The 57,671-nt window shown below is 68.1% G+C and carries 49 protein-coding genes and 1 tRNA gene (2 of these 50 cut by a window edge); 21 read left to right on the top strand and 29 right to left on the bottom strand.

The annotated features are described in order from the left end of the window. From AB3M34_RS03510 to AB3M34_RS03500, 3 genes are all read left to right on the top strand, one after another. Positions 1–422 carry the 3' end of a lipid-transfer protein gene (locus tag AB3M34_RS03510; protein WP_370617696.1) on the top strand. Its footprint begins 766 nt before the window's first position, so the window shows 422 of its 1,188 coding nt (coding positions 767–1,188); the start codon falls outside the window, past its left edge; its stop codon occupies positions 420–422. A gap of 120 nt (positions 423–542) precedes the next feature. Continuing rightward, positions 543–1,514, top strand: coding sequence for an esterase/lipase family protein (locus AB3M34_RS03505; RefSeq protein WP_370617695.1), 972 nt, complete (start codon positions 543–545; stop codon positions 1,512–1,514). 97 nt (positions 1,515–1,611) lie between these two features. Then, positions 1,612–2,736 (top strand): TetR/AcrR family transcriptional regulator, encoded by a 1,125-nt coding sequence (locus tag AB3M34_RS03500; RefSeq protein WP_370617694.1) that lies wholly within the window; start codon positions 1,612–1,614, stop codon positions 2,734–2,736. Here the strand turns inward: AB3M34_RS03500 and AB3M34_RS03495 are convergent. Then, positions 2,726–4,627 carry an alkyl/aryl-sulfatase gene (locus AB3M34_RS03495; RefSeq protein ID WP_370617693.1) on the bottom strand — a complete coding sequence of 634 codons (1,902 nt, stop codon included), beginning with the start codon at positions 4,625–4,627 and terminating at the stop codon, positions 2,726–2,728. The two genes, AB3M34_RS03500 and AB3M34_RS03495, sit on opposite strands and share 11 nt — an antisense overlap. Before the next feature lie 575 nt (positions 4,628–5,202). On the opposite strand from AB3M34_RS03495, the gene AB3M34_RS03490 reads away from it, so the two are divergent. Beyond that, on the top strand, positions 5,203–6,465 hold the full coding sequence (locus tag AB3M34_RS03490; RefSeq protein WP_370617692.1) for an IS110 family transposase: 1,263 nt from the start codon (positions 5,203–5,205) through the stop codon (positions 6,463–6,465). A 510-nt stretch (positions 6,466–6,975) separates the two neighbouring features. Here the strand turns inward: AB3M34_RS03490 and AB3M34_RS03485 are convergent. The 16 genes from AB3M34_RS03485 to AB3M34_RS03410 form a co-directional block, all read right to left on the bottom strand. Continuing rightward, positions 6,976–7,917, bottom strand: coding sequence for a hypothetical protein (locus AB3M34_RS03485; RefSeq protein WP_370617691.1), 942 nt, complete (start codon positions 7,915–7,917; stop codon positions 6,976–6,978). Then, complete coding sequence (locus tag AB3M34_RS03480) at positions 7,914–8,141, bottom strand: hypothetical protein (protein WP_370617690.1); 228 nt, start codon at positions 8,139–8,141, stop codon at positions 7,914–7,916. Before AB3M34_RS03480 ends, AB3M34_RS03485 begins: the two co-directional genes overlap by 4 nt. A gap of 796 nt (positions 8,142–8,937) precedes the next feature. Further along, the gene (locus tag AB3M34_RS03475) at positions 8,938–10,281 is read right to left on the bottom strand and encodes a hypothetical protein (RefSeq protein ID WP_370617689.1); all 1,344 of its coding nucleotides are present in this window, start codon (positions 10,279–10,281) and stop codon (positions 8,938–8,940) included. After that, on the bottom strand, positions 10,278–10,634 hold the full coding sequence (locus AB3M34_RS03470) for a hypothetical protein (RefSeq protein WP_370617688.1): 357 nt from the start codon (positions 10,632–10,634) through the stop codon (positions 10,278–10,280). Before AB3M34_RS03470 ends, AB3M34_RS03475 begins: the two co-directional genes overlap by 4 nt. Before the next feature lie 12 nt (positions 10,635–10,646). Then, positions 10,647–11,657, bottom strand: coding sequence for a DnaB-like helicase N-terminal domain-containing protein (locus AB3M34_RS03465; RefSeq protein WP_370617687.1), 1,011 nt, complete (start codon positions 11,655–11,657; stop codon positions 10,647–10,649). Beyond that, the gene (locus tag AB3M34_RS03460) at positions 11,654–12,472 is read right to left on the bottom strand and encodes a DUF4913 domain-containing protein (protein WP_370617686.1); all 819 of its coding nucleotides are present in this window, start codon (positions 12,470–12,472) and stop codon (positions 11,654–11,656) included. Before AB3M34_RS03460 ends, AB3M34_RS03465 begins: the two co-directional genes overlap by 4 nt. Then, positions 12,469–14,193, bottom strand: a complete 1,725-nt coding sequence (locus tag AB3M34_RS03455) for a type IV secretory system conjugative DNA transfer family protein (RefSeq protein WP_370617685.1) — start codon at positions 14,191–14,193, stop codon at positions 12,469–12,471. Before AB3M34_RS03455 ends, AB3M34_RS03460 begins: the two co-directional genes overlap by 4 nt. Then, positions 14,190–15,536 carry an ATP-binding protein gene (locus AB3M34_RS03450; RefSeq protein WP_370617684.1) on the bottom strand — a complete coding sequence of 449 codons (1,347 nt, stop codon included), beginning with the start codon at positions 15,534–15,536 and terminating at the stop codon, positions 14,190–14,192. Before AB3M34_RS03450 ends, AB3M34_RS03455 begins: the two co-directional genes overlap by 4 nt. 149 nt (positions 15,537–15,685) lie before the next feature. Continuing rightward, positions 15,686–17,161, bottom strand: a complete 1,476-nt coding sequence (locus tag AB3M34_RS03445; RefSeq protein WP_370617683.1) for an SCO6880 family protein — start codon at positions 17,159–17,161, stop codon at positions 15,686–15,688. Between the two features lie 2 nt (positions 17,162–17,163). Then, positions 17,164–18,522: a type IV secretion system protein gene (locus tag AB3M34_RS03440; RefSeq protein ID WP_370617682.1), complete on the bottom strand. Its 1,359-nt coding sequence runs from the start codon at positions 18,520–18,522 to the stop codon at positions 17,164–17,166. 4 nt (positions 18,523–18,526) lie between these two features. Further along, a complete protein-coding gene (locus AB3M34_RS03435; protein WP_370617681.1) occupies positions 18,527–18,817 on the bottom strand; it encodes a DUF6112 family protein in 291 nt (96 codons plus the stop codon). Positions 18,818–18,826: 9 nt separating this feature from the next. Continuing rightward, positions 18,827–19,804, bottom strand: a complete 978-nt coding sequence (locus tag AB3M34_RS03430; RefSeq protein WP_370617680.1) for a hypothetical protein — start codon at positions 19,802–19,804, stop codon at positions 18,827–18,829. Positions 19,805–19,939: 135 nt separating this feature from the next. Continuing rightward, entirely contained in the window at positions 19,940–20,242 is a 303-nt protein-coding gene (locus AB3M34_RS03425; protein WP_370617679.1) for a hypothetical protein, read from the bottom strand. 68 nt (positions 20,243–20,310) lie between these two features. Continuing rightward, complete coding sequence (locus tag AB3M34_RS03420) at positions 20,311–21,417, bottom strand: helix-turn-helix domain-containing protein (protein ID WP_370617678.1); 1,107 nt, start codon at positions 21,415–21,417, stop codon at positions 20,311–20,313. A gap of 268 nt (positions 21,418–21,685) precedes the next feature. Beyond that, positions 21,686–23,974: a hypothetical protein gene (locus AB3M34_RS03415; protein ID WP_370617677.1), complete on the bottom strand. Its 2,289-nt coding sequence runs from the start codon at positions 23,972–23,974 to the stop codon at positions 21,686–21,688. Beyond that, on the bottom strand, positions 23,961–24,203 hold the full coding sequence (locus AB3M34_RS03410) for a hypothetical protein (RefSeq protein WP_370617676.1): 243 nt from the start codon (positions 24,201–24,203) through the stop codon (positions 23,961–23,963). The genes AB3M34_RS03415 and AB3M34_RS03410 overlap by 14 nt, the downstream gene beginning before the upstream one ends. 853 nt (positions 24,204–25,056) lie before the next feature. Between AB3M34_RS03410 and AB3M34_RS03405 the strand changes: the two genes are divergently transcribed. Next, positions 25,057–26,532 (top strand): DUF4041 domain-containing protein, encoded by a 1,476-nt coding sequence (locus AB3M34_RS03405; protein WP_370617675.1) that lies wholly within the window; start codon positions 25,057–25,059, stop codon positions 26,530–26,532. A gap of 60 nt (positions 26,533–26,592) precedes the next feature. On the opposite strand, the gene AB3M34_RS03400 is transcribed toward AB3M34_RS03405, so the two are convergent. Further along, positions 26,593–26,967, bottom strand: coding sequence for a hypothetical protein (locus AB3M34_RS03400; protein WP_370617674.1), 375 nt, complete (start codon positions 26,965–26,967; stop codon positions 26,593–26,595). A 211-nt stretch (positions 26,968–27,178) separates the two neighbouring features. Here AB3M34_RS03400 and AB3M34_RS03395 point away from each other — a divergent pair, with 211 nt between their 5' ends. Together AB3M34_RS03395 and AB3M34_RS03390 are read left to right on the top strand one after the other, a co-directional pair. Continuing rightward, positions 27,179–27,394, top strand: a complete 216-nt coding sequence (locus AB3M34_RS03395; protein ID WP_370617673.1) for a helix-turn-helix domain-containing protein — start codon at positions 27,179–27,181, stop codon at positions 27,392–27,394. Between the two features lie 362 nt (positions 27,395–27,756). Beyond that, the gene (locus tag AB3M34_RS03390) at positions 27,757–28,749 is read left to right on the top strand and encodes a tyrosine-type recombinase/integrase (protein WP_370617672.1); all 993 of its coding nucleotides are present in this window, start codon (positions 27,757–27,759) and stop codon (positions 28,747–28,749) included. 98 nt (positions 28,750–28,847) lie between these two features. On the opposite strand, the gene AB3M34_RS03385 is transcribed toward AB3M34_RS03390, so the two are convergent. Together AB3M34_RS03385 and AB3M34_RS03380 are read right to left on the bottom strand one after the other, a co-directional pair. Next, positions 28,848–28,923: transfer RNA gene (locus AB3M34_RS03385), tRNA-Thr, on the bottom strand. Between the two features lie 32 nt (positions 28,924–28,955). Next, positions 28,956–29,585: a DUF4203 domain-containing protein gene (locus AB3M34_RS03380; protein ID WP_370617671.1), complete on the bottom strand. Its 630-nt coding sequence runs from the start codon at positions 29,583–29,585 to the stop codon at positions 28,956–28,958. 79 nt (positions 29,586–29,664) lie between these two features. Between AB3M34_RS03380 and AB3M34_RS03375 the strand changes: the two genes are divergently transcribed. The 7 genes from AB3M34_RS03375 (at position 29,665) to AB3M34_RS03345 (ending at position 34,675) form a co-directional block, all read left to right on the top strand. Next, positions 29,665–30,090 carry a phage holin family protein gene (locus tag AB3M34_RS03375; RefSeq protein WP_370617670.1) on the top strand — a complete coding sequence of 142 codons (426 nt, stop codon included), beginning with the start codon at positions 29,665–29,667 and terminating at the stop codon, positions 30,088–30,090. After that, complete coding sequence (locus AB3M34_RS03370) at positions 30,080–30,340, top strand: DUF3618 domain-containing protein (protein WP_370617669.1); 261 nt, start codon at positions 30,080–30,082, stop codon at positions 30,338–30,340. The genes AB3M34_RS03375 and AB3M34_RS03370 overlap by 11 nt, the downstream gene beginning before the upstream one ends. Before the next feature lie 56 nt (positions 30,341–30,396). Beyond that, positions 30,397–31,593 carry an alanine racemase gene (locus AB3M34_RS03365; protein ID WP_370617668.1) on the top strand — a complete coding sequence of 399 codons (1,197 nt, stop codon included), beginning with the start codon at positions 30,397–30,399 and terminating at the stop codon, positions 31,591–31,593. Continuing rightward, positions 31,590–32,912, top strand: a complete 1,323-nt coding sequence (locus AB3M34_RS03360; RefSeq protein WP_370617667.1) for a D-arabinono-1,4-lactone oxidase — start codon at positions 31,590–31,592, stop codon at positions 32,910–32,912. Before AB3M34_RS03365 ends, AB3M34_RS03360 begins: the two co-directional genes overlap by 4 nt. Positions 32,913–32,953: 41 nt before the next feature. Further along, entirely contained in the window at positions 32,954–34,177 is a 1,224-nt protein-coding gene (locus AB3M34_RS03355; RefSeq protein WP_370617666.1) for a DUF4032 domain-containing protein, read from the top strand. A gap of 82 nt (positions 34,178–34,259) precedes the next feature. Continuing rightward, positions 34,260–34,391 (top strand): hypothetical protein, encoded by a 132-nt coding sequence (locus AB3M34_RS03350; RefSeq protein ID WP_370617665.1) that lies wholly within the window; start codon positions 34,260–34,262, stop codon positions 34,389–34,391. Beyond that, complete coding sequence (locus AB3M34_RS03345) at positions 34,388–34,675, top strand: hypothetical protein (RefSeq protein WP_370617664.1); 288 nt, start codon at positions 34,388–34,390, stop codon at positions 34,673–34,675. Before AB3M34_RS03350 ends, AB3M34_RS03345 begins: the two co-directional genes overlap by 4 nt. Here the strand turns inward: AB3M34_RS03345 and AB3M34_RS03340 are convergent. After that, positions 34,660–36,312, bottom strand: a complete 1,653-nt coding sequence (locus AB3M34_RS03340; RefSeq protein ID WP_370617663.1) for an FAD-binding dehydrogenase — start codon at positions 36,310–36,312, stop codon at positions 34,660–34,662. The two genes, AB3M34_RS03345 and AB3M34_RS03340, sit on opposite strands and share 16 nt — an antisense overlap. An 88-nt stretch (positions 36,313–36,400) precedes the next feature. Between AB3M34_RS03340 and AB3M34_RS03335 the strand changes: the two genes are divergently transcribed. Then, on the top strand, positions 36,401–37,528 hold the full coding sequence (locus tag AB3M34_RS03335; protein ID WP_370617662.1) for a PucR family transcriptional regulator: 1,128 nt from the start codon (positions 36,401–36,403) through the stop codon (positions 37,526–37,528). Here the strand turns inward: AB3M34_RS03335 and AB3M34_RS03330 are convergent. Both AB3M34_RS03330 and AB3M34_RS03325 read right to left on the bottom strand, forming a co-directional pair. Then, positions 37,525–39,573, bottom strand: coding sequence for a YhgE/Pip family protein (locus AB3M34_RS03330; RefSeq protein WP_370617661.1), 2,049 nt, complete (start codon positions 39,571–39,573; stop codon positions 37,525–37,527). The genes AB3M34_RS03335 and AB3M34_RS03330 overlap by 4 nt on opposite strands. Continuing rightward, on the bottom strand, positions 39,566–42,319 hold the full coding sequence (locus AB3M34_RS03325; RefSeq protein WP_370617660.1) for an MMPL family transporter: 2,754 nt from the start codon (positions 42,317–42,319) through the stop codon (positions 39,566–39,568). The genes AB3M34_RS03330 and AB3M34_RS03325 overlap by 8 nt, the downstream gene beginning before the upstream one ends. 113 nt (positions 42,320–42,432) lie before the next feature. Here AB3M34_RS03325 and AB3M34_RS03320 point away from each other — a divergent pair, with 113 nt between their 5' ends. The 3 genes from AB3M34_RS03320 to AB3M34_RS03310 all read left to right on the top strand — a co-directional run bounded on the left by AB3M34_RS03320 (position 42,433) and on the right by AB3M34_RS03310 (position 48,455). Further along, entirely contained in the window at positions 42,433–43,446 is a 1,014-nt protein-coding gene (locus tag AB3M34_RS03320; RefSeq protein ID WP_370617659.1) for a 2-dehydropantoate 2-reductase, read from the top strand. A gap of 140 nt (positions 43,447–43,586) precedes the next feature. Further along, the gene (locus tag AB3M34_RS03315) at positions 43,587–45,734 is read left to right on the top strand and encodes an alpha/beta hydrolase family esterase (protein WP_370617658.1); all 2,148 of its coding nucleotides are present in this window, start codon (positions 43,587–43,589) and stop codon (positions 45,732–45,734) included. Positions 45,735–45,746: 12 nt separating this feature from the next. After that, the gene (locus tag AB3M34_RS03310) at positions 45,747–48,455 is read left to right on the top strand and encodes a TIM barrel protein (RefSeq protein WP_370617657.1); all 2,709 of its coding nucleotides are present in this window, start codon (positions 45,747–45,749) and stop codon (positions 48,453–48,455) included. A gap of 62 nt (positions 48,456–48,517) precedes the next feature. Here the strand turns inward: AB3M34_RS03310 and AB3M34_RS03305 are convergent, their stop codons facing one another. The 3 genes from AB3M34_RS03305 to AB3M34_RS03295 form a co-directional block, all read right to left on the bottom strand. After that, complete coding sequence (locus AB3M34_RS03305) at positions 48,518–48,934, bottom strand: tetratricopeptide repeat protein (RefSeq protein WP_370617656.1); 417 nt, start codon at positions 48,932–48,934, stop codon at positions 48,518–48,520. Between the two features lie 105 nt (positions 48,935–49,039). Further along, positions 49,040–49,840 carry an ABC transporter permease gene (locus AB3M34_RS03300; protein WP_370617655.1) on the bottom strand — a complete coding sequence of 267 codons (801 nt, stop codon included), beginning with the start codon at positions 49,838–49,840 and terminating at the stop codon, positions 49,040–49,042. Continuing rightward, positions 49,837–50,760: an ABC transporter ATP-binding protein gene (locus AB3M34_RS03295; protein WP_370617654.1), complete on the bottom strand. Its 924-nt coding sequence runs from the start codon at positions 50,758–50,760 to the stop codon at positions 49,837–49,839. Before AB3M34_RS03295 ends, AB3M34_RS03300 begins: the two co-directional genes overlap by 4 nt. A 68-nt stretch (positions 50,761–50,828) precedes the next feature. On the opposite strand from AB3M34_RS03295, the gene AB3M34_RS03290 reads away from it, so the two are divergent. Together AB3M34_RS03290 and AB3M34_RS03285 are read left to right on the top strand one after the other, a co-directional pair. Then, entirely contained in the window at positions 50,829–51,431 is a 603-nt protein-coding gene (locus AB3M34_RS03290; RefSeq protein WP_370617653.1) for a hypothetical protein, read from the top strand. 10 nt (positions 51,432–51,441) lie between these two features. After that, a complete protein-coding gene (locus tag AB3M34_RS03285) occupies positions 51,442–51,837 on the top strand; it encodes a hypothetical protein (protein ID WP_370617652.1) in 396 nt (131 codons plus the stop codon). On the opposite strand, the gene AB3M34_RS03280 is transcribed toward AB3M34_RS03285, so the two are convergent. From AB3M34_RS03280 to cysS, 3 genes are all read right to left on the bottom strand, one after another. Then, complete coding sequence (locus AB3M34_RS03280; RefSeq protein WP_370617651.1) at positions 51,827–54,355, bottom strand: glutamate--cysteine ligase; 2,529 nt, start codon at positions 54,353–54,355, stop codon at positions 51,827–51,829. The genes AB3M34_RS03285 and AB3M34_RS03280 overlap by 11 nt on opposite strands. A gap of 65 nt (positions 54,356–54,420) precedes the next feature. Continuing rightward, positions 54,421–55,362, bottom strand: coding sequence for a 23S rRNA (guanosine(2251)-2'-O)-methyltransferase RlmB (rlmB, locus tag AB3M34_RS03275; RefSeq protein ID WP_370617650.1), 942 nt, complete (start codon positions 55,360–55,362; stop codon positions 54,421–54,423). Beyond that, positions 55,362–56,819, bottom strand: a complete 1,458-nt coding sequence (gene cysS / locus AB3M34_RS03270) for a cysteine--tRNA ligase (protein ID WP_370617649.1) — start codon at positions 56,817–56,819, stop codon at positions 55,362–55,364. The genes rlmB and cysS overlap by 1 nt, the downstream gene beginning before the upstream one ends. A 46-nt stretch (positions 56,820–56,865) precedes the next feature. Between cysS and AB3M34_RS03265 the strand changes: the two genes are divergently transcribed. Continuing rightward, positions 56,866–57,671, top strand: partial view of a peptidase C39 family protein gene (locus tag AB3M34_RS03265; RefSeq protein ID WP_370617648.1) — the 5' portion only. 436 nt of this gene lie beyond the right edge of the window; the window shows 806 of its 1,242 coding nt (coding positions 1–806); its start codon is at positions 56,866–56,868; its stop codon lies beyond the right edge, outside the window.

The raw sequence follows: 57,671 nt of genomic DNA, 5'->3' as shown, positions 1-57,671 counted from the left end.
ACGAGGGCAGCATGATGAAGATCGTCGGCACCGAGGTGACGAGCGTGGCCGCACGTCTGGTGTACGACGAGGCCGGCGTCGATCCGTACGACGTCGACGTCGTCGAGCTCCACGACTGCTTCACCGTCAACGAGGTGCTGTCGTACGAGGCGCTCGGACTTGTCGGCGAGGGTGGCGCGGAACGGCTGATCGTCGACGGCGACAACACGTACGGCGGGAGGGTCGTCGTGAACCCGAGCGGCGGACTGCTCTCGAAGGGTCACCCGCTCGGCGCGACCGGTCTGGCCCAGTGCGCAGAGCTGGTGTGGCAGCTGCGCGGCGAGGCTGGCGCCCGCCAGGTGGCGGGGGCGCGGCTCGCGCTGCAACACAACCTCGGCCTCGGCACTGCCGGAGTCGTCACGCTCTACGAGCGGCGCTCGTGATCGCTGATCCCGTTAAGTAAATGGTGATTAGTTATTCGGCTACGCCATTAGGCCTTGTAATTAGGGTGTTCCTAGTGGGAATGTGATCTTTGTCTCACCCACTAAACGACGGAGATGACCATGACCTGGAGACGATCTCTCGCCCGGCTGACCAGCCTGGTGGCAACCACCCTCGCGATCCTCGCGCTGGCCGGCCAGGGCCTGTCGGCCAGTGCTGCGCCGGAGCCGGCCCTCGAGACTCCGACATCGACCCTCGCCTCGGCGCTGACATGCCCGACGACCTTCACCCACCCCGACCGCGAGCCCGTCCTGCTGGTGCACGGCACCGTGTCGAACGCTGCCGAGAGCTGGGGGTGGGGAGTCGCCCCCGCTCTGCGCGACCAGGGATTCGACGTCTGCACCGTCGACCTGCCCGACTACTCGCGCCCCGACATCCAGGTCTCGGCCGAGTACGTCGTCCACGCGATCGACGCCATCTACCAGTCCACCGGTCGCAAGGTCGACGTGGTCGGACACAGCCAGGGCAACCTCCAGCTCCGATGGGCAGTGAAGTGGTGGCCGCACCTGCAGGCGCGGGTCGACGACATGGTGAACCTCGCCAACCCGGCCAACGGCATCGTCGGCGGCAGCGCCTTCTGCATCGTGCCGTGCATCCCGGCGGCGACCCAGTTCAGCCTGGGCTCGAGGTTCTTGGATGCGCTCAACGCAGGAGACCCGACGCCGGGACCGATCTCGTACACGTCGATCTACAGCCTGACGGACGAGGCGATCCTGCCGTTCACGACCGCTATCGTCGACGGCGCGAAGAACATCTCGGTCCAGTCGGTCTGCCCGGGCCGCATCGTGACGCACGTCGGCTTCCTGTACGACTCCGTGGCGTTCCGACTGACCGTCGACGCGTTGTCGCACAGCGGGTCGGCCTCGCCCGGGAGGATGCCGTTCGGGAAGTGCCTCGACGTGAACCTTCCGGGCGTCACGGTGGCCGAGGCGACGGCAGCGACCGCCGTGGTCGTCGCCGCAGCGGGCGTCCGCCTCGTCGGAGGCGCCACCGCGTGGGTGGAACCACCGCTCAAGGCGTACGCCGCCGGGTAGCGTAGGGCCAGGCATCTGGCGGACGACGACGGGCGGCAGCGTGAGCGCGACGGACACCCCTCCCCGCCGACGCCCGCGCGACCGACGAGTGACGATCGTGGAGACGGCGATCGTCCGGTTCCACCGCGATGGCTACCACCACGTCTCGATGGACGACATCGCGTCCGACGTCGGCATCAGCGCAGGTGCCCTCTACCGGCACTTCCGCAGCAAGCAGGATCTGCTGTTCGCTGCACTGTCCACGCTGCTCGACGAGTACGAGGAACTCGGGGTGGGGATCAACGATCCCCACCCCGAGACTCTCCTCGCGGCGCTCGCCCGCCACACCGTCCGATCACGGGAACGCGGTCTCGTCTGGCAGCGCTACGCCCGAGACCTCGCGCCGGACCAGCACGAGATCGCCCGCGCGCGACTCCGTGGTTTGGCTGGACGGGTCGCGGCGGCGGTGCAGACGCGGCGTCCCGAGCTCGACCCGAGCAATGCGGACATGGTCGCCTGGGCCGTCCTCGCTGTGCTCGCCAGCCCGTTCGAGCACCGCGTCACACTTTCCGCCGCGCGGTTCGAATCACTCCTGACCGGCTCAGCCGTCGCCCTATGCGACACCCCAGCCGTCCCGGCACGCGACGTAGCGACGGCTGAGACCGTCGCCGTCGGCCCGTACGCCAACGCATTCGCGGCCTCGACCCACGAGCGCATCGTCGCGGCGGCGGGCCAGCTGATCAGGGAGCAGGGGTTCGACGCGGTCTCCATGGAGAGCATCGGTGCCGCGGTCGGCATCACGGCCGCGAGCGTCTACAACCACTTCCCCAGCAAGAGCGACGTTCTCCTCGCCGTGTACGCGCGTGCCAGCGAGGGGCTGCGTCTCGGGCTCAGCCAGGCCCTGTCACGCGCGCAGGACACTGACAACGCGCTCGAGCTCGTCGTACGGTCGTACGTCTCGCCTGCGTTGCGCCCAGACGGCCTGTCGGGGCTGCTCTTCCGAGAGACGGCCCGACTGCCCGAGTCGCGACAGCAGTCGGCGCGACGCGTACAACGCGAGTACGTCGACCGGTGGGCGCGCCTTGTCGAGTTGCCGCTGAACGAGGCGCGGATCATCGTCCACGCCGCTATCGCGCTCGTGAACAGCCTCGTTACTATCCCCCATCTGCGTGCGCGGGCGGGGTTCGAGGAGGAGGTCGTCGGCCTCGCGCTGGACGTGTTGCGAGGACGGCCTAGGGTGTGACGAGGTTGAAGTGAGGGTCGAAGTCTTCGAGGACCGACCCGTACGACGCCAGCACCGACTCGTCGCCGTCGATCGTCAGGACACCGGAGGAGACAAGGTCGCCCGCCCGTGACGGATCGAGCAGAACGGCGACCACTGCCTGTTTCGGTCCGGTGATCGTCGCCTGAACGTTCTGGCTTTCCTGCGGGCGCGCGTTCATGACGCCGTCTCGGACCCACGCAGTCCATCTCTCATCGGTGTCGTTGACCACGATTCCGATCCGCAGGTCGACGTCGGCCGCACGCTCACCGACCACATGGATCGCCGCGAAGTCGAACAGCTGGTCCATCGGCATGGCCAGGATGGTCTCCGAGCTTGCTGTGTTGAGTCCGCCCTCCGTCGCGGCTCCTTCACGTAGCTCCTGCGCTGCGGTGAGAAAGATGCCGCGCCACTGAGGGGCTTCCTGCTGATACCCGAGCTGCTCGTACGCGTCGGCCTGCAGTTCCTTCGCCTGCGCGTCAGCGGGGTCGGCGAACACCAGGTGGTGCAGGATCTGAACAGCCCATCGGTAGTCTCCCTCGCTGATCGCTCGCGTTCCCTCCGCGAGGATCGCGTCGCGGCCCAGGAGGGACACGTACCGCCGCGCGTTCTCAGCAGGGGGCAGGGGCCAGATCGACGCGGGGTCACCATCCCACGTGCCAAGCTCCTTGGCGAAGACCGCTCGGACGTTGTGGTGCAGCGACCCGTGGTAATAGCGGTTGAACCACTTCTTGCCGATCGCGTCCGGCAGCTGCACCATCTCCGCGATCTCGATCGGGTGATAGCCCTGGTTCGCCAGCCGCAACGTCTGGTCGTGCATGTACTTGTAGAGATCGCGCTGCGACTCGAGGAACGCGACGACGTTGGCGTTGCCCCACACAGGCCAGGTGTGCGGTCCGAAGTGCACTTCGACCCGGTCGCCCCAGCGCACGAGCGTCTCGTCGAGGTAGCGCGCAAAGTTGCGCGCGTCACGCGTTCGGGCGCCGCGAAGCGTCTGGATGTTGTGCATGGTGTGGTTCGCGTTCTCGGCACAGGTGACGGCGTTGATCGCAGGGATCCAGATGTGCATCTCCTCAGGCGCCTCGGTGTCGGGCGCGTAGAGGAACTCGAACTCCCAGCCACCGAACGTGCGCGTCTCACCCGTCGCAGTGATGCTGTCGTTCGGCGCGATGTAGGTGGTCGTGAAATGCGAGCCGCCGCCTGGGCCGATGCCTTGCGTGACCGCGCCGCTCACGCCGTGAGGAATCAGAGCCTCGAACGTATAGCTCGCGCGCCTCGACATCGCGTTGCCGACGATGACGTTCTCACCCAGGGCGTACTTGTTGAATGACTCGACGGTGCCGGGGCCGACCAGCGCAACCTCGCCGGACTCCACATCGGCCTCGTCGACGACGGCCTTCACGCCGCCATAGTGGTCGAAATGCGTGTGGGTGTAGATCACCGCCACAACGGGCTTGTCGTTCACATGCTCGCGGAACAGCCGCATCGCCTGCGCGGCCATCTCCACACCCTCCATGCAGTCGATGACGACCAGACCTTCCGGCGCATCCACGATGGTCAGGTTCGCGCCGTTGCCTCTCACCTGAAAGAGGTGGTCGACCACCTTGTACAGACCCAGCTGGATGACCAGCTGCGATTGGCGCCACAGGCTCGCGTCGACCCCGGCCGGAGCATCCTCGCCCTGCCGGATGAAGCTGAACGTGCTGGCGTCGAGCACGGTCTCCCCACGCTCGTTCTTGATCTCGTCGAACCTCGCAATCAGCCCTCGCTCGACGTCAGCGAAGTCGGCGCGGTCACCCAGCGCGTAACGCGCCGCACCCGACGCGTTCGCCTCAACCGTGAACCTCGTCGGCTCCTTCGAAACAGCCCCCACGACAACCTCCGTTGAACGAGTACGGGATACACGGACGAACCTAGGGGCAGTGGTCGTGACGCGCACCTACAGAACGTCGCGTCGCACGGCCCGCCCCACTCACGCCCTCGACGTGAGCCACGCAATTCAGATCTCCGGCAACGAACTCACCCTCGTCGCTCCCAAGACCAAACACTCCGCCCCATCAAGTCCAGCGACCCGCTCGAACATCGTTTCCACCGCGACCACCCCCCACCGGTCGCGAACGGCCGCGGCCATCACGGCCGAGAACGCCGCCTGGAGGATCCTCTACCGGGATACAGACCCACGTGCTCGCAGCAACAATCCAGAGAACCCGAAGACCCCACACCAAACACCTCTACGGACTCACCCGCACCAGTGTGAACCGACGTCGCCAGACGACCCGACCATTCTCATCCCCCAGCGCAGCGCGTCGAAGACCGCAAGCGAGCACACCTCTTGCACCCTGTAAACAGGGTGGGCCCGGGGGTCGTCTCCGGGTGCCGCGCCAACGTCGGGAAGGCCCGACCTCTTGCTGCCCAGCGACTCGCGTGCGGGTCGGTAGAGGCTTCTAGGTGGATGCCTCCCGGCGGTGGTTCCGCGGTCGGCGTGGACGCTCGATAGAGGCATGGGGCATCTGGTTGCTGACGGGTCCCAGGGTGCATGCGCGTCGCCGGCCTAGCGGCCAAGTAGGGAAGGTAGGACGCGTGTTTGCAGGGATCGACACTCACAAGGACACCCTCGCGGTGGCTGTGGTCGACCACGGCGGTCGCCAGGTCGCAGCAGGACAGCTGCCGAACACCGAGCCAGGCTTCCTGGAGTTGGTCGAGCTGCTCGAGGCCCATGGTGTGTCTCGGGTGGGCATCGAGGGGTCGGGCAACTTCGGTCGCGCGATCGCGGTGCATCTGGCGATCGACTGGACTCCTGAGTGGGATGTCTCGATCGTGGAGGTGCCCACGCTGATGACGTCGCGTGAGCGTCGCGCCCAGGTCGGTCGGGGCAAGACCGACCCGGTCGACGCGTTGGCGATCGCACGGATCGCCGCCCGCGAGCCGGGCTTGCCGCCGGTGCGGCTGACTGTCGGACCGGCCGCTGACCTGCGGGCGCTGCTCGACTACCGCGACGATCTGATCGCGGAGCGGACCGCACTGGTCAACCGGGTACACGCCGAGCTCAGCGGCCTGCACCCGGGCTATCAGAAGCAGATCCGCAGCCTGGCCACCCGCGGTCGCGTCCGTCAGGCGCTCGCGCTGCTCGACGGGGAGGTGTCGATCCGGGCCGATCTGTGTCGCCGACGGCTCGAACGGGTCCTCGACATCGACGAGGAAGCCGCGGCAGTGAAGCGTCAGATCGCGACTCTCGTCACTGAGTCAGGCACGAGCCTCACCCAGATGCACGGTGTCGGTCCTTTGGTCGCGGCCAGGTTCATGGCAGAGGTTGTCGACGTCACCCGCTACCCCAACCGAGACACCTTCGCCTCCGCCAACGGCTCGGCGCCGATCCCGGCCTCCTCAGGGCGCACGGTGCGGCATCGCTTCAACCCGGGAGGGAACCGGCAGCTCAATCGGGCGCTCTACACGATCGCGCTCTCCCAGATCCGTGAGCAGACCGAAGGCCGCGCCTACTACGACCGCAAACGCGCCCAGGGAAAGACCAAACGCGAAGCCATGCGTTGCCTCAAACGACGACTGTCAGACCTCGTCTACCAAGCGATGCGCCACGACGCCCGCGCCCGGGTCGAGTCGGCGGCGACCGACGCGGTAGCCAACGAAGCTGTCGCGGTGGGTGCGGCCAGCGCAAACGAGGCACGACTCACTGCCTTACGGCAACCCGCGTGACAAGACTTCCAGCCTCAGCGCCCTGCTCTTCGGTACGGCGACAAGACCGCACCCACCTCACCGCAGATTAACGCCAGCACCGCCAACGAGGACTTGCAACATAGAGGCCCACCTCTGGTGATGATGGTTCCGCCTCAGTGATTCGGATCCGCCCTGCCACCGTTGCGGAGCGGCGAGTACACCGTTACGCACAGCTCCCGAGGAGGTATCAGGTGCTGGGGTCGGGCCTCATGCCTGGCCGGAGGGCCGGATGAGGCCGAGTTACCGCGGCGTCGGAGTCATCTCCCCGGCGAAGCCGTCGCCCCGCGGCGAAGCACTGGCTGCGTTCTTTCCGACGGGTCCATCGACCCGCGATGATCGAGGCCAATCCGTGCTGTCCGGTGGACGGTACGTGCACAGATTCTCCGAGTAACTACTCCGTCACCAAGACAGGTGCACATCGGCTCGGCCCGAGCCGTTCGCAGTGATGGTGGATGTAGCCGACCAGCACCGACGTGGTCACGCACTCCCTCATTCCGTCTCGAGGCTGTGGGCCCGTTCGGTGATCTCGCGCCACTCTGCCTCGACCGCTTCGATCTCTTTGGCATGCTCGCTGGCGAAGTCTTCGATCAGCGGCGCCAGGTCCATGATGTGCTGTTCGTAGGCGTCCTTCCGACAGGCGAAGTCGGCCTCGAGCACCTCTTGTTCCTGGGCGAGGAAACGCTGCCATTCGGGCGACTTTGCGCGCGGGTCGCTCGGTCCAGCCGGCGCGGGTCCCGATTTGGCGGCCATGTAGCTCATCGCAGGCCCGAGCTCGTCGTAGGTTTGGCCTGTTTCATCGAGGACTGAAAGAGAAGAGGACCGCATGCAAGCTCCGCGTTTGGCGTCGTCGCCGCCAAGCTCGTCGTCGGCTTGAGCCAGCGCGTCGTCCCACGCGTCGACGAGTTTCTTGGTGCCCTCCGGAGCGCTGACGGCGTCGGCTTCAGCGTCAGATACTGGCTCGGTGGACGCCAAGCACTTGTCGATGGCGGCTTCATAGGCTGGCGAACGCCCGTGGTCATCGCGGTTCATCTCCGCCTCAGCCGCCATGAAAGGCGCCGAGGCGATTTCGTTCTCTGACCAGACGGGGCGAAGCGGTTCCGCGAACCAGTCGCTGGCGCCGAGTGCATCCGCGGGCGACGCGAACGATCGCGACAGCGACCACTGCCACTCGGGGAATCCAGCACTCTCGAGACATGCATCCATCCCAGCATTGAGCCGGTGCGCGCGAAGGAGGCTACCCGCGTTTCGTTCGTCCACTGTTCCGGCGAACTGCTCATACAGCGCCTGAGCTTGGACGTGGACGTCCGCCGGCGCCTTCATGGGTGGCAGTTCATGGCTGACGGCGCCACAGGAAGTCAGCGCTAACGCTGCGGCGACGACGCCCCCACCCAAAGCGGCCCTCCGAAAGAGGAGTTCGAAAGAAGTCTTCATCCGTCGTACCTCGTCGGATCGGAGTTGCATGACTCGAAATGGCCATCCTGGTAGAGGGTCCGCACCCTCGCCCACCTATCTGTGCACGTCCGGGGCGCGGACGTGCACAGGGCTCCGGTGCCCGACCCGGAGAACCGTTCGATTCCGTAGAACACAAACCCGCCGTTGACGAAGTCGTCGTCGAGCACGTACCCGAAGCCCTTCTGCATGTTGACGACGTTCACCCCACCCCAATCCGATGGCTCCTGCCAATAGCCGTTCCCACCAGGATCCGTAGTTGCTGCCCCGTTGGGCTTGCAGGAGCGCACAACCCGAGAGTCGTAATGGTCACCATTTGACACCTGCCAATCGAGCATCGAGTCCATGCAACGGTCAGTTGACATGCTCGCGCTCGGATACGCGCCAAGCCGAAGATGCCGGGACGAAAGGCTCCAGCTCGCGTACTGATGGCCCGACCCTGCATACGCATAGGCAGAGCCGCTCGTATCTGCGACGGCAGGAGCGCTGATGAACACAGTCAGTCCTAGCGCCACGACCGTTGCGCAAGTGATGGCTCGGCTGGTCAACCAATGGCGGCGGGAGCGCATGGGGAGGAATGTAACAGCAATTTGCAACGGCGATCTGCCCATTGCATTGACCGGCTCGGGTGGTCGGCAAGCTGAGTGGCGGCTCAATCAGGACGACGTCCCTCTGGACTCGTCCCGCCAAGAGTTCATCACCAACGATCTACAGCATCCGCTTCCGTGTCAGCACCGGAGAGCGCGTGGCAGGTCCGCCAGTGCAAGGCAATTTGGCTCCCGTCCTGAGCAGTGTGATCCCGACCACGAGATCGCGTCGCCCCAACATCACCAACGAGACGAAGGTCGTTGTGACCTCGACGCGGCGGTCAGTGCGGCCCGCCAAGGGCGGGGACATGATGGAAAGGGTGGAGTCGAGCACCGGTCCACACAGGACGTCACGGGCAGGGAGGGGATCTCTGACGGCGGTGACCCACATCAGCCGGAGCGTGCGCGGGCCGAATCATAGGGAACGGCCGCGATGGGTTCTGGGCCCCCCGATCTGCGCTACCCGAAGAGGTGTCGTCGCGGCGCGCCCGATCGGCGAGGGGCGGGTGTGCACGGCGGGGTCGCCTGCGGCGAGCGCGGAGAGGCGGTCGGCGAGCTCGCGGGGCGCGAGGACCGTCGACCAGTACCGATTGGATTCAGCGCCGCGGCCGTTTACTCGATAATGGAACTCGTCTGCGATCGCACGGGCCTCCACGCGGAGTTCGCGCTTGCGGTCCAGTCCACGGACGATCCTCGCCACGGATGCACCGATGTCTTCGAGGTTTGACCGGATCCGGGCCGCACAGTCCGCAGTTATCGCTTGGGGCGCCCGTTCACCCCTGAGAGTCGACACAGTCATCGATGCGGACAAGACGATGCGGGTGAGGACGGGATCGTCTGCTGCCGCGACGCACACGGGAGTGAGTTCTCGGCGAAGGATGGCCCAGTTGTTCGCTCGATTCGAGTGCCGTTCATCGCCAGTGGACTGGCCCAGCCACTGGTATCCAGCGGCGAGCAGGGTCGCAGCATCTCGGAGTGTGCCCGCACCGCAGAGCCGGTCGCCTTCCCAGCCGAACATTCGGCTACGGACGAAGCCGAGCTGCTCACGAAAGCGCGTCAGCGGATCTGGGTCATCGAGATCGAACGAGTGCGGCAACCGGAACGCCGCAAGCGGGTTCGGCGTCTCGGGCGTCGCCGCGCGGCGGACGACCTCACACCGCGCGGCGACGCGTGCCATGACTGGAGCGAGCATCGCCAGTCGCTGGTCCAACTCGGTGTCAGGACCGCTGCACGCCGAGTGGACCAATGGATACGCATCGGCCACCACTCGTAGGAGATCGCCGACGTCAGCCAGTGCGCGTCTGACGACCGCGCGGTTGTGGAGAAGGAGTGCGTCCGGTGTCACGGCGATCCCATTGCGGAGTGTCTGAGCGCTGATCACGTCAGCGCCGAGGCCGAAGAGCTTCGCGGCTCTGCGCCACGGGAGAACCACTGACGAGTCGGCCTTGGTTCGTCGCGTACGACCGCTCGTCGCGTCGCGCCAGTTCAACGCATCGCTCACGTCGGCCTGGATTTGCCGAACGGCCTCAGTCGTCACGCCGAGCCGGACAGGGTGCCACTCACCGCGAACGAACTGGTTGCCGCTGCGCATCGGCACGATCGCGTCGAAGTGCAGAGTGAGCTTGGCGGCCAGGTCGGCGTACGCCTCGAATACTCGAGACGGCGCTTCCGCTCGTCTCGTCTTCTGCAGCCCCGTGCACCCGTCCAACATGGCGACCGTCGCCTCGGCAAGCAGCTCGCCATACGTCACCACCATCACGCACCGACCTGCTCGAGACGACGCGCTGCAGACTCCAGCAGCATTGCCGCGTCGATCTCATTCACCGTGTTCGAGCAGCGGGTCGAGGCCGCTCGAGCGATCTCGCTCACGAGCAGAGCGAGGTCTCTGAGATCCAGGCCAGTGTCCGGGCTAGTCGGGATGTCACCGCCCTCGCCGCCGTTGAGTTGCTGGGTCGCGAGCGACAACTCCAGCGACGCCGTGTGAATGTCGAGTTCACCGCGTTCGGTTGCCAGCTCGATCAGCCAGCCGCTCGCCTCGTACGCCAGCCGCGCCAAGCGCGCCGCTGACACGTCGCGGCGAATGGCCAACGCCCGCATCTCACCCCACTGCATGACGTCGCGACCTCACGTCGTCTCGCCGCGTCGACTCGTGATCAGCCGCCGCTGTTCCGGCCAGAGGTCGAGCATGCGGCGGTGTGCCTCCGCCGTGGTCGTTGGACGGCGGATGGCCGAGCGCTCCAAGTCGTCCGACGTCGCGATGATCCGGGCGCGAACCGACACCTCGAGGAGCCGCTTCGCGAGCGGCACAGCACTCATGCCGTCCGTTTCGGCCTGTGCTTCCGCATCGCGATCTGTTCCCGGTGGCCCACCCATGACATCGGCGATCGCCGACACCTGTCCCGCCTGGGCGAGCGACCACGTCACGGTCACGGGGTCAATCGGATCCTTCGCCTCATACATCTCGACGACATTGGCGAACACGGTGCGATTGTGGACGTCGCTGAAGTCGTCATCCGACAACCAGTCGGTGACGTGCCGGATCGCGGTCGGTTGCGCGATCAAGGCACGCACCACACGGCGTTCGAGGTCGGGCTCTCCCAGGTACGGCGCGGGTCGGATAGCAGGCAGGTCGTCGGACCGCAGCGGCGCCACGGAATATGCACCTGCCGCGCGGGCTTCCCGCTGATGCAGGTCTTCGACGGTCCGGCGCACTGAGTCGACGCCGGCGAACACGCGGTTGAGCTCTACCGCAGTCGTTGCGTTGCGGGCCCGCGTCCCCAGCATCTCTGCGCGCCGCCGAACGGTGCGCTGAATCGACAACTCCAGCACCATCCGGCCGTAGTAGACAGCCCGGTCAGGGCTGGGGCACTGGTGCATGCAGTCGGCGAGGAACGATCCATCGGCCGGGTTGGCGACTGCATCGGGATGGGCAAGCAGGTACGCATTCACGGCGTCGGGCGTGACGCCGTCTTCGCTCGCGATCCGTACGGTGTCGATCGCGTTGTAGGTAGCGCGCTCATGGAGACCTTCGAAGTCGTCGGGCTGGAGCCATTCCTTGAGCTCGTCGTACCGCGCGGCTTCGAGCAGGATCGCGCCGAGCGTTGCACGCTCGGTGGCCGCGGTGATGCTGGTCATGGCGCGACTCGATCTACCGCTTCGTCGGCAAGACCCAGGCGGCGCTCGGCGTCACGAAGGAAAGCGATCGTTGCCTCGTCCTTGACGCGGATCCAATCGTCACCCTCGGGTACCCAGTAGTGGTCGCGATGGGCGATCGGCGACCCGGGAAGGCTGCCGAGCAGCATCGCCTCACCGGCCTGGACGGCAGCACGCATCTGCATGCCGGTGAGCACGGTGGCGTCGGGGCTGGCGACATCGTCGATGGACATCTGCGATGGGTTGTCATTCATGTCGGCGCTCTCTCGCGTGATGTGTTCGGCGAACGCCTCGTCGTCATCGACAGCGCGGGCGTCGTACGTCGACTCGGGGCGTTCCTTGTGTTCGTCGGTGCAGGAGATGTTCCATCCGCCGGCGCCGATGCGCCGGAGGAACGCTGGGAGCCAACGGTCGTGCCAGTCGATCGGTGACGTCATCGGCGCTTCGGGATCGGCGTACGCTTCGCGCCAGGCGACCCAGAGTGCGGTCAGCTCCTCGACGAGCTCGGGGTGGCGCCACCAGCAGGGTGGGATCTGCCGCGCGAGTGGATAGCGGCCGCGCAGCCACCCGACCCACTCGGCCAGGCCTCGCCACAATGTCCGCGTGCCGTGGGGACTCTGCCCTCGCCAGGACCACTGCGACGGCACGTTGACACCGGCCGGTGTCGCGACTGCATCGTCGAGCATCTGCGCGAGGGTCCGGGTGCGTTCGTCGAGGAGTACGGCTGCCTGCGCGAGCCCTTCGACGGTCGTGATGTCGAGAACCTCGCCGGTACGAGGTTCGACGATGTCGTTCACGTCCTCGCCTCCTCCTGTGTGTTCGCGAGCTGTCGCAACGCCTTGTCGGCGTACCAGCGCCGGAGCTTCACGCGAGCAGGCGGCAGGTTCTGATAAAGCACGACGGCCTCACCGTCGGGGAGCTGTTGGAGCAGATGCAGCGGTGCGAGCGACTCGCGTTGCTCGGAGTGGCTGCGCGAGCGCTTGCCGTCGGGTCCGGTCTGTTCGCCGCCGAGTCGTACGCGTGTCTGGCCAAGCAGGTCGGAGAAGTAGCGGAGGGTCTCGATGTCACCGACTCCCGCGAGGAGGATGCGCAGCTTGGCATTCGAGAGCACGGTGCGAGCGACTTCGCGTCCGCCGTACAGGTGCTCGATCTGAGCGATGTCGTGGTACGCAAGCAACAACTGGATCCCGTTGCCTCGACCTGTCGTGAGCAGATGCGGCAACCGCGGGTAGCGGAACACGTTGCCGGCCTCGTCGAGCGCCAGCAGAACGCGAGGCTCGATCGGTCCGCCACGTTCGGCCGCACGAACCTCGGCCTCGTGCACGATCGACGAGATCAACGCGGTGAAGTACGGCGTGTAGCGCTCGGTCTCCGACTGCGGAGTGACGAGCAGTAGCGTGCCGGGGCGGTCCTCGTCGAACAGCTCAGCAGCGGTAAAGTCGCTGCACGCTGCGGCTGCCCGCACGGTCGGCCGGTTGTATGTGTCGGCGAGGCCGAACGCCGTGAACAGCACCGACCCACGTCCCTCCTCGTGGATCTGCCAGGTCGAGGCGTACTCGCGCGCCACGTTTGTGAATCGGTGCTCGTGGAGGATCTGCTCGACGCGCTCTCGCGCCAGCTCCCCCTCGTACGCCCACTCGATGAACCCGTCGATGCCACGGTCATCAACGTTCGCCGCCAGCAGGAGGCCTTTCAGGTACTTCCGCGCCTGCGCGTTCCACGGCCGTGCTTTGGGATCGCCGGTCATCCCCGAGGATTCGACGAGCCAGTCCGCCATCCGATCGGCTGCTTCGGGATCGGCGGCGTACGCCACCGGTGACCATCGCGCAGTCATCGTGCCCGGCGCACCGCCTGGCGCGACCACCCAGACCGGGCCAAGCGCTGACCGGCGTCCGATCACCGGCGTCAGATCCTGAGGCTTGGCTGTCGTCATCACGACTGTCCCTGCCCACTCGAGGACGTTGGGGATGATCAGCCCGACGGTCTTTCCGGCACCGTTCGGTCCGAACACGACCGCGGAGACACAGTCGTCGGCCGCGAGGCAACGACGTGTCGCTTTGCTGCGGCCTGCGACGAGTCGATACGGCCTTGTGGCGGGGTCGCTGCGGACCGCCATTCCGCGTTCGTCGCGCCGCGAAGCCCACTGGGCATCCGACCGACGCTTGCGGCGGGTCAAGGTTCGACCGTGGAGGGTTCTCCAGACGATCCACGCGAGACCGCCGCCGAGTCCGATCAGCAGCACAGCCGCCGACCAGTACGCGGCCGCGCCACCGCCCCACGTCGCCCGACCACTTGTGGCGATCCATGCGTCATTCGGCCGGTCGCCAGACAGCACCGCGCCGGCGAAATCCAGGGCCTGCCCAACATCGCCGGTGTGCCAACCGGCGCCGGTCACACCCGATGCCAGTACGGCTGCGCCCCACAGGACAACCGTCCCGGCAATCATCGCGGCGCCAATCGTGATCACCGCTGTCGCGAAGACGTCGGTGACCGGCTGCTCCTTCGCCGGGCTGGTCATCGCATCCTCGCGTCCGTGTCGGTGATCTCGAGCTCGTGGTCTGCGAGGACGTGATCGACGATGAACGACCGGCGCCCGACCTTCCACAGGCCACGTCCCCTCGGAAGCCCCGGCAGGAGGGAGGTCTCAACGTCGGTGAGGCCGAGGGCGGACGCGGCAGACTCGAGTTGGTCGCTCTCCTGCGCGTACATGATGCGCGTCGAGCAATCGGCGAGGAGACCCCGCGCGATAGCGACAGCCTCGGATCCCGCGTCGCCGACGGCGCCGAGGTCGGAGATGCGGTGGACGACGGCCAGGTTCGACTCACCGAGTGCTCGCGACAGCTTCCAGCGAGACTGCATGCGCCGGACGAGCGCGGGGACGCGCAAGACCCGCCACGCCTCGTCGTAGACAACCAGCCGCCTCCCGGCGGTGGCGTCACTGATGCTGGCCTCCATCCACGCCGACGCGCACGACATGAGCAGCGCGAGAGCCGTGTCGTCTCCTGCGAGGCGGCTGGTGTCGACGACCTGGATGGGCGCGTGGATGTCGAGCTGGTGCGTCGTCGCGCCGTCGAAGAGTCCCGCAAGGTCGCCAACGATGAGGCGGCGGAGTTCGAGGCATGCGTCGCGTGACAGCGCGGCGAGCTCGGCGCCGCTGCGAAGTCCGAGTGAGTTGGCGTCGTCCTGGGAGGGGCGCATCATCGCCTCGACGACCTCCGGCAGCAGGGGCGTTCGCTGCCGTGAGGCATCCGCATCGGAGCGGACGACGCGATCGAGCGCAAGGTAGATGGCGTTGCGCTCAACGGGAGTCAGCCGGTGGCCGAGGCCGGTCTCGGCGAGCGCCTGGAGAAGCGAGATTCGGCGGCCGCGTACGTCGTCCAGCCACACCGACTCCGGGGTGCCCTGAGGGCGCGATCCCGTCTCCAGCGGGTTGAGGCGTGTCGCCAGGCCGCGGCCGAGGGCGAGCGGTTCGACGCCGAGGGTCCCCGCGAGCAGGCCCCACTCACCCTTCGGATCACCCGGTACGTAGGTACGCACCCCGAAGGCCGACAGCCGATAGGCGAGTGTCTTCGCGAGAGCCGACTTGCCTCGACCGATGACCCCAGCGAGCAGAACGTTCGTGTTCGTCAGGAGCTGCTGCTGGTAGAGCCGCCACGGGTCGTACACGAACGACGCCTGCGATCCGGTCTCGCGTCCGATGTAGACGCCCTCCGAACCGAGTCCGGTCTCGATCACAAACGGGTAGATCGCCTGGAGGTTCGCTGTCGTCGCTCGGTGCACCGGCAGGCGCATCCGGAACGGCATCCGCCCCGAGTGGCGCCGCCACGGCATGCGGTCGTCGCGGTACTGCTCGAGTTCCACCGCACGTCGCTCTGCCGCCGCCATACGGGCGTCTCGCCACCGCGATGGGCGTTCGGCGCGCGCAGCACGGCGCTCCTTTCGGCTGACTTTGACGGCGGGTTCCTCAACGACCGCGTTGGTTGGCCGGGACGTCAGTCGCGGGTAGTCGGTCATGATCGGACCCCACGTGCAAGCGGCAGTGCGGCCGCGATGAACGCCTGATTCTGTTCGCCATAGACGCGGCGCACCTCAAGGACGCTCCGTACAGCAGCCTGCTCGACCTGAGAGCAAGCATCGTCGAGCTCCTGCTCGGTGGCGGCGGTGACGGTGACGTAGCCGTTGAAGCGGTACTCGACGTGACCCCGCACAAGCTCGCGCTCACGTCGTTCCAGCGTCAGGTTCTCCTCGTCGTCCTGTGCAGACTCGATCTGGCCGATCTTCTGGCGGTTGATCTCGTCGGTGCGCTTCTGCACCTTGGCGCTGCGGATCTCGCGGAACGACTTCGATGGCGCCACCGGCTCAGCGGTGAGTGACAGGGTCCGCCGTACGCCGCCGAGGACGAGCAGTGGATAGAGCCAGGCGGCCTGTACCTGCATCCGCGGCCACGACGCCACCCAGTACGTCGCGTGGTAGCCGCTGTCAGTGCGCGAATGACCAAATCGCGACTCCGCGATCATTGGTCCTGCGCCGTCGATTGCCACGCCTCGCTCGAGCCCTTCGCGTCCGCGCCTGTCGATCTCCACCGTCGACGCCGGGTCGTACTGGGTACGGATCAGCCGTCCGAGGTCGCGCGCACCGAGCCAGCCGACGACGTCGACCGAGCAGCGACGCAGTCCGCTCTCGATCCACGTCAGCTCCTGAGTGAGCACGGCTGCGGCACCTTCGCGTCCGCCACCGGCTGCGCGGATAGCCCGACGGCACCGCCGACTGTCGATGGAGATCACGACGAACGACTCGTGCCGCGTCGCGCTCGGCCCCTTGTCAGAGATGAGCTGCTCGTACGCTGCCGCGGCGGGCGATGTCGCATCGCCCCGCTCGCGCCACCAGTCGTCGAGACCGCGACCGGAATCGGGAATGGTGCGCTCGAGCCACTGGATCGCCGCGAGCCGGGAGCCCTCCTGGCCGAGCTGCGCGAGCAACGAACCCCACGACGTGACCCGCGCATGCTGGGTCGCACGGTCAGCGAGCGGGAACGCCGGTGCGACGACCTGGACGACCGCGGTCCAACGATGTCCGTCCCGGATGACGGCGACGTTGCTGGCGTCGGTTCGGAACTCGCGCACGATGACATCGCGTCCGCCTGGAAGCGCGATCCGGTCTGCTCCGCCGACAGGTTTGTGCACTGCCCAAGGCCCACCGAGGTAGGTGGCCTCACCGGACAGGCGACCTGCGACATAGTTCGCCACGGGTCGACCCCAGTCGATGATCGGCCGCCCCTGAACCGGGAAGAAGGCGAGGAAAGCGCATACCAACAACGCCAGGAGTCCCAGCAGTCCGCCGCTTCCTCCGCCGGCGACGAACCCGATCATCATGAGGATGACACCCTCTGTCAGAAGGAGCAGCTGGTTAAGGCGTAGTCCGAGCAGGATCGCGCCACGATCGCGCGGGCCGAACAGGTAGGACTCCTGCGTCTCGTACGAAGTCATCGTCAGTTCCCCTTGTCATGGTTCGAACCGGTCCCACCGACGTCGGGCCCGGGCGCGACCGCGTCGTTGAAGTCCCCCTGAGCGGAGGAAGCGGACGCAGCAGCCTTCTTCGATCCCTTGACGGCGGCTTGCGCAGCAACGACGCCCACGGCAGCGACACCGGCAGCCGCACCACCTGCGACCGCACCTCCGCCCGCACTGGAGGCGCCGCCGCCGGCGGCTCCGGACGGCACGGGCGGCTTGGCGCCGGCGGTCGTGGCGCCCGAAGCGCCCTTGACCGCACCGGACTTACCGCCAGCGCCAGTGCTGCTGCCTGCCGAGGGGCCATAGCCCTGGGGACCACCGACCGTCGCTCCGCCCGCCGGCTGAGTGGATCCGCCTCGCGCGTAGTCACGCGCCATGTCACTGCGGCCGCCGCCCGCGTGCACCAGGCTTCCGACAGGCACGTGACTGGTGATGGGACGGGCTCCGGTTTTGAGCGACGCCATCATCTCGCCCGCCAACTGTGTGTCGGCCGCGAAGTGGACGAGCCGCAACATCACGAGCGGGGCGAAGCATGCTCCGCAGAGCAGCACCACGACGCCGACGAAGTCTGACAAGGACTGGTCGAAGCCACGGAACAGCAGGCGCATCCCGACGCCGAAGATCGCGAAGATAACCGACTTGCAGAACACCAATGCCACGAGCGTCTCGGTCGCCTTCCGAGACCACGCGCGAGTCGGCCCCCACAGCCAGCCCGCGATGAGCAGGGGGGCGAAGACCACCACGACCAGGATCGCCATCTTCCGCAGCAGCAGGATCACCCAGAGGATGACTCCCGCGATGAGAGCGGCGAACATCAGCAGGAGCATCAGCATGTTCGCCGCGATGTCACCTTGGGCGCCCATCTGCGAGAACCCTTCTGCCAGCTCGTCCATCTGCTCGCCGAAGTCGGCGCTCGTGACGGAGACGATGCCTCGCGACAGCCAGTTGTCCATCGCCACGAGAAGTTGGGCGAAGAGGATGTAGACGGCGCCACCGATCGCGGAGACCGCTACGCCCAGCGTCGCCCGTACAAGGACCGTCGGGTCCCGCCGAAGGACGGCTGCCAGGAGAGCGATGAAGTAGACCGCGGTGATGATCGGGATGGCGAGTCCGACGAATCCCGCGTACACGTCGCGGTAGGTCGGATCGGTGAGCGGGACCTGGGTGGACTCGTCGACCACCTTCGTGATCCCGCTGAAGAGCTGGACGAGCCCGTTGGCGGTGGACTTCGTGATCGCGGACAGGCCCGAGTCAGCGACCTGTTCACCGCCTTGGCAGACGAGGTTCCACCAGGCGCACATCTTCACGACGAGCCACTGCAGCGCGGGCGTAGTCATCGGATCAGACCTGCTCGCCCAGGTTGCTGAAGAAGTTGATCAGGGCGGGCGCCGCTCCGGCGAGCAGTGCGGCGACGAGCGAGATGACGACGCCGATCTTGCCCTTGCTCGCCGCGTGGAAATTGCCGGCAAACGATCCTCCCGCCCACACGATGGTGCTGATGAGGAGTGCACCGAGCGCTCCCCACAGTGCCCAGCCGCCGAGCCCGTCAAGGATCTGCTGAATGACATTTCCACCGGGAAGCTCGTTGGGGTTCGGTGTCACGTTGACTGATGAGAGTGACTTGATGGACATGGTTGTTCCTCACTGTGTGGCGGTGTCCCCGGCCACGGACACGTGGACGTGATCCATGTGCATGAGGGTCGGGTTGGATGACCCGCTGGGATGCCCATACGAGCTCCACTGCGGATGGTTGACGGACCAGATGCGGGCTCGCCAGATGACATATGTGACGCCGAACGCCTTGGCGTTGGTGACGAAGTAGCTGGCGACCGCGTCGCCCTGAGCGATGCCCGTGACGCCGGTCCAGCTCGCGATCATGACGTCCACGGCGCGACCGGTGTAGTGGTCGGAGCCGGCTATGTGACCGGAGGACGCCCGTCCGCCGATGTTCGTGATCTTCCACTCGGCGAAGACGCAGTCGACGACCTTCTGTGCCGAGGCGACAAGCCCCGACAGGACCGGCAGGCCGGAAGGCGGGCATGTGCCGGCCGTAGCGTCAGCGGAGCATCCGAGCCCCTTGGCTGCCCACGCCGCGATCGCGGTGGCCCGCTCGGTCCATTGCGCATACAGAGAGCCGTCTGCGCTCGCCTGGACCGCCTGCGCAGCCTGCTCAACCGGCAGCGTCTCCCACCCCGGTACGTCCAACAAACCATCTGGAGCTGGCGGCCCGTCAGGACCGCCGAAGAACGCTGCCGCCGCGTACCGCGGATCGGTGACCTGTGCGGCGCTCCCCCAGCCTTGGGAAGGGCGCTGCTGGAACACCCCGAGACTGTCGCGATCGCCGTACGAGAGATTCCGTAGACCCGACTCCTGCAGCGCGGTGGCGTACGCGACGACGAGTCCGCGAGCAGGAACTTCCAGTTCGCGAGCGACGTCGGCGATCGTCGACGCGACACTCTGCTGCTCGGTGTCGAGATCGGGTTGAGCGCCGGTGGCAGGTCCAGCAGCGAGCGAGCAGAGCGCGCTCGACGCTTCGGGCGCTCGCACACCCACCAGCAGCCCCACCGCCAGAGCGAGGACCACGGCGGGCGACAGCGCGAGGAACGCGGCGGTCTTCATCGCCGCCCAGCTCCCGCGTACGCCCCCATGAGAATCCCTGTCCGTCGTGTCGGCTCGTTTCGAACCAGCACACGCCGAAAGGGATGGAGCGGGAAGACGACACCTGTTGACGCTGGGGGCGCAACCCCCGTCAACTCACATGAACAGGAGCGGGGCCGCCATGATGAGAATGATCAGCAGCCCGACAGCGAGGACGATCGTCCAAAACCATCCAACCGCGCTGAGGCGACGCTTGACCTCGACTGTCACCGGCCGCGCGGCGGCATCACGCCAGCCAGCGTCGTACCCGTCTCGGTACGCGGCGAGACGCGTCTCTTCCACGACTCGATCGTGCTCTTCCTGCCACACGATCCGACCCTCGATCTCGACCATCGGGTCGTTCGCGTCCAGGATGATGACGCGATCGGGACGCTTGAGGGGTTCATCTGCTCGTGCCATTGCCCCGGCCTCCTGATTCCAGGGAACCACATCGGCGCAACGGCTGTGAAGAACGCGCCTATGGGGCCTCATGCCGGCACACCTTTCAGGGCCTTGATCCGCATCAGGCAACGCTGCGAGCCGACCGCCATCGCGAGCCGCTCGGCGCACTCCAGATGCTCGCTGAACGCAACGTCGTCCTTCGCACGCCGGTACGCGGCAGCCAGGTCGATCTCGAGCGATGCTCCCGCCCGTCCCGTCGGCGGACCTGCAAGCTTCGACCGTGCAGATTCCAGCCGCTCGACAGCATCGTCCTGCTGGAGGATCACCTGAGTGTGGCCGATCCAGCGATCGAGGCTCGCGCGATCGAACACCAGGTACGGCGGAAGCGGGCTGTCCAGGGACGGCCCCAGCTTCTCCGCCTGCGACAGGAGGGCAAGTCCGTGTTCGTACTCACCGGCGAGAGCCATCAACTCTGCGGCACCCGCGGAGACCCAGCACTCCACCGGCTTGGCCACGCGACCCCGCACCGCTGCGAGTACCTCGCCTGCGACGTAGGCGGCGCGGCGCTGACGTCCTAGCAGGACGAGCACCTGGGCTTGCTCGATGGTGGTGAACGCGTCGAGAGCGGCGTCGCGTGCTGTTCTTGCGGCGCCGTTCGCGGTCGCGTAGAGACGCCAAGACGCAACGAGTGACAAGAGGTCAAGCGCTTGCCAGCCGGCGAGTGCGTCGGCGAGCAACCGGGCCAACTCGACCCGCTGTCGCTCCCCGACCGAGTTGACGAGATGCTCTGCGATCTGCTCGACGTGCACCCGGGTCGAGTCGAGAAGACTGCAGGCCCCGAAGTCTCGATCGCGTGCTCGGATGCTCTCCGTCGCCGCCCGCAAGTTGGCAACCAACGAATCGAACTTCGCCTCGTACAGATCAAGCTGCGCTGCTAGTGCCTCCGCCGCCGGAATGTCGAGCACCTGGTCGTTCGACACCAGTCCGAGCTCGACGTCGTCCTTGCCGAAGATCTGACGAAGGATCTTCCGGTAGCAGTCGCTCGGATAGCGGCGCCCGTTCTCCCACCGCGAGAGCGACGCCTTGATCGATTCGGCGTTCGGCAGGTTCTCTCCCGCCTCCGCGCCAACCGCCTTGATCCGCCCAACCAGCTGCATCTGTGACCAGCCGGCCTCCAGCCTCGCTTGCTTCAACCTCGTAGCCATCGCCGCCCCCCGAAGCGTCCGATACACCACCATGACGCGGCGCAACCGTTGTTGCCACCGTTGCGTCAACCCCCGTCAATAGGAGTCCACTGTCCGCGCGAGGCACAAGGGGCTTGGCGGTAAGTGTGGAAAGCCAGCGGCTATCCACAACGCCGGACTGTTCCGCCACGACAGCGGCGGCCCAACGACCAGCGCTGCGACAGCTTCTGGCCCAGATCGCAGCGGCCCAGGAGAGGGTGGTTCCCGATCTGAAGTGTCAACTGATCGCGCGCACCGCCCGCCAGAATTCGACCAGGTTTGCTCTTCCGACTCCACTTTGGGCTTGAAGCAGGTCATCGAACCGCTCCGTAAGTGCCCAGACCCGCGACTGGCCGGCCCCTTTCCACGTGCGAGGTTGAAGAATTTCGTGGGCCTCTAGCAACGGCACAAGAGTATCGATCACCGCTTGATGGTCAGCCTTGAAGCGGTGCACCAGCTGGTTCTCGCTGACGACAGTCGTCCGGCTGAAGAGACGGACCACGCGATGGGCAAGTTTCTCCATCGGTGACTCGATCAACTGGACGGGAAGCATCACTTCGTCATCGATCTCGGCTCGCGTGATGCCAGCGGCCTCAAGACGCCAGGCGATGCGATCGGGCGCATACTCACGGATATCTTCCTCATCGTCGAGCGAGATACGGAGACCGTCGATCGAGCAGTCCTCGAAGACGACGCCGTCGAAGTGTGAATCTGCGCTCAACATGATTTCCCCGAGGGCGCACTTGCGCAGTCGCACGTTGGTCCAGTCAGAGTGACCGAGGCTGGCGTTGACGAAGGAGCCACCTTCCAAGGTCAGGTTGTGCAGACGGCTCCGCTCGAAGGCAAGACTTGAGTAGATCACCCGTCCACTGAACTCAGCCGTCGAGCCAGCGAAGAGCCCGTCACATACGAATGGGATCAGGGTGCCGACGTTCACCTGTAGGAAGGTCGGCTTCCACTCGCGCGCGACAACGCGTTCGAGAGTCGCGAGCAGCGTCGTGACTCGATCCTCGGTTCGTTCAAGCATGCCGCACACGTACCGCGCTGTGGAGTCCGATATTTGAGCGACGCTTAGATATCTGGAGAGGTCAGACCCGTTGCCGCCATCCATGACCACTTCGAGGTGCGATTTGAGTGCGTAGGCGATGAAGTAGTCACGAAACTCCGGGTGATCGAACGACCGCATGCGGTCGCCGCCGCCTCCCGTCGGGACCAGGAGAACGTGCATCCGAACCATTTCCAGGATCTGATGCCGGCGACTCGGGTCAATTCCCCACTGATCGAGCAACAGTGTTGCGATCGTTTCGATGACATCAATTTCGAGACGATCGCGTTGACTCCGATACATCTCCTCAGCGACGTCGGCAAGAATCTGCATATGCTGCTCGATTGACAAATACGGCTCGCCAGTCTCTGAACTGACCCACTTCTCCTGCACTTCACGCGTCACGAAAGCATGGACGACGGCGGCGACGCCACTCAGCGGATCGTCTGACGCGCGGATGAATTCGGCTGGGTCAAGGTCGTATATCAGCAGAGCGCGGGCGACCTGAGTCAAGAGGAATGGTCTGGTGACCATCGGATGGCCATCGTCGTCTCCGAGCTCAGCACTTATTTCGGCGTAGGTGAACTCCGGATCTCGGATTTTGTTGTCCCCCATCGAAACCCGCTGGAGGTAGGCCACGCCCTCTGCGCGATCCCAGGGCAAGAGCGACATCTGGTCAAACTGACACGGGCTTGTCATTGCCCGTTCAATGACGCCCGCACGGCGCAGGTAGTCGTCCGTGTCAAAGAAGCTACGACGGGCGGCGGCGATCACAACGCCCTGGCCCTTCAACTGGCTCACCAGCGTTGCAAGTGACCCGAGTGCATCAGTACCGCCTTGCTCCGCCGCCAACTCATCGAACCCGTCGATCGCCAGGACGAGCGCCTTCTGCCGCATCAGGCGAAGCACAGCGGGCATCCAAAGGCCCGAAATTCTCAGGTCGCCAAGATCGCCCATGAGCGCCTCTGACAGACGCAATAGTTGTCGGCCTTGAAGGTCGACATGCCAGAAGACGTAGCTTCCGGTGCCGTCCAGAAAACGCCGAGCCTGCCGCGCTTGGTGCTCCCGCAGTACCGCCGTCTTTCCGTGTCCCGCGTCGGCGGTAAGAAACGTGACACGAGCCGAAAACGGCGGGACCTGCCGACATTCTTCCTCTAGAATCTCGAGCGCTTTTCCGGATCGAAGATCTTCAGCGGGCCGAAAGATTGAGACGCGACTGTCAACGAACGCCGACACGGCTTCACGGCGAGTCAGCCGCTCGGCGAGTTGATCCAGCCTGCCTAGCTCATGCGTCAAGAACTTGCGGTATGGAATCGTGCCACCTTCGTAGTCGACCATCGAGTTGCCGTCTACGTCGACAAGGCGAGCGACGATCTCGCGCCCGCCACGAACAAGCATGAAGTTGCCGTCCGGATCGACGGCGACGTCTTCCTCTTCATCGGCGAAGGCGGCAAGGTCCTCGCGAAGATCATTCAGTTCCACTTTGGTCCTCCAGGTCGAACAGGCTGATTCCCTTGGCGTTCAGCAGAGTTTGCATCGATTGCCCGAGCGTCCCGTTTGGCGCGACGACCGCAACTGTTCCTTTGCAAATTCCTGCCGCTGCGACCAGCGGAGGTATGAAGTCGGTGTCGTCGGACACCACGAGGATGGTGCCGATGGCGGAGTCAAGTGAAGCTTGAAGAAGATCACAGCTAAGCATCGTGTCGACCATCTTCTGCTCATGCACAATGAATGCGCTTCCGGCAGTTACCGAGCAGGTCTCCGCTGGACATGTGGAACCGGGTCCCTTCGCAAAGCGCACAAGAATCTTCGCAGGACATGTTTCACACTCGGCGCATCCGTCTGGAGGTGAAGCAGCAAGACGAAGCCGTGGCGTCGAACTTCGCCTCCTATATGTGTCTTCAAAGACAATGGACGGCTCGTATATCAACGATTGAGCCAGTTCAACTGACCCACGAACAACGCCGCGCCCAATGACCAATGGAAACGGGTCGGCCTGCGAGGCCGCGAGGGCGACCTCACTTCCGCGCCTGCTAAGCACCCCGTTGGAGACCCAACCTCCATACAGGCGAACACGGACCGATGTGCCGACCGCTGATGCACTCACGGTTCGCTCGATCAAGCGCATTAGGACGTGGCGAAGCTCGGATTCGCTAATGGTGCGCGGGAACAGGTTGTCGAAGTCCACGAGTATCAATGCCATGCGCGGCGTCTCCGCGGACGTGTCGGTCGGGCGAAGAGTCTCGACGGCAACAGCTGATGTCATGGCTCCCTACCCGTAAGTTGTCCGACTTCGAGCAGCCTAGTCGCCAGACGACTCAGGCTGCGCGAAACCGGTGCAGCCATCCGCATGAAGGATCGGCTCCTGTCGCAATGGCCGCTGAGCGTGACGAGTCCGACCCGCCCCGAGGATTGGCGCGCGTCATCGTCCGCGTGCAGCAGTCCCATGCCTACCCTGCGCACGTGCGTTAAGCCGCCGCGTTTGGGCTCCCCGGAATCGCGGCAAGAGCCCTGACCTGGGAATCTGGCTCGGTCAGCATCGATTAACGAGCTCTGGGGATGACATGGGGATGACAGCACCCGGCTGGTACCCGGATCCGACCGGCCGTTTTGAGCATCGCTTCTGGGATGGGCAGCGCTGGACAGATCATGTGGGAGCCAACGGCCAGCAGCACGTCGACGCCACGGGTCCCCCTCAACCGGAGCCTGTCTCCCTCCCGCCTGCGGTAACCACACCGGACGTCCCAAAGGAGACGGCTGCCGGTTCCCTTGCGACCACCCCTGTGACCGTGCCGCAGGCGACACCGGAGAAGATCACTGCCTTCAACGCAAAGTCGGTCGCCACTCGTCTACAGACGGAGAATGCACGGTTGCAGGGCATGCTCGCCGATCTCGACGCGATGGATGCCGCGGAGCGGGCATCCCACATCGAAAAGTTACGCCAGATAGAGGCCGACCTGAAGAGTTCGGTCGACCGACTCAACGCCGAGAAGGCGCATCTAGAGGCCGCAATGATCGTAACCAGGGACCGGCTTTCGCTCGAGGAGTTCGGCCTGTTCGACTTCGAGCACCCAGCGGAGGCATCGGCAGCATTGGCGACCGATCTGGAGGCGCTGCGCTCACAAATCAGGCAGACGAACAAGATCGGCAACGCGATCACCGCCACGTCGAACTTCACGTTCAACAACTCAGCCGCGAAGGGCCGCACCTTCGTCAACCAGATGAGCCGAATCATGTTGCGCGCCTACAACGCCGAGGCAGAGAACGCCGTGAAGACCGTGAAGGCCGGCAACCTCGCCTCGGCGCAGAAGCGGCTCTCGACTGCGCGTGAACAGATCGCGAAGCAGGGCACGATGATCGATCTGTCGGTCACCGAGTACTACCACCACCTTCGGCTCCAAGAGCTGGAACTTGCCGCACGCCACCTCCAGGCGTTGGCTGCCGCCAAAGAACTGGAGCGTGAGCGCCGCGCCGAATTGAGGGAGCAGAAGGTGCTCGAGGCGGAGATCAAGCGGGAGAAAGAGCGGCTGGAGAAGGAGAGAACGCACTACCTCAACTCGATCCAGCGACTCCGTGATTCCGGTGATGAAGCCGCTGCCATCGCGCTTGAGGCCGAGCTCGCCCGGATCGACGCCGAGATCGCCCAGGCCGACTACCGGGCCGCCAACATCCGTGCCGGCTACGTCTATGTCATCTCCAACGTCGGTGCGTTCGGCGAAGGCGTGGTCAAGATCGGAATGACACGACGCCTCGACCCAATGGACCGAGTCCGCGAGCTCGGCGACGCGTCCGTCCCGTTCATCTTCGACGTGCACGCGTTGTTCTTCAGCGATGACGCAGTGGGGATTGAGGCGATGCTGCATCGCGAGTTCGCAGCGCAGCGGCTGAACAAGGTGAACCTGCGCAAGGAGTTCTTCAAGGTCGAGCCGCAGGCGGTGCTGGATGCCTTGCAGCACCACAACATCGCGGTGCTGGAATTCAAGACGCACGCAGCGGCCGAGGACTTCAGGACGAGCTGGCCGTCTTCACCATCTATCTAGCTTGCCTACTACGCCGCTGGCGGGCGGCGCAGGAGCACCAAGAAGGCATGAAGGCGTGGATCAGTCAGGTGTTCCTGCCACCCGCCAGCGGTCGCCGTCGACCTGCATCCAGAACTGGACCACCGTCGAGCCATCCTTCACCTCGACAAGCGCCTCGCCGGACGGATCCCACACCGGAACATCCATTGCTGCGTCCGCCGGCGGCAACATGACCGTCGCATCGGGGGCCAGCGTTGTCAGCGCCCGGCTGCACTCGGTTCCCTCAGAGCTCGAAGTTGATGCGGCCGAAAGCGCGCGACGGTACTCATCAGTCATGTGATCGCACGCAGCTTCGTCTCGTTGATGCGCGGTAACGAGCCAATCACGCATGCCCGCCTCCACGGCGACGTAAGGGTCGCCGGCTCCGCAGCCGGCGATCAAGGCCGTCAGCGCCACGGCAGGAACTGCAGGGAGTCGAGACACGGGCGTCCTCCCGAATGCGGTGTTGCGCCATGATCGCATGCCCAAGAGCGTGCGCCCGGTCCAGCCAGGAGGGTGGGAGGGCCGCATCCAACGGGGTTGCGTCAACAGGCGTCATCAAGAGTCGTCTTCCGAACGACGCGCATGGCGTTCGATCCTGAGGAGACATCCGAAGGACGGGGACGCCATGACATCACTTCTCCTGCGGCCGACCGAGGCGGCCGAGCAGCTGGGAATCGGCCGCACCAAGATCTACGAACTGATGAGCGCGGGCGCGCTCGCGTACGTCAAGATCGGTGTGCTTCGTCGGATCCCGTACGCCGCCCTCGAAAAGTTCGTCGCCGAGCACGAGACCACGACCGAGAGCGCGAGCCATGACTCGGACGCTCCCGCCGCGCTGTGACCACGACGGCTGCGCAGGCCCTCCACTGGCGCAGCTCGTGGATCTCGCCGGGCACTCGGCCGTGCTGTGCCGTCGGCACTGCCGAGAAGCGCTTGAGGTAGCCGTGTTCGCCGCGCCTCCACTGTCAGGGATGGAGTTGGTCGGCGTCACGTCGGTCGCGCTGCCGATCATCCTCACGCGTTGGGATGACGCCAGCTGGGTGAGCGAAAGTGCCTAGTGGAAGGCGCCGCAGCCGCGGAGAAGGCGCCGTCTACCAACTGCAGAACGGGAGGTGGAGAGGTGCTGTCGATCTCGGCTGGGTCAACGGGAGCCGTCAGCGGAAGTACATCCGCGGTGAGACCAAGTCCGAGGTCCTCAAGGAGATGCGCAAACTCGTCCAACAGGCCGAGGAAGGCCGGTTGAGCGCCGAACGCACTCCCACCGTCGCGCAATGGATGGACCGCTGGCTCGCCGACGTTGCGTCCTCCACTGTTCGTCCCACCACGCTGTCGCGTTACGAGCAAGAGGTGCGCCTACACGTGAAGCCGGCCCTCGGTCGGATCAGGCTCGACGCGCTCCGACCTCACCACATCGCCGACCTCTACAAGGCGAAGCGGTCTGAGCTATCCCCCACCAGCATCCGCCGACTGCATGCCATGCTCCGGCGAAGTCTCACGATCGCCGTCCGGTGGGGCCTCATCTCCATCAACCCAGCGCAGATGGTCGACCCACCAGCGATGACCCGCACCAAGATCCACCCCTTCTCCCGCGAAGAGGCCGAGCAGTTCCGCATCGCCGCAGCGAAGGACCGTCTCGCCGCACGCTGGCTGATCGGGCTTCTTCTCGGTCTCCGTCAGGGCGAAGTCCTCGGACTGACCTGGGACGACGTCGACCTCGACGGCCAGAGCATGGCCGTGAACCACGCCCTGCAGAAGATCGACAACGAGTTCACCCTCGTCGCACCCAAGACCAAACGCTCCGCACGAGTCCTACCGATTCCCACCGTGGTGCTGGAATCGTTGAAGCGTCGAAGGAGCGACCAGTTGGCGGATGCAGACCTGGCTGCCCAACTGTGGCAGGGAAACGAACTCGACCTGCTCTTCACCACACATGTCGGCACGCCGATCGAGCGCAGCAACGACTACCGCGCGTTCCAGGCGCTCCTCAAGCGGGCTGGTCTCCGGAAGATCCGGCTCCACGACCTGCGACACACGGCCGCGAGTCTGATGCTCGAACAAGGCATCCCTGCACGTGTCGTCATGGAGTTGCTCGGCCACTCGCAGATCAGCCTCACGCTCGACACGTACACGCACGTCGACAAGCGACTGCTCAAGGATGCATCCGTGCTCATCGAACGCCTGACCGGAGGTGACTGACGTGTCGTTGGCTGCCACTTTGGCTGCCGCGCCGGCCATACGGGACTCCGCGAGAGCGCCGCGCGATCCACAAATCCCCGCCGACCTGCACAAACCCCTGGAGCCGGTGACAGGAGTCGAACCCGCGACATCCTCATTACAAGTGAGGCGCTCTACCAACTGAGCTACACCGGCATGGCTCCGTACGTCGCGGAGCCGCGCCCATCTTAGCCGCCGATGTTCTGCGGTGAACGCCGCGAGGTCGCTCCCAGCTGGACGATCAGCCCGACGATGAAGATGACGGCCACGGCGCCGTACCAGAGCCATGCCGGGTCGGCTACCGTGAAGGCACGATCGACCTGCTCGGAGTCGATCTCGCCGAAGAGCAGCATCGCTCCGGTCACCACGAGCGATGCGCCGGCCCACGCGCTGACGACGATGAGCAGCATCGCCGGCAGCCGAGCGATGACGGCGATCACGACGAGCACAGCGGCGACGGCGAGGCCGACCGTCATGAGGACCCAGTCCTCGTCGGCGCCGAACGCGTTCGCGAGGAAGACGCCGAGCACGTAGCCCATCGCCGCGACCCACAGGACGACTCCCAGCCAGTACCAGAGGTACGCCAGGATGCCGAGCACCAGCGCGCCGACGATCGCCGCGACCCAGCCCCAGAACGTGCCGAGCAGCTCACCGCCGGCCTGGTCCTGCACGAGCTCCGCACCGAGGAAGAACCCGACGAACGCGCCGGCGAGCGCGATCAGCACACGGAGCGCGGCGCCACCCCAGAGCACGAGCACCGCGCCGACGCCGAGCAGGACGATCGCGAGAACGAAGTCGTTGGCACCTCCAGCATCCATGGCGCAGAGCCTATTCCTCCGCGGGCATGGTCGCGCACTTCGCGGGCACCGGTACGTCGTATCTCGGAGAAGGAGTGCCATGACTGAACCACACGTACGGCCCGCGGGGCCGAAGTCGGACGAGTCGATCGCCGACCTCGTCCGAGACATGTCCACGCAGACCTCCCGCCTGGTCCGCGACGAGCTGCGGCTCGCGCAGGCCGAGCTCACCCAGAAGGGCAAGCGAGCCGGCGTCGGCCTCGGTGAGTTCGGCGCCGCCGGCCTGCTCGCCCTGTACGGCCTGGGCGCGCTGTTCGCAGCGATCATCGCCGCGCTCTCGCTGGTGATGGACGTCTGGCTCGCCGCACTCATCGTCGCGGTCGTCCTGTTCGTGATCGCCGCGGTGCTCGCGCTCGTCGGCAAGAAGCAGGTGCAGAAGGCAGTCCCGCCGGTTCCCGAGCAGACTGTCGAGAACGTCAAGGCCGACATCGCCGAGGTGAAGGAAGCGCGAAACCATGACCACTGATCCGAGCGAGATCCAGCGCGACATCGAGGAGACCCGCGAGGAGCTCGGCCGCACGGTCGAGGAGCTGTCGGACCGTCTCGACGTCAAGAAGCAGACGCAGAAGCGCGTGGACGAGGTCAAGGGCGAGGCCAAGAAGCGGGTCGAGTACGCGAAGCAGAACGCGCGCGAGCAACCGCAGCTCCCCGCGATCATCGCGGCGGGAGTGCTCGCGCTCATCGTGGCGAACGTGTGGTGGCGCCGTCGCGGCTAGGGGCCCGATCTACTGGACGGGTGTCCAAATCCAGATTTCTGTTCCATACTGAAACCGTGGCTATTGGACAACTGCCCAACATGGACCGTCTCGAGCGGCTGACTCGCGACCTGGACACCCCGTACGCGGTGGTGGACGGCGGCGCGCTGGTCCACAACGCCGACGAGCTCGTACGCCGCGCGGGAGGCGTGCCGATCCGCGTCGCGTCGAAGTCGGTGCGGGTCCGCGAGATCCTCGAGCGGACCCTGGCGCGCGACGAGTTCCAGGGCGCGATGACCTACAGCCTCGCCGAGTCCGTCTGGCTGGCCGACCAGGGCCACACCGACCTGCTGCTCGCCTACCCGACGGTCTCGCGCGCGGCCCTGGGCGACCTCGTCGCCAAGGACCACCGCGCCGCGTCGATCACTCTGATGGTCGACTCGCTCGCCCACCTCGCCTACATCGAGTCGATCGTCGGCAGCGACCACCCGCCGATCCGGCTGTGCATCGACGTCGACTCCTCGCTGCGACCGGTCCGAGGCATCCACCTCGGCGTCCGCCGCTCCCCCGTGCACAGCCCCGACGACGCCATCGCGCTCGCCCGCGAGATCGCCGAGCGTCCCGGCTTCGAGCTGGTCGGGCTCATGTTCTACGACGCACAGATCGCGGGCATGCCGGACTCGTCCCCGGCCGTCCGCCTCGTCAAGACCCGGTCGTTCGCCGACATCGTCGAGCGCCGTGCCCGCATCGTCGACGCCGTCCGGCAGGTCACCGAGCTCCGTCTGGTCAACGCCGGCGGTACGGGCAGCCTCGACGTCATGCGCGAGGACCCGACGATCACCGAGCTGACCGCCGGATCCGGGCTCTTCATGCCGACGCTGTTCGACGGCTACGACGCGTTCGAGTCGACACCGGCCGCGTTCTACGCGCTGTCGGTCGTCCGCAAGCCGACGCCTGAGATCGCCACCCTGTTCTCCGGCGGGTACGCCGCGTCGGGCGCGGCCGGCAAGAGCCGACTCGCGACGCCGGTCTGGCCGCACGGGCTGTCGCTCATCGGCACCGAGGGTGCGGGCGAGGTCCAGACTCCCGTACGCGGCCGGGTCGCGCGCGCACTGCGCGTCGGCGACCGTGTGTTCATGCGGCACGCCAAGGCGGGCGAGATGTGCGAGCGCTTCGACGCCGTCCACCTCGTCCACACCGAAGCCACTCCGGGCGGTGCGGCGACGGTCGAGACGCTGCCGACCTACCGCGGCGAAGGGAAGAACTTCGGATGACCACCACGACGCCGCACGTCGCCAGCGGGCAGTGGACCAACTGGGGCCGCTGCGCGAGCGCCGACCCGGTCGCGGTCGCCCACCCGCGCTCGACTGCCGACGTCGCGGACGTCGTACGCTCTGCCGCAGCCAACGGCCAGCGCGTCAAGGCCGTGGGGGCTGGGCACTCCTTCACCCCGATCGCGGTCACCGACGGCGTGATGGTCCGGATGGACCACATCACGGGCATCCAGCACGTCGACCGCGAGACTGGGCACGTCACCGTCGGAGCCGGCATGCGGCTGCGCGACCTCAACCCTGCGCTCCACGCGCTCGGGCTCGCGCTGCCCAACATGGGCGACGTCGACCCGCAGTCGATGTCAGGCGCGACGTCGACCGGCACGCACGGCACCGGCGCGCGCCTCACCGGCATCGCCGGCGCGATCGTCGGCCTCGAGATCGTCACCGGCGACGGCACGGTCCTCACCGTCACGCCTGAGGACACCGACCTCTTCGGCGCCGCACGGGTCGGCCTCGGCGCTCTCGGCATCATCACGTCGCTCACGTTCGCCTGCGTGCCTGCGTTCCTGCTGCACGCGCGTGAGGAGCCGATGCGTCTGCCGGACGTGCTGGAGCGCATCGACACCCTGGTCGACGACAACGACCACTTCGAGTTCTACTGGTTCCCGCACACCGACAGGACGCTGGTCAAGCGCAACAACCGCGTCGCCGACGGGGTCCAGCGGAAGCCGCTCTCCCGCACACGGTTCCTCCTCGACGACGAGGTGCTGTCCAACGGCCTCTTCGAGGTGGTCAACCGGATCGCCAAGCACCAGCCGAGCTGGGTCCCGCGTCTCAATGCGATCTCGGGCCGCGCGCTGTCGGCCCGCGAGTACACGGACTGGTCGTACGAGGTCTTCGTCTCGCCGCGCCGCGTCCGCTTCCGCGAGATGGAGTACGCGGTCCCTCGGGCCGCGCTGCCCGACGTGCTGCGCGAGATCGACACCTGGATCAACGCCTTCGACGAGACGGTGTCGTTCCCGATCGAGGTGCGGTTCGCCGCGCCCGACGACATCTGGCTCTCCACGGGCCACGACCGCGAGAACGCGTACGTCGCTGTCCACCAGTTCCACCAGACGGACTACCGCCGCTACTTCGAAGGCGTCGAGGCGATCTTCGGCGAGCACGAGGGCCGGCCGCACTGGGGCAAGCTGCACACCCTCGACGCGGACACGTTGCGCACCCGGTACGCGCGGCTCGACGACTTCCGCGCCGTACGCGACCGACTCGACCCGCAGCGTACGTTCGGCAACGCCTACCTGGAGCGCGTCCTCGGCTGACCCGGCGGGTGGGTCACCCGGCGAGGTGCGAGGCTGAGTCCATGCCGATCCAGCTCCTCAGCGCCCGGCCTCGTGCCGGCCTTGTCACGCTCCCGTGGCACCAGCCGCTGGAGGAGTGGCCGGCCGAGCTGGACGTCTCGCTCCCGCGCGGCATCCATCGACACGTGGTGCGGTTCGTCCGGGTCGACGGTGCGGTCGTGGTCGTGAAAGAGACGACCGAGTACTACGCGCGCCGTGAGTACGTGCTGCTGCGCAACCTCCAACGCCTCGACCTGCCCGCGGTCGACCCAGTCGCCGTCGTCACCGGCCGTACGGCGCGCGACGGCTCGGAGCTCCCCGCCGCGATCATCACCGAGCACCTGCCGCGGTCGCTGCCGTACCGGTCGCTGTTCGAGCACCCGCTGTCGGAGAACACGCTCGACGCCGTCGTCGACGCGATGGTCGTGCTCCTCGTACGGCTCCACATCGACGGCTTCTTCTGGGGCGACTGCTCGTTGTCCAACACGCTGTTCCGACGCAGCGCCGACGAGTTCGCCGCCTATCTCGTCGACGCGGAGACCGGCGCCCTGCACGACACCCTGTCGGACGGGCAGCGTGGTGAGGACCTGGACCTCGTCCGTACGAACGTGTTCGGTGAGCTGCTCGACCTCCAGGCAGCGGGCCTGCTCGCCTCCACGATCGAGCCGCTCGAGCTGGTCGACCGTGTCGTCGAGCGGTACGACGAGCTGTGGCGCGCGCTCACGGGCGAGGAGGAGTTCTCGACTGCGGAGATGTGGCGGATCGAGCAGCGGATCGAGCAGCTCAACAACCTCGGGTTCGACGTCGGCGAGCTCGACATCGTGACCGACTTCGACGGTGACAGCGTCCGCATCCAACCGCGGATCGTGGAGCCCGACCACCACGCGCGCCGCTTGCAGGGACTGACGGGGCTCGATCTCGAGGAGGCGCAGGCCCGGCGGCTGCTCAACGACCTCGACGCGTACGCCGGCGCTCACGAGCTGCAGAACGAGGATCCGATGGTGGTCGCTCACCGGTGGCTCACGGAGGTCTGGCAGCGCCTCGCCGCGATGATCCCCCCGGCTGATCGCGACGTCGTCGAGCCGGCGCAGTTCTTCCACGACGTGCTGGTGCACCGGTGGCACCTGTCGCAGGCTGCCGGGCACGAGGTCGACATCTTCGCGTCGGCAGAGGACTACCTGCGTACGCAGCTCCCGCACCAGGTCGCGACCTTGCGCGCGGCCACGGGCACCGCCGCCCGCAGCTGACGGGGCGCGCGCGGCGGCTCGCATGGCACGACGCCGACCGGGTACCGCAAGGGTCGTCCGTTCGAAGACGAAGGAGGCGACCATGAGCAGCTCGACGAAGCAGACCACAGATCAGTGGTTCGAGGCGTTCGACCGTGAGGGTCTCGCGCTCGTCTACCAGGAGCAGAAGGCCGACGGCGAGGACAGCACCTTCTTCAAGCTGGTGAACCGATGACGCGCCCCGACCAGCCCTCCAGGGAGGCCCACCGCCCGACCGTCGAGGACGTCGACCCGTCGGTGCTGGCGGTCAACGCGACGCCCGACGAGGTGCGCCTGCACGGCGACCCGGACGAGACCGAGACCGTCCAGCGGGGCGACGGAGCGGTCGGGCCCGTCAAGGACCTCATCGACGTCCCAGAGGACGCCGAGGCCGCTGACGTGACGCCGGCCGGAGAGGTCGACCCGGACAACCTCCCCGAGGACGTGGATCCCGAGACCGGCGATCAGCCCACTGCCTGAGCGGCGGCGCGTCCCGCGGCCCGGCCGGAGAAGATGCACCCGCCGAGGAACGTGCCCTCGAGCGCCCGGTAGCCGTGGACGCCGCCTCCACCGAACCCGGCGACCTCGCCGGCGGCGTACAGGCCGTCGAGCACCGAGCCGTCCTCGCGCAGGACGGCCGAGTCCAGGTTGGTCTCGAGCCCGCCGAGCGTCTTGCGCGTGATCACCCGCAAGCGCACGGCGATGAGCGGGCCGGCCTTGGGGTCGAGGATGCGGTGCGGGGCGGCGGTGCGGATCAGCCGGTCGCCGCGGTACGCGCGGGTCTGGCGCAGCGCCACGACCTGCATGTCCTTCGCGAACGGGTTGTGGAGCTCGCGGTCTCGCGCCTCGATCTGCAGCCGCAGTGCCACTGGGTTCAGGAGCGGCTCGGGAGTGAGCTTGTTCATCCCGTCGACCAGCTCCTCGAGCGTGTCGGCGACGACGAAGTCCTCGCCACGCTGCTTGAAGGCCTCGACCGGAGCGGGTGCCCCGGCCTTCACCCGGCCGAGAACCTGGCGCACGTCGCGGCCGGTGAGGTCGGGGTTCTGCTCGGAGCCCGACAGCGCGAACTCCTTCTCGATGATCTTCTGCGTGAGTACGAACCAGCTGTGGTCGTGCCCGGTGGTGCGCAGGTGCTCGAGCGTGCCGAGGGTGTCGAACCCGGGATAGAGCGGCACGGGGAGCCGGTTGCCGACCGCGTCGAACCACAGCGAAGACGGTCCCGGAAGAATGCGGATACCGTGGCCGGGCCAGATCGGGTCCCAGTTCTTGATCCCCTCGACGTAGTGCCAGCCCCGGTCGGGGTTGATCATGTTGGCGCCGGACTCGATGGCGATCTGCTGCATCCGGCCGTCGACGTAGGCCGGGACACCGGTCAGCATGTCGGCCGGGGGCTCGCCGAGGCGGTCGACGGGCCACGTCTTGCGGACGAGCTCGTGGTTGCCACCGATCCCGCCGGACGTGACGATCACGGCCTGCGCGGAGAGGGCGAAGTCGCCGTCGACCGTACGGTTCGACGCGACTCCACGTGCGCTCGAGTCGGGCGCCAGCACCACGCCCGTGACTCCGGTGACTGCGCCGTCGGTGAGGGTGAGGCCGTCGACGCGGTGGCGGAACCGGAAGGTGACGAGGCCCTTCGCGACGCCTTCGCGCACGCGCCGCTCGAAGGGCTCGACCACACCGGGACCGGTCCCCCAGGTGATGTGGAACCGCGGCACCGAGTTGCCCGGACCGACCGCCCCGTAGCCGCCGCGCTCCGCCCAGCCGACGATCGGGAAGAGCTTGAGGCCCTGCGCACGCAGCCACGCACGCTTCTCGCCGGCGGCGAAGTCGACGTACGCCTCCGCCCACCGACGCGGCCAGGTGTCCTCGGGACGGTCGAAGCCGGCGTTGCCCATCCAGTCCTGGAGTGCGAGCTCGGGCGAGTCCTTGATGCCCATGCGCCGCTGCTCGGGCGAGTCGACGAAGAAGAGTCCGCCGAACGACCAGAACGCCTGGCCACCGAGGTTCGCCTCGGACTCCTGGTCGACGAGAACGACCTTCTTGCCCGCGTCCACGAGCTCCGCGGTGGCAACCAGCCCGGCAAGGCCGGCCCCGACGACGATCACATCAGCATCCATGCGAGTCATCGTCGCGGCGCTTGCCTGTGGTGACAATGGCGATCGTGGCGAGTGCGCAACGCGGTTGTCAGTGGTTGACAATGGTCCCATGGGTACGAGAGAACGTGTGGACGTGCAGCGGACGGTGGCCCGCGACGCCGACCGCGTCACCGCCCGCGTGATCGGGGTCGTGCTCCAGGAGATCCCGGCCTATGCGCACGTGAGCGCGACGCAGCGTGACGAGATCGCCGCGATCGCGTCCTGGGCGCTGCAGCGCACCGTCGAGATGTGGGTCGACGAGTCGTCGATGACCGCGGCCGACCTTCGGCGGTTCCGCGGGATCGGGGTCGCACGCGCGACCGACGGCCGACCGCTCCCGGCGATCCTGCGGGCGTACCGGATCGCGGCGGTCGAGTCCGCCGACCTCATCGTCGAGCTCGGCGCCGGGACGCTCGACGTCTCCGACCTCGTTGCGTTGAACCGCACGATGCTCGTGGGCGTGGACGAGCTGTCGGAGGCGCTGTTCGCCGGGTACGAGGAGGCGTCGGCGCACCTGCGCGAGGACCGCGAACGCGTCCTCGCGACGCTCGCCGCCGACCTGCTCGCCGGACGCCAGACCTCGCGAGCCGCCCTCGCCGACCGCTCGACCCGGCTCGGCGTCACGATCCCGAGCCGTCTCGTCCTCACCCTGGCTCCCACGACGACGCCACCGCCCGAGATGTCGGCCTCGTCCTTCCACCTCACGCACGCGACCGCCGCGCACGTCGCGCACCTCACCGACAGGCCTCTGCCCTCTGAGTCCGGCGGCCTGGTCGTGCTGGACGACCTGACCGTCGCCCAGCTCCCGAGGGCCTACCGGCTCGCCACCGGAGCGTACGAGCGTGCGCCCGCTCGGGCGTACGAGCGCAGCGGCACCCTTGCGTTCGCCGACGTCCTCCTGGTCGCGCTGCTGTCCGGCACCGATCCGGACGCCGGCTCCGAGCTCCCCGCCGCCGCTCTCGGGCCGCTCCTCGAGCCGGGTCAGGCCCACCTGCTCGACGGGCTCAGCGCATACCTCGACCACGGGCGAGCCACCGACGCCGCCGACGCTCTCGGCCTGCACCCCCAGTCGATCCGGCACCGGCTGCGCCGGGTCCGCGAGCTCACCGGCCGCGACCTCGACGACGCGTGGGACCGTCTCGTGCTCGACGTCGCCCGTACGACCCTGCGGATTCGCGGCGGTCACGGGGGTCGTTAGCCGAGGGGCAGCCTGCGCCGCCGTTTCACCGCCGCCACCGCAAGGGCGACTGCGCCGAGCGCCCACATGAGCAGCACCGCGACGACCCCGACCATCGACGTGACGGCACCTCCAGCGACCAGCTGCGCTGCTCCGTTGGTGAACGCGCTCAGCGGCATCAGCCCGTTGAGCGTACGGAGCAGGCCGGGCGCCGTCTCCAGCGGGACGACGACGGCGAGGGCGGCGAGCTGGACGACCAGGAGCACGACGTACGCCGCCACACCCGCGCCGCCGAACGCGAGTCGCAGCCCGACTGCGACGAGCGAGAACGTCACCGCCGCCAGCAGGCTCAGCGTCGCCAACGGGACGAGTGCGTCGACGCTCGGGGAGAAGAGGAGCACCGCCGCCATCACCGCGGCGGCCTGCAGCACCGCCAGGCCGAGCACGGGGAGCGTGAACGACCAGGCCATCCGTCGCGAGGAGACCGGCATCATCGCGAGTGCCCGGATCCGCTCCCGCTGCACCCCCATCGCCGACACCATCGCCGACAGCCACAGCACTGCCCCCAGCACCGCGGCCAGCAGCCAGCCGTTGCCGTGATCGTCGTGCTCGACGGAGCTGTCGAGCACGACGGGTTCGCTCACGACGGTCGCGAGGGTGTCCTGCTGCGCGGTCGTGTAGGTCGGTGACTCCGCGGCACCCTTGGCGAGTCCGCTGCTCAGCGACTGTGCCCCCGAGTCGACCTGCTCGGCGCTGCTGTCGAGCGTCGCCGCACCCTCCACCAGGGCCGCCGTGTCCGCGACCGTCTCGTCGGTCGCGGAGGCAAGCGTGCCGGCAGCGGTCGCGACCTCGCCTGTCCCGACGGCCAGTGTCTCGGCGCCGACCGCGACGCCACGAGCCCCGGCCGACAGGGTCGCTTCGGCGCGGTCGAGCGCGCCGGCACCGCGCGCCAGCTTCGCGTTCCAGCCCGCGAGCTCCTTCGCGCCCTGCGCGCTGGCGGCGGTCGCACCGGCCAGTCGCTTGGCCGCACGCTCGGACAGGGCGGTGCCGCCGGCGAGCACGATCGCGCTGTCACGGACGCCGTCGAGGCGTACGCAGAACCGCGCGGACCCTCCCTCGGCGCGGCAGTCGCGACGGATCGCCCGCAGGTCCTCAGCCAAGGTCTTCGCTCGTACGGCCAGGCGCGCATCGCCCTTCGCCAGCCCGGAGGCACCCTTCGAGACCACCCCGGACGCGGTCGACAACGCCGCGCTCGCGGTGCTCAGCGACCGGCTGCTCCGCGCCAGCTCCGACGCCGCGGTGCCGAGCTCACCTGATCCGGTCGCGACACCTCGCGCGCCGGTGGCGACCTCGTCGGCGCCGACGACGAGCCCGTCCGTCGCAGCACTCAGCCCGTCGGCTCCGCCCGCCAGCCTCTCGAGCCCGGCAGCGAGGCTGTCCACGCCGTCGTCGAGCGACCCCGCACCCGTGGCGAGCTCCGCCGTACCGTCGGCGAGCTGCGCAGCGCTCGAAGCCGCCTTCTCGTTCGACGACGCGATCTGGTTGAACCCGTCGTACACGTTCTTGAGATAGCCCTGGGTGGTCTGGTTCCCGAGCGACGTCGCTGCAGCGCCGGCGATCTGCGCACTCAGGTACGGGACGGTCGTGCTCGCAGCCGCGTTGCTCGTCAGGGTCAGCTGTCCCTGCGCCGGGCTGGCGGTGCCGGAGGACAGGATCGCTCTCGAGAAGTCCTCGGGGATCGTCAGCACGGCGTAGTAGTCGCCGTCACGCAGGCCAGCCGCGGCATCGGCGGCATCGGTGAGCGTCCAGTCGAGGTTCGGCGCGGAGGTGCTCGGATCGGTCAGCGACGCCGTCAGCGCCCGGCCGGCGGCCATCGGCTGCGGCTCCGTGATGATGGTGTCGTTGTTCACGATGGCGACGGGGATGGTGTCCAGCCGCTCCTCGCGGTCGGTGACCGACCAGATCACCACGGCCGCGGAGATCAAAGGAAGCACGACCCCCACCACGACGGCGCGGCGCCGACCACGGCGGCGTACGTCGTCAGCACCTGATGCGTTGTCATCCATCGGACAGCCTCGCGATCTCCTGAGGAACGGTGACGATGACGGTGGCTCCCTGCTCGGCGAGCGCTGCGGCGAGGGCGTCCACGTCCTGATGAGCCCCCACGCCGGAGTCGCCGTTCCGCCCGTGGAGGACGACGAGACGCACCCCTGCTGCGACCGCGCTCGCGGCATCGGCGACAGCTCCGGTCGAGGCTCCGCGAGCCGTGGCTCCGCCCAACGTGCCGACCGCCGCCGTCGCTCGTTCCACGAAGTCGCGGCGTCCACGGCGGGACGCTGCGGCCACCCGCGAGCGGGTTCGGAGGAGCTTGTCGACCTCGAAATCCCCGCGCCCCGGTCCCACCCGTACTCCGGTCGAGCACTGGTTGACGGCCTCGCGCTGCTCGGGGAGGAGCAGGCCGTCGACGACGAGGGTCCCGCTGTGCGCCACGCTTCGTCCGGTCAGGACGTACGCCAGAGCCTCGGCGTCGTTGGTCGCCGGCAGCGCGAGCCGGTGGACCTCCCCGGGTCGCGCGGTGATCTCGACCGGCACGTCTCCCTCCCGGGCGACCAGCTCGCGGGCCAGGACGGTCACGTCCCCGTGCTCGGACTCCCACTCCTGGAACGCGATCTTGCGGTGCAGGACGGCCCCCTCGACGTCGACGTCGGGGATCGAGCGGTCGAGCGTCGCAGGGAGCCACCACGCACGGCGGTCCAGCAGCACGAGCACGGCCGGCACGAGCGTCATGCGCACGACGAACGCGTCGACGAACACGCCCACCGCGAGCCCGAACGCGATCGGCTTGATCGTCGAGGAGCCTCCGGGGATGAAGGCGACGAACACCGTGCCCATGATCAGCGCGGCCGCGGTGACCACCCGCGCCGAGGAGACGAACCCGACGGTCACGGCACGCCGCGGATCCCCCGCGCGCACGTACTCCTCACGCATGGCACTGACCAGGAACATCTCGTAGTCCATCGCCAGACCGAACAGCACACCCATCACGAAGATCGGCATGAAGCTGACGACCGGTCCCGTCTCCTCGCCCAGGCCGCCGAGCCAGCCCCACTGGAACACGACCACGACCGCCCCGAGCGCAGCCCCGACCGAGAGGAGGTAGCCGACCGTGGCCTTGAGCGGGACGGCGATCGAGCGGAACACGACCATCAGGAGGAGGAGCGAGAGACCGATGACGATGATGGCGAAGGGCAGCAGCGCGTCGGCGAGCCGTTGGGAGACGTCGATGTTGATCGCCGTCTGGCCCGTCACCAGCATGTCGCCGATGCCGAGCTGCTTCTCCCAGCCCGGCGAGAGGGCACGCAGCTCCTCCACCAGCGCCTTGGTCGACGGTGCCGTCTGCCCGGCCGCCGGGATGACCTGGATCAGTGCTGTGTCACCGCCCTCGTTCGGGGTGGCGAGCGTGATGTCGACGACGTCCGGGACCTTCGCGATCGCGGCCGCCAGGTCGTTCACGGTGTCCGTCGGGTTCGCGCTCGTGATGACGTCCGCCGTCACCGACAGCGGCGCGTTGTAGCCCTCCCCGAAGGTGTCCGTGATGTCGTCGTACGTCTCGCGCGCCGCCGACGACGGCGGTGCGGTGCTGTTGTCGGGAAGGGCCAGCTCCAGCTCGCTCGCGGGGCGCGCGGCGAGGATCAGCAGCACGAGCACCGCCAGGATCGTCAGGACGGGGAACCGAGTGGCCGCAGCGACCCAGCGGCCGGAGAACGCCGGATGCTCGTGGTCCTGCCGGGCCGCCCTCTGCCGGCGGCGGCGCTTCGGCCGTGGACGCAGCCGCTCGCCGAGCAGCAGCGCGATCGCAGGCAGCAGCGTCAGGGCGAGAGCCACCGCGATCGCGACGGCCGTCGCGGCAGCGACTCCCATCACGGTGAGCACCGGGATGCGGGCGACGGCGAGCCCGGACAGGGCGATGATGACGGTCGCGCCGGCGAACACCACGGCACTTCCTGCCGTCGCCATCGCGCGCCGCATCGCCTCTGTCGGGTCGAGTCCTTCGGCGAGGTGTCGTCGGTGTCGCGACAGGATGAAGAGCGCGTAGTCGATGCCGACGGCGAGTCCGAGCATCTCCGCGAGAGTCGGAGCCGTGCTCGACACCGTCGTCACCCACGACGCCACCACCACCGCACTGAGGGTGACCAGCACGCCGAGCAGCGACGTGATGACGGGCATGCCGGCAGCGAGCAGCGAGCCGAACGTGACGGCGAGGATCACGAACGAGATGAACAGCCCGATCAGCTCGGGCACGCGGCTCGGCTCGGCGTCCGGCTTGTACGCATCGCCGCCGACCGAGGTCGCGACAGCGGACGACGGTGGCTCGGCCGCGCGTTCGACAGCGGTGAGCGTGCTCTCCGACGGGACCTTGTCGTCGAACCGGATCGCGGCCAGGGTCGCCGTCCGGCTCTCGGAGATCACCGGGTCGTCCGCGGTCAGCGGATTGCTCACGGCGACACCGGGCACCTTGCCGACCGCCTCGACGATGTCGGCCACGTCGCTGGACGGGGCGGCATCGGTGATCCTGCCCGACGTCGCTGTCACGAGGAGCTGCCCGCTCGTCCCGGTCTGGCCGAACCGGTCGGCCAGCAGGTCCTCCCCTTCCTGGGACTGCGTGCCGGGCACCGAGAAGGCGTCGTCGTACTGGTCCCCGAGGGCGGCCGACGCCCCCAGCACGATCGCGATCAGCAGGAGCCACGTGGCGACGACGGTGCCTCGCCTGGCAGCGATGAGTCCACCGAGGCGGTACAGGAACAGCGACACGGCACCTCCCCGGGGTGTCCACGTGCCTCGATGATCCCCTGCGTGTCCGCGGTGCGCCCTCAACTTTCAGGTGACCCCTCCGTTGCCGGATCCGCCTGGGCTATCGTGCGGCGGTGCCTGGAATCTGCGTGTTCGGAGCCGGCAGCATCGGCTGCTACGTCGGTGGACGGCTGGCGGCCGCCGGAGCGGACGTCGTCCTGGTCGGGCGCGAGCGGGTACGCGACGCGATCGGCGAAGGCGGTCTGCGGCTCACCGACGACCACGGAGTCGACGTACGCACGAACGCTCGTTTCGTGCTCGAAGGAGACGGACCCGCTGCCGCGCACCAGGCCGAACTCGTGCTCGTCACCGTGAAGTCCGCGGCGACCGCCGACGTCGCCGCGACCCTCGCGCCGGTGCTGCGCCCGGATGCCGTCGTCGTCAGCCTCCAGAACGGTCTGACCAACGCCGAGGCGCTCCGCGCGGTGCTTCCCGGCGTCACGGTGCTCGCCGGCATGGTCCCGTTCAACGTCGTCAACCTGGGTGGCGGGGCGTTCCACCAGGGCTCCGAGGGCACGATCGAGGTGCAGGACGACCCGGCGCTGGCGGCGTACGAGGCAGCGTTCGCCGCAGCCGGACTCCCGCTGAGACGTCGCGAGGACATGGGCGCCGTGCTGCGCGCGAAGCTCCTCCTCAACCTCAACAACGCCGTCAACGCCCTCGCCGGCATCCCGCTCAAGGCTGAGCTGTCCCAGCGCGCGTACCGCCGGTGCGTCGCGCTCGCCCAGCGCGAGGCGTACGAGACGTTCCGTGCGGCGGGAGCCTCTCTGGCGCGACTCACCCCGCTGCCCCCGGGACTCATTCCGCGTCTGCTGGTGATGCCCGACCGTGTGTACGCCGCCGTCGCGGCGCCGACCCTCGCCATCGACCCCATCGCCCGTTCGTCGATGTGGGAGGACCTCGAGGCCGGCCGGACGACTGAGATCGACTGGATCAACGGCGAGGTCGTCCGTCTGGCGGAGTCACTCGGCCGGTCGGCGCCGGTCAACGCACGGCTGGTCACCCTGGTCCGGGCGGCGGAAGCGGGAGGTCGGCGAGCGTGGTCGGGTGACGACCTGCTCGCGGACCTCCGCAGAGCCGCGGGCTGACCACGCGCCGGGACTCTTGTGGAATCCGCATGCCCAGGCTACGATCCGTAGCGTGGCACTGCTGGTCCATTAGACGGACCTGCGACCTTACGGAGAGGCGAGCGGTGCTCCGACACGACGACTCGAGAGGAACCTCCTCGATGAAGAGCTTCCGGACGTTCGCGCTCACGCTCGGCGCATTCGCACTCCTCCCCGTCGGTGCCGCCGCGGCCGCTCAAGACCTCGACCCGATTCCGTACACCGGACCGACGCCGCCGGCCATCGACACCACCCTGGGCAACGAGCTCCCCGTCACGGGCTACTACGAGGAACCCGTGATGGTGGAGGGCGTCGAGCGAACGAGCAAGGTCTACATCCCCGACGGGATGCCCGTACGCGGCTACTTCACGGTGGTGAGCGTCCCCGACGGGTGGGACACCGAGGAGTTCCTCACCCGGAGCGGATGGATCGACATCGCGGACGACCGCGCCGAGGGACTCTTCGTCCTCGAGCCCGACCAGACGACCGGGCAGTGGGGTGACCTCGCCACCGAGTCCAGCTACATCACCGAGGCGTTCTCGGTCATGGAGGCGAAGCGCTTCTACTCCACCCACGGGATCAGCTACATCGCCGGCTACGGGACCGGCGGCACGGCGCTGCAGAGCTACGTCGCCAAGAATCCGCTGAACGTCATCAGCGCGGTCTTCATCGACACCGACGACCTGAGCGGCCTCGACCAGATCGGCGCCCAGGAGTTCAGCTTCACGCCGAAGTTCACCGACACCGGCATGGATCCACGGTTCACGTCCGTACCGTACCGCGACGTCCCTGTGCCGGTATGGTTCGTGAACGACGACGACTCCGACGTCTCGAACCTCGTCTCCTACTGGAAGCAGGCCAACGACGTCCGGCCCTATGCCGTGCGCGGAACCTTCGGAGACACGTACCACCAACGGGCCAGGTCCGAGCGGTTGCCCACCTCCTACAGCGAGCCGGTGTCGAAGGTGGCTGTGCTGGAGCGGGACGTCGCCTACGACGACAAGCGGTTCACCAAGCGGATCTCTCGATTCCTGACCTACTACACCCGCTACGACAACACCACGGTCTTCGGCAACGTCCTGGGCACGAGGCCCGACTACGGGCGGCTCGGCGTCGACGTCAAGAACCTGATGGTGACCGAGGCGGACGGCCAGGTCTGGAAGCGCCAGTACCTCGTCTACGAACCGAAGAAGGCGAAGAAGCACCGTGGCGGCGCTCCCGTCGTGTACGTGTTCGCCGGTGGGAGCCAGCCGTGCACCCTGTTCTTCGACATCACCCGGTGGTGGGAGATCGCGGACACCTACGGCTTCACGGTCGTCGTCCCGTGCTCTCAGTACTCCGGTCCGCCCTACACGCCGCTCGAGCTGCGGTGGAACTACACCAACGCGAACCTCGACGTGAAGGCTGACGACTTCGAGTTCATCAGGCAGCTCACCTCAGTGGTCGACAGGGACTACGACACCGATCCCGGGCGACGGTTCGCGTTCGGCCACTCCAACGGATCGATGTTCGAGCACGGCATCGCCTACCGGATGCCCGAGTACTTCACCGCCATAGCGGGGAACGGAGCCACCTCGAACCCGGTCCCGGACTCCGCCACCTCGGTCGTTCCCCTGTTCCTGAACATGGCCGAGAACGAGAACGGCAATCCGTACCTCTCCAACCCGGGGAACCTGCGAGACCTGGTCTCGTACTGGCTCGAGCGGAACGACGTCGGCCTCGTCGACGAACCCGACTCGACGCAGACCGGCGTGGGGATGCTCGAGAGAACGACGCTGCAGCGATGGAACAACGACCAGGGCATCCCGCTGTACATGTACGGCATCACCGCAGCACGGAACCACAACGTCAGTGTCGACACCGCGTGGACGGCCTGGGAGGGGTGGTTCTCCCGCTGGGACAAGGATCGCGCCGGTCGACTCTCGTACGACGGCACCCGTGTGCTCGCGCAAACGAGCCCTCTGGTCCAGATGCACATGCCGTCAGCCCTCAACCTTCGTACGACTGCCGGGCGGGTCGACGTCATTCTCACCGCCGACATCGGCGACCTCGCTGCATGGCGTGTCAGTGACGTCCGACTTCAAGGCGCCGCAGCCGTGTCGGTCAGGTGCAGCGGCCATGGACGCACGCTCGTCGCGACCTTCAAGAAGAGCGATCTCTCGACCCTGCCCGCGGGCAAAGCGGTGACCGTGTCCGCGACCGGACGCCTCGAGCGCGGCGGCCAGACGAATCCCTTCACCGCCACGACGACACTCCGCGTCGTCAGATAGCGGAGCGGCCGGATGCCTCAGCTCACGATCTCGACCGCCTGTCTCTCAGGCACCTTGGAGGACAAGCTGGGCGCCGCCTCCGCGGCGGGGTTCACCGGCGTGGAGCTGCTCGCGAGCGACCTCGTGCTCTCACCCCGCTCGCCCGCCGAGGTGAGGAGTGACGCGACAGACCTGGGCCTCAATGTTGAGGCCTACCAGCCACTGCACATCGAGGCTGTCCCCGACACCCTGCACGAAGCCCAGCTGACCCGCGCCGAGCGCACCTTCGACGTGGTGCGCGCGCTGGGGGCCGAGCTGCTGCTGCTGTGCTCGACCACCTCTCCGGCCGGGCTGGACGACGACGACGTGGCAGCGCAGCAGCTGCACACCCTGGCTGAGCGCGCCGCTCTGCGTGGGGTACGGCTGGCGTACGAGGCCGTGCCGTGGGGTCGCGTAGCGACGCTCGAGCACGCCTGGCGCCTCGTCAGGGCAGCAGACCACCCGAATCTCGGGTTGTGTCTCGACAGCTTCCACGCGCTCTCTCGCGCCAACGATCCCGACCTCATCGGGTCGGTCCCGGTCTCGAAGATCTTCCACGTCCAGCTCTCGGACGCCCCGCGACCGAACCTGACCGAACGCGACTGGAGCCTCCACCACCGCACGTTTCCCGGCCAAGGCGCGCTCGACCTGGTCGGCCTGGTCCGCCGGCTGTCGACGATGGGGTACGAGGGACCGCTCGCGCTGGAGGTCTTCAACGACGTCTACCAGCAGGAAGACCCGAGGTACGCCGCCATCGCCGCGATGCGGTCGATGCTCGCCTTCGCGGAGGCGGTCGACGCGACCGGATCGGCCGAAGGCCGTCTCTTCGGAGACCTGCTACCGGCGGCGCCCGCGTCCAGCGGGTTCGCGTTCGTCGAGCTGGCCGTGGACGAGGACTCGTGCCCCCTGATGGAAGCGACCCTGGAGGCACTCGGGTTCGCCCACACGGCCCAGCACCGCTCGAAGCCCGTGCAGCTGTGGCAGCAAGGCAGCTCGCGTCTGCTGCTCAACCATGCAGCCCATCGTTCGATCGAACCCGCGTCGGCCGCAGTCTGCGCGCTGGGAATCGAGAGCGTCGACCCAGCAGTATCGGCGGCTCGCGCCAAGCAGCTGTTGGCACCCCGGTTGCATCGCCTTCGCAGGGCGGACGAGACCGAGCTCGACTGCGTTGCCGCACCCGACGGGACGGCGATGTTCTTCTGCGACAGTACGGGCGAGGAGAGCTGGCTCGCCGACTTCGAGCCCAACGGCGGCTCACCTGCACCGGCCGTGCGACTGCGGGCGATCGACCACGTGACGCTGACCGAGTCCATCGACGACTTCGACCACACCGCGCTGTTCTACCGGAGCGTGCTCGGTCTCGTCGCGGACCGGAGCACCGAGGTGACCGCACCGTTCGGCCTGGTTCGCTCCTGGTCGGCCTCTGACCCGTCCCGACGGCTGCGCCTCGGGTTGAGCACGGCCCCGCTGCGGCGTGGGGACTGGGCGCCGATGGTGTCGAGCCCTCAGCACATCGCCTTCGCGACCGACGACGCGCTCGACTGCGCGACGGCACTGCGGGCCTCGAACGTGCCGATCCTCGAGATGCCCGACAACTACTACGACGACCTCGCGGCCCGCGCCGATCTGCCTGCCGAGCTTCTCGAGAAGATGCGTGAGCACTCCGTCCTCTACGACCGGGACGAGGGCGGCGCCTTCCTCCACTTCTTCACGGAGATGATCGGCACCCGGGTGTTCTTCGAGATCGTGCAGCGGATCGGCGACTACGCAGCGCTCGGTGGCGCGACCAGCACGTCCTTGCGCGTCACGGCGCATCATCGTCGTCGGCTTCGCGTGCTGGCGCCCGAACCGGCCGAACCCGATGGCACCCACCGCCACCCCTACTCGATCGCCCACCTGACGGCACTGAGCCTCTCGCCTCCCGAGCTCGTCGACGCTGCCGCGGCGGCGGGCTACCAGTACGTGGGTCTACGCCTGACCAAGGTGACGATGGAGGAACCGTACTATCCCCTCACCTACGACCCTGCCCTCATGCGCGCCACCAAGACGCATCTGGCGGCCACCGGCGTCGAGGTGCTCGACGTCGAGCTGGCTCGGCTGACCTCGGGTGACGAACCGCGCGACTTCGTACGCTTCCTGGAGGCCGGGGCCGAGCTCGGTGCCCGCCACGTGATCACCCAGTTCCCGGACGCCGACTTCAACCGGAAGGTCGACCGGTTCGCCGAGCTGTGCGAGCTCGCTCGACCTCTCGGACTGACGATCGACCTGGAGTTCCCCTCGTGGACCGAGACGGGGAACCTGACCGAGGCCACGCGCATCCTGAGAGCGGCGGACCAGTCGAACGCGGGCATGCTCATCGACCTGCTCCACTTCGCCCGCTCCCGCTCCAGCGTCAGCGACCTCGCCGCGCTCCCTCGCGAGTGGTTCCACTTCGTCCACCTCTGTGACGCTCCCGCGGAGATCCCGGAGACCACCGAGGAGCTCATCCACACGGCGCGGTTCGAGCGGATGTTCCCCGGCGAAGGCGGGATCGACGTCCACGGGATCCTCGCGGCTCTGCCGCAGGACATTCCCTACGCACTCGAGATACCCCGCGCGAAGCTCGTCGCACAGGTCGGCGCCAAGGAGCACGCACGCCTCGCAGTGAACGCGGCACGCCGACACCTCACGTCCGCAGAAAAGGCGGAGGTCCGCGCGCAGTAGACGACCGCTCGCGGACCTCCGTACGGCATCGAGACGCTAGGGCCCCGTCGACGGCACTGCCGTCAGCGCTGCTCCTGCGCAGGAACGAGCCGCGGGCGCCGATCCTGGTCGGGGGTCAGCGCGGCCGCCATCCGGTGGTAGACGGCTCCCTCACTGTGCCTCGACTGCCGGTCGAGCGACAGCCCGAGGGCGACGTGCGCCCACCCGCTGGTCGGCTCCAGCTCGATGAGGCGACGGAACGCGTCCTCAGCGGGCCGCAGCAGCGCCGCCGCGAAGTAGGACCGCCCGAGCAGCTCCCATGCTGCGGAGTTGTTCGGCTCCTGCTCCACGACGCCCTTCAGCATCTTGATCGCGTCCCCCGGGTGCCGTTCGGCGAGCATCTCCTCAGCGCGACGGAAGCGGTCGTACAGCGACATCTCGGCGATCATCGCATCGTTGAAGATCGGCTTCAGGATCAGGGGACGGAAGTCCTCGGTCATCTGGCGCACCTCCTCGGGGGCGTCGGGGGTTCACCGCACTCAACGGTGGACCGACCTCCCTCATTCCCCGACGGTACGCCGCCCGGCACCGCTCGCGCGGATGCGTCAGGTGATGTCGCGACGGAGAGTCGTGAACCGCCCGACGAGCGCGAGCAGCAGACCGTACGCGAGGAAGACCAGTGCACCCGGCACCCGGCCGAGGAGGTCCGACATGCCCAGCGAGGCGTACGTGCTGGCGCCGACGAGCGCTTCGGACGCGGCGCCCGGAAGGAACTTCGCCACTCCCTCGAGCGCATCGACGGCGCTCAGTCCGAGACGCACGATCGGCTCGACGAACTGGGTGAACGCAAGCACGACCACGATGGCCGCGACCTGGTTGGTGATGAGGGTGCCGACACCGACGCCGACGAACGCCCAGATCGCCAGAGCGACCACCGACAGCGCGACCGGCACGAGGACGTCACCGCTGCCGAGGTACGCGCCGTCCCCACGCCACGCGAGGATCGGGGCGCCCGCGGCGACGCTCGACAGCGTGCCGACGAGCCCGAACGCGAGCCCGATGACCGTGGCCGAGAGCAGCTTCGCACCGAGGAAGACGCTGCGTCGCGGATCGGCGAGCAGCGCGGGTGTGATCGTCTGGTAGCGGAACTCCGACGTCATCGCGATCGCCCCCGCGAGCAGCGGGAAGACGTAGCCGAGCGCGTTGCCGAGCGTGTAGACGGTCAGCGCCGCGTCGGTGCCCTGAAGAACCGTCGCACCCGCGCCGGCGTCGCCGGGGTCGATGGTGACCGAGAAGGCCATCACGACCGCGAGGAACGCCATGTAGGCGGCCATCACCAGGAGGAGGACCCACCACAACCGGGTGGAGAGCCACTTGCGGAGCTCGGAGGTCAGCGCGGCCTTCATGCTGCCACCCCCGTCGCCTCGGTGTGAGGAGCGCTCGTCTGCCCGGTGAGCGACAGGAACACGTCCTCGAGCTCGACCACCTGCTGCGTGAGCGCGTGCAGCTCGACGCCCGCGGCGAACGCGGCCGCACCGACGTCGGCCGCCAGCACGTCGGTGACGTCGAACCCGCGAACCCCGTCACGTGCCGCCGCGTACGCCCAGCCCCGCCCGTCGAGCACGGCGCGCAGAGCCTCCGCGTCCGGTGAGACGACCTCGACGTGGCGCTTCGCCATCGCGGCGAGGTCGGCGAGCGGCGAGGCGTGCACGAGGCGACCGCCCGCGATGATCACCACGTCGTCGACGGTCTGCTGCACCTCGGAGAGGACGTGGCTGGAGACGAGGACCGTACGCCCCTGGCCGGCGAAGAAGCGGAGCAGCTCGCGCAGCCACCGGATGCCGCCGGGGTCGAGCCCGTTGGCGGGCTCGTCGAGGACGAGGACCTGCGGGTCGCCGAGCAGCGTGGTCGCGAGCGCGAGCCGTTGCCGCATCCCGAGCGAGAAGCCGCCGACGCGCCGCTTCGTCGCCTCGGACAGCCCCACCATGTCGAGGAGCTCGCGGCACCGGTCGTCGGAGACGCCGACCTGCGGCGCGAACACGCGCAGATGGTCGAACGCCGTACGCCCGGGGTGGAAGCTGGCTGCTTCGAGCGCCGCACCGACGACCCGGCCGGGCTGCGCGATGTCGGCATAGGCGCGTCCGTCGATCGTGGCGGTGCCCGAGGTCGGGGCGACGAGTCCGAGGAGCATCCGCAGCGTCGTCGTCTTGCCGGCGCCGTTGGGCCCCAGGAAGCCGGTCACGACGCCGGGACGGACCGCGAAGGTGAGGTCGTCGACGGCCCGCACGGTGCCGAAGGTCTTGGTGAGGTGGTCGACTGAGATCATCCCGGCCCACGCTATCGGACCCCTCGCCCTCAGCACGGGGGCCCCCGAGACCACTACGCTCAGCGGTCATGACGCAACCTGGCGACACCCCTGAACCACGCAGCACCTCGTACGACTCCCCCACCAGCTCGTACGGCACCCCGTCCCGGCCGCAGCACGCCGGCTCCCCGGAACAGCAGCCGTACGACTCCACTCCCGCCTACGGCATCCCGAAGGTCGACGACACCTCGTCGGGCGGCGCCGCACGTCACGTCGTGAGCCTGTTCGCCGGTCTCGTCCTGCCACCGCTGGCGTACCTCGGCTTCGACTGGGCGTTCGGGCGCTACTGGCTCGACATCAACCAGTTCCGTGACGGCAGCGATCGCGCGCTCTGGCCGTTCGCGGTGATCGCCGTGAGTGCGCTGCTGCTCCTGCTGGTCGCGGCGGCGGGACGGCTCTCGCCGGTCGGCCCGGCGATCGCTGCGGTCCTGTGGGGCGCCCTGCCCGCGCTCGCCGTCGTCGTCCTCCGCAACGACATCTTCCGCGCCGGCGCGGAGATCAGGGACTGGTCGTTCGTCTACGAGTACGCGCTGGTCAACCTGCCGTTCTACGGGATCGTCCTCTTCCCGACGGTCGCGGCGCTGCTCCTCGGCACCGCGATCGCGTCCGCGGGCCGACGCCGCCGCGGCTGACGCAGATCCGATGGCGACGCTTCTCCTGGTCCGCAGCACCGGGGACGCGGGCTGGTTCGTCCGCACCGACCTGCGGCTCGACGGCGTCGTCGTCGCTCGGCTGCGTCCGGGCGAGAGGGTGAGAGTCACGCTCTCGCCTGGGACTCACGCCGTGCAGGCGGCGATGGCACGGTCGACGAGCGTCCCCGCCTCGATCACCCTCGAGAACGGCGAGACGGTACGCGTCGTGGTCGAGGCGGGCCTGCTCCCGGAGGCTCTCGATCCAGCACGCGCCGTCCAGCTGCGCGTCACGCGGTACCCGTTCGAGCTCACCGACGACGCGACGCCGCTGGTGCGTGCCGACGGGGCAGACGCGCGGCCACCGTCATGGTGGCGGCGCGTCCTGTGTCTGGCCGTCAGTCGGTGATGATCCAGGTGTCCTTGGCGCCGCCGCCCTGCGAGCTGTTGACGATCAGGCTGCCCGGACCGGCGACTCGCGTGAGGCCGACCGGGAGGGCGCGGACGTCACCCGGCCCCGTGCCGGTCACGTGGACGAAGATGCGCAGGTCCACGCGCCGCGGCTGGAGCGACGGCCCGTCGAACGTCGGGTGCGAGCTGAGCGAGACCGTCTCCTGGGCGACCCAACCGTGCGTGTCCTCCCTGATGGCACGGCGGCGCTCGGCGATCTCGGCGGCCGACGCGAGCGGTCCGATGAGCACGCCGTGTCCGCCGTGCCCGTCCACGGGCTTCGTCACCAGCTCGTCGACCCGGTCCAGCACGTGGCGGCGCTCCGTCTCGTCGTCCGTGCGATAGGTCGGGACCGAGTCGAGCAGGGGGCTCTCGTCGAGGTAGTAGCCGATGAGCTCCGGCACGACGCGATAGGTCGCCTTGTCGTCGGCCACCCCGTTGCCCGGCGCGTTCGCGAGGAGCACCCCGCCGGCCGCAGCCACGTCGATGATCTCCTTGCCGACGAGATGACCGTCGGAGGTCCGGAGCTCGCCCAGCTCCTCGTCGAGCCGGTCGTACACGGCGTCGACCGGCGTGCCATCGCTCGCGAGCACCACGCGGCCGTCGCGCACGACGAGGTCTTCCCCGCCGACCAGCACCAGGCCGGCCTCCGCCGCCAGTCGTTGGTGCTCGTACCACGAGAGGCTCGAGGGTCCGCTCGCCAGCAGGACGATCGCGCCCGTGGCGTCTGCCGGGAGACACCGCCGCAGGGTCTCGCCGAGGAGCGGCAACGACGCGCGAGGGTCGACCAGCCCCACCGGACGAGGCAGGTCGGGCATCACCTCGTCGAGCATCTCGCGGGCGGCGACCGCGAAGGCGACTCCGCTGGGGTTGCGCAGGTTGTCCTCGAGCACCCTCCACTCGCCTCGCGCGTCGCGCACCAGGTCGAATCCCATCACCGGCGCACGCACCGCGGACCGCGGGAGCCGGCGGCCGTCGTCGCGCCACCCGGGGCAGCCGACCACGTCCGACTCGGCGACGATCCCGTCCCGGACCACTCGCGCCTCGCCGTAGACGTCCTCGAGGAACGCCTCCAGCGCCCTCGCCCGCTGCTCGAGCCCGTCGCGCAGCATCGACCACTCGTGCGCGTTCACCACACGAGGAACCAGGTCGACGTCGAAACGGCTCGTCTCGCCCTTGACGGCGACGATGAGCCCCTCGCGCTCGGCCCACTCGTCTCGTCGTCGCTCGAGATCGGCCACCTGGTGGGCGTCGAGGTCACGGATGTGCCCGATGACGTCCTCGTACACGGCACGCGGACGCGCGCCGAGGCCGATGGCCTCGTCGCCGGCCCGAGCCGGGTACGAGCGGAGCGCCGGGACGTGCGGGGGCTTGCCGCTCGGGGGTCCGTGCGTCTCCTCGACGACCAGGTCCATCACGTCGTCGAGCTGCCCGCGCTCGGCGAACGCGGCCCGCTGGCGGTCTGCGGAGCTTCCCCGCGCGAGCGTGCTCTCGGCGAGCTCGGCCACCTCCTGGTAGTCCCCGAGGTCCTCGAGCTGCGGCCGCAGGCGCGCGACCAGGGCGCGGACGGCATCGGCGGCAGGAACCGGCTCAGGATGCACCACGGGGGTCAGCAGGGTCCCGGCCAGGCCGTTGCGTGCCGCCTGCCAGGTCGCCGCGCGGTGCAGCGGGCCAGACACCGGGACGAACGGAGCTCCCCGCTCGATCTCCTGCTCGGCCTCGCGCACCAGGGCCCGGAAGATCCCGGCGACCAGCACTGCGTCGTCCACGATCGGAGACGCGTCGCAGACGCGCAGCTCGAGGGTGGGCGCGTGGGACGAAGGCCGGACGTCGAAGTACGCCATCTTCGCGTCGGCGATGACCCCCGTGCGCACCAGGTCGGCGAGGAGCTCGTCGTACGCCTCCGCCGAGGCGAGCGGCGGGAGGCTCCCCGTGGTCGGCCAGCGCCCCCAGATCATCGTCCGCATGCTCGCGTAGCCGGTGTCCTGCTCGTTCCAGTACGGCGAGCTCGCCGACAGCGCGAGCAGGATCGGCAGGTCACGGTTGACGCGCTGCGCGATCTCCACAGCCAGGTCGCGGTCGGAGACTCCGACGTGGACCTGCGTGCCGCAGATGAGCTGCTCGTCCACCAGCAGCCGGTACTGGTCCTGCATGCGGCCGAAGCGGCCGGTCGCCGTGAGCTCGAAGTCCTCCCCGTGCGCCGAGCGTGCCGCGGTGCCGACAGCGGCAACACCGAGACCCTCGGCCTCGGCGACCTCGATCAGCTGCCGACGGAGCCGGACGATCTCCTCGCGCAGGCCCGACAGGCTCGTGACCACCTCGGTGTTGGTCTCCACCGTCGAGCGCTGCAGCTCGGCCGAGAAGCTCTCGGCCGGCAGCCGCGACAGCAGCTGTGGTGCCGAGGCGGACAGCGTCCGGCTGTCGCGGTCGACGAGATGAAGCTCTTCTTCGGCACCCAGGGTCAGCTCAGCGGTCATCCCGCCAATCTAGGTGGCCCCGAGCCGTGGCGCGGATCGCGAGCGGCCGCAACTCCGGAACTGCGTCAGGCCTGCCGCTTCTGGTCGATCGCGTACAGCGCGATCCCGGTTGCGACGCCGGCGTTGAGGGACTCCAACGAGGACGCCATCGGGATCGAGACGAGCAGGTCGCAGGTCTCCGCGACGAGCCGCGACATGCCCTTGCCCTCACTGCCGACGACGAGCACCAGCGGCCCGTCTGCCAGGTCGAGGTCAGGCAGGGACACCTCGCCTTCAGCGGCGAGCCCGGCGACCATCAGGCCCTCCTCGGCGTACGCCTTGAGCTGGCGTGTGAGGTTCGTGACACGCGCGACGGGCACCCGAGCCGCGGCGCCAGCCGACGTCTTCCACGCCGACGCGGTCATGCCGGCCGAGCGGCGCTCCGGGATGACGACCCCGTGCGCGCCGAACCCGGACGCGCTGCGGATGATCGCGCCGAGGTTGCGGGGGTCGGTGATGCCGTCGACGACGACGATCAGCGGGACCTCGCCGGCGTCCTGCGCGGCGGCCAGCAGGTCGTCGGGGTGCGCGTACTCGTACGGCGGCAGCTTGGCCGCGATCCCCTGGTGCACCGCCCGGTCCGTGAACCGGTCGAGCTCGGCCTTGCTGGCCTCGAGGATCGAGAGCCGCTTGTCGACGGCGAGCGCGAGGATCTCGGTGACGCGGTCGTCGCGGTCGATGCCCTCGGCGACGTACAGCGTCGACACAGGCACGTCGGCGCGCAGCAGCTCGACGACCGAGTTGCGTCCGGCGGCCCACTCGGCCTCGTCGCCGCGCTTGCGAGGCGCCTGCGGGCGCCGCTTCTCGGCGGCGCGTGCCATCTTGTACTTCTTGTGGTTGGGCCGCTCCTCGGCCTTCGGCGTCGGTCCCTTGCCCTCGAGTCCGCGGCGACGATGGCCGCCCGTGCCGACGGACGCGCCCTTCTTGCCCTTGTTGATCGCGCCGCGGCGCTGGCTGTTACCGGCCATCAGCTCATCTGTCCCTTGTTCACATCGTCCCCGCCCACGGACCATCGTGGTCCTGCGGGAGTGTCCTCGACCTCGACCCCAGCCGCCTTCAGCTGGTCGCGGACGCGGTCCGCGGTGGCGAAGTCCTTCTCGGCCCGTGCGGCCGTGCGCTGCTCGAGCAGCGCGTCGATCAGTGTCCCGAGCGCCTTCCGCTCGGCGCCGGATCCGTCGGCGCCGTCAGCCCACTGGGCAGCGAACGGGTCGAGCCCGAGCACGTCCAGCATGCGCCGTACAGAAGCAAGTGTGCTGACCAGGGCAAAACGCTCGCTCTCGCCGGCGGCCAGCTGCTTGTTGCCCTCGCGGACCAGCTCCTGCACCTGAGCCAACGCGGTGGGCACCGCGAGGTCGTCGTCGAGCGCCGCCGCGAAACCAGGAGTCACGGCTCCACCGAGCTCGACGAGGTCGGTGGCCGCACCCGTGGCCTCGGTGGCGCGGCGGACGAACCCCTCGATCCGCTGGAAGGTCGTCGCCGCCTCGGCGAGGGACTCCTCGGTGTAGTCGATGACGGAGCGATAGTGCGCAGCGACGAGGTAGTAGCGCACGTCGATCGGCCGGAACCGCTTGACGACCTCGCTGACCAGCAGCGAGTTGCCGACGGACTTGCTCATCTTCTCGCCGCCGATCCGCACGAGCTGGTTGTGCATCCAGGACCGGGCGAACGGCATCCCTGCCGCGCGTGCCTGGGCGAGCTCGTTCTCGTGGTGCGGGAAGCGGAGGTCGATGCCGCCGCCATGGATGTCGAACTCGTCGCCGAGGTACTTGGCGGCCATCGCCGAGCACTCGATGTGCCAGCCAGGCCGGCCCCGACCCCACGGCGAGGCCCACGACGCCGTCTCGGGCTCGCCCTCCTTGTGCCCCTTCCAGAGGGCGAAGTCGCGCGGGTCGCGCTTGCCGCGCGGGTCGGCGTCCTCGGCGTCGCGCATGTCGTCGACCTTCTGGTTCGACAGCTCGCCGTAGTCGGCCCACGAGCGGACGTCGAAGTAGACGTCGCCGGAGCCGTCCGGAGCGACGTAGGCGTGACCACGGTCGATCAGCGTCGCGATGAGCTCGAGGATCTCGGGGACGTGCCCGGTGGCCCGCGGCTCGTACGTCGGAGGCAGGCAGCCGAGCACGTCGTACGCGTCGTGCAGCGCACGCTCGTTCTCGTACGCCACCGACCACCACGGTCGCGCCTGCTCGACGCCCTTGGCCAGGATCTTGTCCTCGATGTCGGTGACGTTCGCGACCAGCGTGACCTCGTAGCCCTCGTGCGTCAGCCACCGCCGCAGGACGTCGAAGACGACCTCCTTGCGGATGTGGCCGAGGTGCGGCGGCCCCTGCACGGTCAGCCCGCAGTGATAGATGCCCACCCGTCCGTCGACGAGGGGCACGAAGGGCTCGGTCCGCGTCGTCGCGGAGTCGTAGAGGCGCAGGGTCACGCTGACCAGGGTAGTGGCTTTGCCCGTTCCGACTTAGCATCGATCAATGCGCCACCTCTCGGCCGGATCCCGTGCGGTGCTCGCCCTCGTCGTGTCGGGGGCGCTGGTCAGCGCGCTCGCCTCGCCGGCGGAGGCTGCGGGCACACGCATCGCCTCGAAGCGCTGGACCACCACCTCCGAGCTCGCGTCCGGGGCGACGGCGGGGACGACCGTCTCCGCGGGTGCGGTCCGATTCGCCCGCTCCACCGGGCGCACCAGGCTCGCCGGACGCACGTACGAGAAGGCGCGCTGGACCTCGCCGTGGTCGACGACGGGTTTCGCCGCCGACGAGGTCGTGCCGTCGTGGAACGCCCGCACCCCGGGCCGCTCGGTCGTCGTCGTGTCGGTACGCGTACGGACCACGGGTGGACGGACGGGGAGCTGGGACACGCTCGCACGGTGGGCCGACAAGGAGACCGCGATCCGCAGGTCCTCCGGCCCAGCCCAGGCCGACGACGTCGCACGGGTCGTCACGGACACCATTCGCGCGAACGGTTCCTCCCGGATCGCCGCGTGGCAGGTCAGGGTGACCCTTCTGCGCCCGGCGGGGACGAGCTCGAGGCCACGGGTCCTCTCGGTCGGCGCAGCCGCCTCCGCGGCCGCCAAGGCGTCCCGCCCTGTCTCCGCGACGACGATGACGCGCACGATCGAGATCGCCGTTCCCCGCTACTCCCAGATGCTGCACCGCTCCCAGTACCGCCAGTACGACGGTGGCGGTGCGGCCTGGTGCTCGCCGACGTCGACCACGATGGTGCTGCGCAGCCTCGGCAAGGGGCCGACGAAGGCCCAGTACGCGTGGGTCCGCAAGGGCAT

The sequence above is a fragment of the Mumia sp. Pv4-285 genome (assembly GCF_041320275.1).
GTDB classification, from domain to species: Bacteria; Actinomycetota; Actinomycetes; order Propionibacteriales; family Nocardioidaceae; genus Mumia; species Mumia qirimensis.
The sequence above is the reverse complement of the archived record's forward strand: the minus strand, read 5'-3'. Positions and strand labels throughout refer to the sequence as shown.

Bases quoted from the DNA above. Each gene is read 5' to 3' on its own strand.
- AB3M34_RS03430 (WP_370617680.1), bottom strand. From the start codon at position 19,804: ATGAAGACCGCCGCGTTCCTCGCGCTGTCGCCCGCCGTGGTCCTCGCT.
- AB3M34_RS03360 (WP_370617667.1), top strand. From the start codon at position 31,590: ATGACCACCACGACGCCGCACGTCGCCAGCGGGCAGTGGACCAACTGG.
- rlmB (WP_370617650.1), bottom strand. From the start codon at position 55,362: ATGGCCGGTAACAGCCAGCGCCGCGGCGCGATCAACAAGGGCAAGAAG.
- AB3M34_RS03350 (WP_370617665.1), top strand. From the start codon at position 34,260: ATGAGCAGCTCGACGAAGCAGACCACAGATCAGTGGTTCGAGGCGTTC.
- AB3M34_RS03375 (WP_370617670.1), top strand. From the start codon at position 29,665: ATGACTGAACCACACGTACGGCCCGCGGGGCCGAAGTCGGACGAGTCG.
- AB3M34_RS03485 (WP_370617691.1), bottom strand. From the start codon at position 7,917: ATGAAGACTTCTTTCGAACTCCTCTTTCGGAGGGCCGCTTTGGGTGGG.
- AB3M34_RS03305 (WP_370617656.1), bottom strand. From the start codon at position 48,934: ATGACCGAGGACTTCCGTCCCCTGATCCTGAAGCCGATCTTCAACGAT.
- AB3M34_RS03335 (WP_370617662.1), top strand. From the start codon at position 36,401: ATGGGTACGAGAGAACGTGTGGACGTGCAGCGGACGGTGGCCCGCGAC.
- AB3M34_RS03285 (WP_370617652.1), top strand. From the start codon at position 51,442: ATGGCGACGCTTCTCCTGGTCCGCAGCACCGGGGACGCGGGCTGGTTC.
- AB3M34_RS03295 (WP_370617654.1), bottom strand. From the start codon at position 50,760: ATGATCTCAGTCGACCACCTCACCAAGACCTTCGGCACCGTGCGGGCC.
- AB3M34_RS03445 (WP_370617683.1), bottom strand. From the start codon at position 17,161: ATGACTTCGTACGAGACGCAGGAGTCCTACCTGTTCGGCCCGCGCGAT.
- AB3M34_RS03340 (WP_370617663.1), bottom strand. From the start codon at position 36,312: ATGGATGCTGATGTGATCGTCGTCGGGGCCGGCCTTGCCGGGCTGGTT.
- AB3M34_RS03380 (WP_370617671.1), bottom strand. From the start codon at position 29,585: ATGGATGCTGGAGGTGCCAACGACTTCGTTCTCGCGATCGTCCTGCTC.
- AB3M34_RS03300 (WP_370617655.1), bottom strand. From the start codon at position 49,840: ATGAAGGCCGCGCTGACCTCCGAGCTCCGCAAGTGGCTCTCCACCCGG.
- AB3M34_RS03405 (WP_370617675.1), top strand. From the start codon at position 25,057: ATGGGGATGACAGCACCCGGCTGGTACCCGGATCCGACCGGCCGTTTT.
- AB3M34_RS03470 (WP_370617688.1), bottom strand. From the start codon at position 10,634: ATGCAGTGGGGTGAGATGCGGGCGTTGGCCATTCGCCGCGACGTGTCA.
- AB3M34_RS03465 (WP_370617687.1), bottom strand. From the start codon at position 11,657: ATGACCAGCATCACCGCGGCCACCGAGCGTGCAACGCTCGGCGCGATC.
- AB3M34_RS03345 (WP_370617664.1), top strand. From the start codon at position 34,388: ATGACGCGCCCCGACCAGCCCTCCAGGGAGGCCCACCGCCCGACCGTC.
- AB3M34_RS03290 (WP_370617653.1), top strand. From the start codon at position 50,829: ATGACGCAACCTGGCGACACCCCTGAACCACGCAGCACCTCGTACGAC.
- AB3M34_RS03390 (WP_370617672.1), top strand. From the start codon at position 27,757: ATGCGCAAACTCGTCCAACAGGCCGAGGAAGGCCGGTTGAGCGCCGAA.
- AB3M34_RS03310 (WP_370617657.1), top strand. From the start codon at position 45,747: ATGCCTCAGCTCACGATCTCGACCGCCTGTCTCTCAGGCACCTTGGAG.
- AB3M34_RS03505 (WP_370617695.1), top strand. From the start codon at position 543: ATGACCTGGAGACGATCTCTCGCCCGGCTGACCAGCCTGGTGGCAACC.
- AB3M34_RS03395 (WP_370617673.1), top strand. From the start codon at position 27,179: ATGACATCACTTCTCCTGCGGCCGACCGAGGCGGCCGAGCAGCTGGGA.
- AB3M34_RS03370 (WP_370617669.1), top strand. From the start codon at position 30,080: ATGACCACTGATCCGAGCGAGATCCAGCGCGACATCGAGGAGACCCGC.
- AB3M34_RS03410 (WP_370617676.1), bottom strand. From the start codon at position 24,203: ATGGTCGACACGATGCTTAGCTGTGATCTTCTTCAAGCTTCACTTGAC.
- AB3M34_RS03455 (WP_370617685.1), bottom strand. From the start codon at position 14,193: ATGACCAGCCCGGCGAAGGAGCAGCCGGTCACCGACGTCTTCGCGACA.
- AB3M34_RS03435 (WP_370617681.1), bottom strand. From the start codon at position 18,817: ATGTCCATCAAGTCACTCTCATCAGTCAACGTGACACCGAACCCCAAC.
- AB3M34_RS03330 (WP_370617661.1), bottom strand. From the start codon at position 39,573: ATGGATGACAACGCATCAGGTGCTGACGACGTACGCCGCCGTGGTCGG.
- AB3M34_RS03425 (WP_370617679.1), bottom strand. From the start codon at position 20,242: ATGGCACGAGCAGATGAACCCCTCAAGCGTCCCGATCGCGTCATCATC.
- AB3M34_RS03355 (WP_370617666.1), top strand. From the start codon at position 32,954: ATGCCGATCCAGCTCCTCAGCGCCCGGCCTCGTGCCGGCCTTGTCACG.
- AB3M34_RS03315 (WP_370617658.1), top strand. From the start codon at position 43,587: ATGAAGAGCTTCCGGACGTTCGCGCTCACGCTCGGCGCATTCGCACTC.
- AB3M34_RS03440 (WP_370617682.1), bottom strand. From the start codon at position 18,522: ATGACTACGCCCGCGCTGCAGTGGCTCGTCGTGAAGATGTGCGCCTGG.
- AB3M34_RS03280 (WP_370617651.1), bottom strand. From the start codon at position 54,355: ATGACCGCTGAGCTGACCCTGGGTGCCGAAGAAGAGCTTCATCTCGTC.